This is a genomic window from Streptomyces sp. NPDC058295, assembly GCF_042880655.1.
Lineage (GTDB): Bacteria > Actinomycetota > Actinomycetes > Streptomycetales > Streptomycetaceae > Streptomyces > Streptomyces coriariae.
This window is the reverse complement of record NZ_JBHVYO010000021.1, coordinates 112,866-154,585: the sequence shown is the minus strand read 5'-3', so window position 1 is coordinate 154,585 and position 41,720 is coordinate 112,866. Positions and strand designations below refer to the sequence as shown.

38 protein-coding genes and 1 pseudogene (1 of these 39 only partly in view) are annotated in these 41,720 nt (G+C 72.3%); 29 read left to right on the top strand and 10 right to left on the bottom strand.

Features of this window, described 5'->3' with window-relative positions; genetic code table 11:
- Positions 1-655: pseudogene (locus ACFVYS_RS23505) on the top strand (hypothetical protein); the annotation flags it as partial.
- Positions 637-1,464, top strand: a complete 828-nt coding sequence (locus tag ACFVYS_RS23500; protein WP_389504847.1) for a tetratricopeptide repeat protein — start codon at positions 637-639, stop codon at positions 1,462-1,464. The pseudogene ACFVYS_RS23505 and the gene ACFVYS_RS23500, both read left to right, overlap by 19 nt.
- Before the next feature lie 82 nt (positions 1,465-1,546).
- On the opposite strand, the gene ACFVYS_RS23495 is transcribed toward ACFVYS_RS23500, so the two are convergent.
- On the bottom strand, positions 1,547-2,830 hold the full coding sequence (locus ACFVYS_RS23495; protein WP_389504845.1) for a DUF1015 domain-containing protein: 1,284 nt from the start codon (positions 2,828-2,830) through the stop codon (positions 1,547-1,549).
- A gap of 73 nt (positions 2,831-2,903) precedes the next feature.
- Here ACFVYS_RS23495 and ACFVYS_RS23490 point away from each other — a divergent pair, with 73 nt between their 5' ends.
- From ACFVYS_RS23490 to ACFVYS_RS23475, 4 genes are all read left to right on the top strand, one after another.
- Positions 2,904-3,932 carry an HAD hydrolase-like protein gene (locus ACFVYS_RS23490; protein ID WP_389504843.1) on the top strand — a complete coding sequence of 343 codons (1,029 nt, stop codon included), beginning with the start codon at positions 2,904-2,906 and terminating at the stop codon, positions 3,930-3,932.
- 129 nt (positions 3,933-4,061) lie between these two features.
- Positions 4,062-5,105: a FecCD family ABC transporter permease gene (locus tag ACFVYS_RS23485; RefSeq protein WP_389504841.1), complete on the top strand. Its 1,044-nt coding sequence runs from the start codon at positions 4,062-4,064 to the stop codon at positions 5,103-5,105.
- Complete coding sequence (locus tag ACFVYS_RS23480) at positions 5,102-6,163, top strand: FecCD family ABC transporter permease (RefSeq protein WP_389504839.1); 1,062 nt, start codon at positions 5,102-5,104, stop codon at positions 6,161-6,163. Before ACFVYS_RS23485 ends, ACFVYS_RS23480 begins: the two co-directional genes overlap by 4 nt.
- Positions 6,160-7,053, top strand: coding sequence for an ABC transporter ATP-binding protein (locus tag ACFVYS_RS23475; RefSeq protein WP_389504838.1), 894 nt, complete (start codon positions 6,160-6,162; stop codon positions 7,051-7,053). Before ACFVYS_RS23480 ends, ACFVYS_RS23475 begins: the two co-directional genes overlap by 4 nt.
- Here ACFVYS_RS23475 and ACFVYS_RS23470 read toward each other — a convergent pair.
- On the bottom strand, positions 7,037-7,384 hold the full coding sequence (locus ACFVYS_RS23470) for an SCP2 sterol-binding domain-containing protein (protein ID WP_389504836.1): 348 nt from the start codon (positions 7,382-7,384) through the stop codon (positions 7,037-7,039). The genes ACFVYS_RS23475 and ACFVYS_RS23470 overlap by 17 nt on opposite strands.
- Positions 7,385-7,426: 42 nt before the next feature.
- Between ACFVYS_RS23470 and ACFVYS_RS23465 the strand changes: the two genes are divergently transcribed.
- The 5 genes from ACFVYS_RS23465 to ACFVYS_RS23445 all read left to right on the top strand — a co-directional run bounded on the left by ACFVYS_RS23465 (position 7,427) and on the right by ACFVYS_RS23445 (position 13,289).
- Positions 7,427-7,723: a hypothetical protein gene (locus ACFVYS_RS23465; RefSeq protein ID WP_389504834.1), complete on the top strand. Its 297-nt coding sequence runs from the start codon at positions 7,427-7,429 to the stop codon at positions 7,721-7,723.
- 7 nt (positions 7,724-7,730) lie between these two features.
- Positions 7,731-8,546: a TlyA family RNA methyltransferase gene (locus ACFVYS_RS23460; protein WP_142269610.1), complete on the top strand. Its 816-nt coding sequence runs from the start codon at positions 7,731-7,733 to the stop codon at positions 8,544-8,546.
- Positions 8,543-9,448 (top strand): NAD kinase, encoded by a 906-nt coding sequence (locus tag ACFVYS_RS23455; protein ID WP_020128151.1) that lies wholly within the window; start codon positions 8,543-8,545, stop codon positions 9,446-9,448. Before ACFVYS_RS23460 ends, ACFVYS_RS23455 begins: the two co-directional genes overlap by 4 nt.
- A gap of 157 nt (positions 9,449-9,605) precedes the next feature.
- Positions 9,606-11,324, top strand: coding sequence for a DNA repair protein RecN (gene recN, locus ACFVYS_RS23450; protein WP_389504851.1), 1,719 nt, complete (start codon positions 9,606-9,608; stop codon positions 11,322-11,324).
- Positions 11,325-12,161: 837 nt separating this feature from the next.
- Positions 12,162-13,289: a glycosyltransferase family 4 protein gene (locus ACFVYS_RS23445; protein ID WP_389504832.1), complete on the top strand. Its 1,128-nt coding sequence runs from the start codon at positions 12,162-12,164 to the stop codon at positions 13,287-13,289.
- Between the two features lie 4 nt (positions 13,290-13,293).
- Here ACFVYS_RS23445 and ACFVYS_RS23440 read toward each other — a convergent pair whose 3' ends face one another.
- Positions 13,294-14,937, bottom strand: a complete 1,644-nt coding sequence (locus ACFVYS_RS23440; RefSeq protein ID WP_389504830.1) for a PucR family transcriptional regulator — start codon at positions 14,935-14,937, stop codon at positions 13,294-13,296.
- Between the two features lie 80 nt (positions 14,938-15,017).
- Between ACFVYS_RS23440 and ACFVYS_RS23435 the strand changes: the two genes are divergently transcribed.
- Entirely contained in the window at positions 15,018-15,986 is a 969-nt protein-coding gene (locus tag ACFVYS_RS23435) for an LLM class F420-dependent oxidoreductase (RefSeq protein ID WP_389504828.1), read from the top strand.
- Between the two features lie 72 nt (positions 15,987-16,058).
- Here the strand turns inward: ACFVYS_RS23435 and ACFVYS_RS23430 are convergent, their stop codons facing one another.
- Together ACFVYS_RS23430 and ACFVYS_RS23425 are read right to left on the bottom strand one after the other, a co-directional pair.
- Positions 16,059-17,441, bottom strand: a complete 1,383-nt coding sequence (locus tag ACFVYS_RS23430) for an FAD-binding oxidoreductase (protein WP_389504826.1) — start codon at positions 17,439-17,441, stop codon at positions 16,059-16,061.
- Between the two features lie 67 nt (positions 17,442-17,508).
- Positions 17,509-19,311 carry a glycoside hydrolase family 15 protein gene (locus ACFVYS_RS23425; protein ID WP_389504850.1) on the bottom strand — a complete coding sequence of 601 codons (1,803 nt, stop codon included), beginning with the start codon at positions 19,309-19,311 and terminating at the stop codon, positions 17,509-17,511.
- Between the two features lie 469 nt (positions 19,312-19,780).
- Here ACFVYS_RS23425 and ACFVYS_RS23420 point away from each other — a divergent pair, with 469 nt between their 5' ends.
- The 11 genes from ACFVYS_RS23420 to ACFVYS_RS23370 all read left to right on the top strand — a co-directional run bounded on the left by ACFVYS_RS23420 (position 19,781) and on the right by ACFVYS_RS23370 (position 32,842).
- Positions 19,781-21,445 (top strand): CTP synthase, encoded by a 1,665-nt coding sequence (locus ACFVYS_RS23420; RefSeq protein WP_307162504.1) that lies wholly within the window; start codon positions 19,781-19,783, stop codon positions 21,443-21,445.
- A gap of 92 nt (positions 21,446-21,537) precedes the next feature.
- Positions 21,538-22,164: an NUDIX hydrolase gene (locus ACFVYS_RS23415; RefSeq protein ID WP_142269604.1), complete on the top strand. Its 627-nt coding sequence runs from the start codon at positions 21,538-21,540 to the stop codon at positions 22,162-22,164.
- Positions 22,165-22,393: 229 nt separating this feature from the next.
- Entirely contained in the window at positions 22,394-24,598 is a 2,205-nt protein-coding gene (locus ACFVYS_RS23410; RefSeq protein ID WP_389504824.1) for a tetratricopeptide repeat protein, read from the top strand.
- Between the two features lie 134 nt (positions 24,599-24,732).
- Positions 24,733-25,857 (top strand): alanine dehydrogenase, encoded by a 1,125-nt coding sequence (ald, locus tag ACFVYS_RS23405; protein ID WP_389504822.1) that lies wholly within the window; start codon positions 24,733-24,735, stop codon positions 25,855-25,857.
- Between the two features lie 415 nt (positions 25,858-26,272).
- Positions 26,273-27,409 carry a ParA family protein gene (locus ACFVYS_RS23400; RefSeq protein ID WP_028806581.1) on the top strand — a complete coding sequence of 379 codons (1,137 nt, stop codon included), beginning with the start codon at positions 26,273-26,275 and terminating at the stop codon, positions 27,407-27,409.
- A complete protein-coding gene (locus tag ACFVYS_RS23395) occupies positions 27,394-27,975 on the top strand; it encodes a hypothetical protein (protein ID WP_389504820.1) in 582 nt (193 codons plus the stop codon). Before ACFVYS_RS23400 ends, ACFVYS_RS23395 begins: the two co-directional genes overlap by 16 nt.
- Positions 27,976-27,993: 18 nt before the next feature.
- Positions 27,994-29,205 carry a segregation and condensation protein A gene (locus ACFVYS_RS23390; RefSeq protein WP_389504819.1) on the top strand — a complete coding sequence of 404 codons (1,212 nt, stop codon included), beginning with the start codon at positions 27,994-27,996 and terminating at the stop codon, positions 29,203-29,205.
- Positions 29,206-29,258: 53 nt separating this feature from the next.
- Positions 29,259-29,831 carry an SMC-Scp complex subunit ScpB gene (gene scpB, locus ACFVYS_RS23385; RefSeq protein ID WP_230196340.1) on the top strand — a complete coding sequence of 191 codons (573 nt, stop codon included), beginning with the start codon at positions 29,259-29,261 and terminating at the stop codon, positions 29,829-29,831.
- Positions 29,831-31,021 carry a pseudouridine synthase gene (locus ACFVYS_RS23380; protein WP_389504817.1) on the top strand — a complete coding sequence of 397 codons (1,191 nt, stop codon included), beginning with the start codon at positions 29,831-29,833 and terminating at the stop codon, positions 31,019-31,021. Before scpB ends, ACFVYS_RS23380 begins: the two co-directional genes overlap by 1 nt.
- 73 nt (positions 31,022-31,094) lie before the next feature.
- Complete coding sequence (locus ACFVYS_RS23375; RefSeq protein ID WP_389504815.1) at positions 31,095-31,823, top strand: NUDIX domain-containing protein; 729 nt, start codon at positions 31,095-31,097, stop codon at positions 31,821-31,823.
- Positions 31,820-32,842, top strand: a complete 1,023-nt coding sequence (locus ACFVYS_RS23370) for an ADP-ribosylglycohydrolase family protein (protein ID WP_389504813.1) — start codon at positions 31,820-31,822, stop codon at positions 32,840-32,842. The genes ACFVYS_RS23375 and ACFVYS_RS23370 overlap by 4 nt, the downstream gene beginning before the upstream one ends.
- 12 nt (positions 32,843-32,854) lie before the next feature.
- On the opposite strand, the gene ACFVYS_RS23365 is transcribed toward ACFVYS_RS23370, so the two are convergent.
- The 3 genes from ACFVYS_RS23365 to ACFVYS_RS23355 are packed head-to-tail and all read right to left on the bottom strand — an operon-like array spanning position 32,855 to position 34,537.
- A complete protein-coding gene (locus ACFVYS_RS23365) occupies positions 32,855-33,274 on the bottom strand; it encodes a Rieske (2Fe-2S) protein (RefSeq protein WP_389504811.1) in 420 nt (139 codons plus the stop codon).
- The gene (locus ACFVYS_RS23360) at positions 33,271-33,855 is read right to left on the bottom strand and encodes a DUF6529 family protein (protein ID WP_389504810.1); all 585 of its coding nucleotides are present in this window, start codon (positions 33,853-33,855) and stop codon (positions 33,271-33,273) included. Before ACFVYS_RS23360 ends, ACFVYS_RS23365 begins: the two co-directional genes overlap by 4 nt.
- Positions 33,856-33,877: 22 nt before the next feature.
- Positions 33,878-34,537, bottom strand: a complete 660-nt coding sequence (locus ACFVYS_RS23355) for a hypothetical protein (protein WP_389504808.1) — start codon at positions 34,535-34,537, stop codon at positions 33,878-33,880.
- A gap of 194 nt (positions 34,538-34,731) precedes the next feature.
- Here ACFVYS_RS23355 and aroH point away from each other — a divergent pair, with 194 nt between their 5' ends.
- The 5 genes from aroH to der all read left to right on the top strand — a co-directional run bounded on the left by aroH (position 34,732) and on the right by der (position 39,212).
- On the top strand, positions 34,732-35,094 hold the full coding sequence (gene aroH / locus ACFVYS_RS23350) for a chorismate mutase (RefSeq protein WP_020128171.1): 363 nt from the start codon (positions 34,732-34,734) through the stop codon (positions 35,092-35,094).
- Entirely contained in the window at positions 35,091-36,176 is a 1,086-nt protein-coding gene (locus ACFVYS_RS23345) for a prephenate dehydrogenase (protein ID WP_389504806.1), read from the top strand. Before aroH ends, ACFVYS_RS23345 begins: the two co-directional genes overlap by 4 nt.
- 131 nt (positions 36,177-36,307) lie before the next feature.
- Positions 36,308-36,994 carry a (d)CMP kinase gene (gene cmk / locus ACFVYS_RS23340; RefSeq protein ID WP_389504804.1) on the top strand — a complete coding sequence of 229 codons (687 nt, stop codon included), beginning with the start codon at positions 36,308-36,310 and terminating at the stop codon, positions 36,992-36,994.
- Positions 36,991-37,644 (top strand): 1-acyl-sn-glycerol-3-phosphate acyltransferase, encoded by a 654-nt coding sequence (locus tag ACFVYS_RS23335; RefSeq protein ID WP_230196334.1) that lies wholly within the window; start codon positions 36,991-36,993, stop codon positions 37,642-37,644. Before cmk ends, ACFVYS_RS23335 begins: the two co-directional genes overlap by 4 nt.
- A gap of 86 nt (positions 37,645-37,730) precedes the next feature.
- Positions 37,731-39,212 (top strand): ribosome biogenesis GTPase Der, encoded by a 1,482-nt coding sequence (gene der / locus ACFVYS_RS23330; protein ID WP_389504801.1) that lies wholly within the window; start codon positions 37,731-37,733, stop codon positions 39,210-39,212.
- A 61-nt stretch (positions 39,213-39,273) separates the two neighbouring features.
- On the opposite strand, the gene ACFVYS_RS23325 is transcribed toward der, so the two are convergent.
- Positions 39,274-39,675, bottom strand: coding sequence for a hypothetical protein (locus ACFVYS_RS23325; protein ID WP_327182237.1), 402 nt, complete (start codon positions 39,673-39,675; stop codon positions 39,274-39,276).
- A 128-nt stretch (positions 39,676-39,803) separates the two neighbouring features.
- Positions 39,804-40,586, bottom strand: coding sequence for a hypothetical protein (locus tag ACFVYS_RS23320; RefSeq protein ID WP_389504799.1), 783 nt, complete (start codon positions 40,584-40,586; stop codon positions 39,804-39,806).
- Positions 40,587-41,124: 538 nt separating this feature from the next.
- On the opposite strand from ACFVYS_RS23320, the gene ACFVYS_RS23315 reads away from it, so the two are divergent.
- Positions 41,125-41,720 carry the 5' portion of a transglycosylase family protein gene (locus ACFVYS_RS23315; RefSeq protein WP_389504797.1) on the top strand. Its footprint extends 127 nt past the window's final position, so only the first 596 of its 723 coding nucleotides appear in the window; it begins with the start codon at positions 41,125-41,127; the stop codon falls past the right edge of the window.

The following is a 41,720-nucleotide window of genomic DNA, read 5'->3' as shown; positions in this document are numbered from 1 at the left end:
GACCGACGTGATGACCGGGGTTCGCGTCCCGCGTTCCAGCGTGACGACCGCGGGCCGCGTCGCGACGACCGTGGCGAGCGTCCCCCCTTCCGTCGGGACGACCGACGCGATGACCGACGTGACGACCGACGTGATGACCGGGGTTCGCGTCCCGCGTTCCAGCGTGACGACCGCGGGCCGCGTCGCGACGACCGTGGCGAGCGTCCCCCCTTCCGTCGCGATGACCGACGCGATGACCGACGTGATGACCGACGTGATGACCGGGGTTCGCGTCCGGCCTTCCAGCGTGACGACCGCGGGCCGCGTCGCGACGACCGTGGCGAGCGTCCCCCCTTCCGTCGGGACGACCGGCGTGATGACCGACGTGACGATCGTGGTGATCGCCCCGCCTTCCGTCGGGACGACAACCGTGGCGGTGGCTACGACCGGGGTGACCGTGGGCCGCGTCGGGACGACCGTGGTGGACGGCCCGGTGGGTCCGGTGGTGGGTTCCGGGGCCGTGACGGGCGTGACGACCGTCGGGACGACCGGCGTGGTGGCGGGCCTCGTTTCCGCGACGAGCGGGACCGGGACCGCGAGCCGATCAAGCGGCTGCCGATCCCGGAGGACGTCACCGGCGACGAGATCGACAAGGACGTGCGGCAGGAGCTCCTGAGCCTGCCCAAGACGCTCGCCGAGGATGTCGCCAAGAACCTGGTGATGGTCGCCCGGCTGATCGACGAGGACCCCGAGGGTGCCTACGGGTACTCCAAGGTGGCCCTGCGGCTCGCTTCGCGTGTCGCCGCCGTGCGGGAGGCGGCCGGGTTCGCCGCGTACGCCACCCAGAAGTACAGCGAGGCGCTCGCCGAGTTCCGTGCCGCGCGGCGGATGTCCGGTGGTGTCGAGCTGTGGCCCGTCATGGCCGACTGTGAGCGTGGGCTCGGGCGGCCGGAGAAGGCGCTCGACATGGCCGGTGCTCCCGAGGTGAACAAGCTCGACAAGGCCGGCCAGGTGGAGATGCGGCTCGTCGCGGCGGGTGCCCGGCGTGACATGGGGCAGCTGGACGCGGCCATCGTGACGTTGCAGAGCCCCGAGCTCGCCGCCGGATCCATTCAGCCGTGGACCGCGCGGCTGAGGTACGCGTACGCCGACGCGCTGCTCGCCGCAGGGCGTGAGGGCGAGGCACGGGAGTGGTTCGCGAAGGCCCTCGAGGCCGACCGGGACGGCAGCACGGACGCCTCCGACCGGCTCGCCGAGATGGACGGGGTGGACTTCGTCGACGCCTTGGACGAGGACGAGGACGGGGTCGTGACCGAGCACGAGACCGAGCACGAGACTGCGTCCGAGTCCGAGTCCGAGTCCGAGTCCGAGTCCGACGAGACCGTCGTCGAGCGGGCGACGGAAGCGGAAGAGGGCGGGGACTCGGTCGAGGGTCAGCTCGGTCGTGACGAGACCGAGCACGTGGTCGACCGTGACGAGGACTGACGCAGGCCGGTAGCAGCGGCGAGGGGCGGGATCCGGTTTTCACCGGGTCCCGCCCCTTCGTGCGTTCGGGGGTGCGGCGCGCTCAGAGGTCGAGTGCGCGCAGGACCAGGCCCGAGGCGGGTTTCGGGCCGAACGACGTCGACTTGCGCGGCATCGTGACGCCCTGCCGGGCGAGATCGCGGACGACCTCCTCGCGGACGGGGTGCAGGAGGACCGCCGTACCGCCGTCGCGTTCCGCCTTGCGTACCGTCGCGGCGGTGTCGTGGATGTAGGCGATGCGGGCGGGGTCGTCCTCGGGGATCTGCCAGATGTGGTCGAGGAGCGTGGCGTGCAGGACCGTGGCGTCCAGGGTGCGCCAGGCCTCGGGGAAGTCGGCGGGGACCGTGCGGTCGAGGAGTGCCGGGTCCGGTCGGTCGACGAGGTGGAAGGCGCCGTCGCCCGCCAGCAGGAACCCGTTGCCGGCGCAGACCGTGTCCGCGAGGGCGTCGAGGGCCTCAGCGAGGGGGACGTCCAGGCGCTGGACGCGGAAGTGGCCGTCGAGCGCGGCCAGGGCGTCGGCGACCGGAAAGCCGTGCAGCAGGCGGTGGATGGCGCGGACGCGCAACGGGAAGCGGGCGGTGTCGACCAGGAGGACCAGACCGTGGTCCCAGGGGCTGGGGGAGGGGTGCTCCGCGCGTAGACGCAGGTAGGTCGCCCAGCGGTGGTGACCGTCGGCGATGAGGGCCTGATGGTGGGCCAGGTCCGCGAGGACGCGGGCCGTCTCGGCGGGGTCGGTGATCGCCCAGAGGCGGTGGCTGTAGCCGTCCTCGGTAGTGGTGGACAGGAGCGGAGGGCGCTCCGCCGCGCGGTCCACGATCTCTGCCGCGGTGCCGTTGCCGCGGTAGGTGAGGAGGAGGGGTTCGAGGTTGGCGTGCGTGGCGCGCATCAGGGCCGCGCGGTCCGCGACGATGTGCGGCATGACGTCCTCATGGGGAAGGACGATTCCCTCCGAGGGCTCGGAGACCCGCAGGGTGCCGATCAGGCCGCGCTGGAGCATGCCGTCCGCGTGCCGCTGCTCATAGACGTACAGGGCGGGCTCGGGGTCCGCGGTCAGGACGCCCTCGGCCAGCCAGCCGCGCAGGGTGTCGGCGGCCTGTTCGTTGCGGGCGGCGGGGGTGGTGGCCTGGGGCAGGATCAGGCGGACGATGTTGTACGGGTCCGCGTCCTGGAGGTGGTGCAGGCCGTCGGGGCGGACCACGACGTCGTACGGCGGGGAGGTGACGGCGGCGAGACTGCCGACCCGGTCGGGGTCGTAGCGCAGGCCTCGGAACGGGGTGAGTTCCAGGCCTCGGGGCGCCGTTGCTTCCGAGTGACCTGCTGAGTTCATCCCGGCATCGTACGTCTGTCGGTGGCATGCGGGATGATCGGGGGAAAGCGGAGCGAACGAGGAGCGATGTGGAATGAGCCGGAGCGTCAGGACGAGGCCCGAGGGCAGTGGGCAGGCCCTGAGCGAGGCGTACGACACGGCGCTGCTCGACCTGGACGGGGTGGTGTACGCGGGGGGCAACGCGATCGCGTACGCCGTCGAGTCGCTGGCCACCGCGCGTGCGGGCGGGATGCATCTCGCGTACGTCACCAACAACGCGCTGCGGACGCCGGACGCGGTGGCCGGGCATCTGACGGAGCTGGGGATACCGACGGGCGCCGACGATGTCATCACCTCGGCGCAGGCGGTCGCGCGGCTGATCAGTGAGCAGGTGCCGGCCGGAGCGCGGGTGCTGGTGATCGGCGGGGAAGGGCTGCGGGTCGCGTTGCGCGAGCGCGGGCTCGAACCGGTGGAGTCGGCGGACGACGATCCGGCGGCCGTGGTGCAGGGGTTCGGCGGGCCCGATCTGCCGTGGGGGCGGTTCGCGGAGGCTTCGTACGCCGTCGCGCGCGGGGTGCCGTGGTTCGCGTCCAACACCGACCTGACGATCCCCAGCGGGCGGGGCATCGCGCCGGGCAACGGCGCGGCGGTGCAGGTCGTGCGGATCGCGACCGGTGCCGAGCCGCAGGTCGCGGGTAAGCCGCTGCCTCCCATGCACCGTGAGACGATCCTGCGGACCGGCGCCGAGCGGCCGTTGGTCGTCGGGGACCGGTTGGACACGGACATCGAGGGGGCGTTCAACGGCGAGGTCGACTCACTGCTCGTCCTCACCGGCGTCACCGACGGGGCGCAACTGCTCGCCGCGCCGCCCCAGCACCGGCCGACGTATGTCGACGGCGATCTGCGGGGGATGCTCACCGGTCAGCCCGAGGTCGCCGTGGACGGTGGCGGCTTCCGCTGCGGTGGCTGGACGGCGAGCGCGGGTGCCGAGAGTCTGGAGCTGGTGGGGGACGGCGAAGTCCTGGACGGGCTGCGGGCGTTGTGCGCGGCGGCCTGGACGGCGGCCGGTGAGGGGACGTGCGAGCTGGACGGAGCGAAGGCGCTGGCGCGGCTGGGGTTGTGAGCCGCAGGGCCGGGAAGGGGCGGGCGGTGGGACCGCGGAGCGGTGATGCCGTGACCTCGGCGCGGCTCGTGATCAGGGATCAGGGATCAGGGATCGAGGCGCGTTGGCAGGGTAGGCTAACCTAACTGCGTGTTGGTCGACAGTGTTCCCGAACAGCGCGCGGAGACCGCCCCCGCGCCTCCCAACCGCCGGGCGATACGGTCCGTCGGGCTGCTCGCCGCCGTGGCGGTCCTGCTGCTGGTGGCGGTGGCGAGCATCGCCGTCGGGGCCAAGGAGCTGTCCGTGGCGCAGGTGCTGCACGGGCTGTTCGAGGACTCGGGAACGTACGCGGACGTCGTGGTCGACGAGCGGTTGTCGCGGACCGTGCTGGGGCTGCTCGTCGGGGCCGCGCTCGGACTCTCCGGTGCCGTGCTCCAGGCGCTGACACGCAATCCGCTGGCCGACCCCGGGCTGCTCGGTATCAACGCGGGCGCCTCGGCGGCCGTCGTCACCGCCATCACCTACTTCGGCGTCACGAGCCTGACCGGCTATGTGTGGTTCGCCTTCTTCGGGGCGGCAGCCGTCGGCGCGCTGGTCTGGTTCCTCGGCGGGAGCCGGGGGGCGACGCCGGTGCGGCTCGCGCTCGCCGGCACGGCGATCAGCGCCGCGCTCTACGGCTATCTCCAGGCCGTGATGATCATGGATGACGCGGCGCTCGCCAGGATGCGGTTCTGGACGGTCGGTTCGCTGTCCACGGCGACCGACGAGACCATCCGGCAGGTGCTGCCCTTCCTGGTCGTCGGCACCCTTCTCGCGTTCGTCCTTGCGCGGCCGCTCAACGCCGTGGCCATGGGCGACGACACCGCCAAGGCGCTGGGAGCGAACCTCAACCGCACCCGGGCGCTGTCGATGCTGGCCGCGACCGTGCTGTGCGGTGCCGCGACCGCCGCCTGCGGGCCGATCGTGTTCGTCGGGCTGATGGTCCCGCACATCGTCCGCTCGTTCACCGGCCCCGACCTGCGCTGGATCATGCCGTACGCGGCCGTCCTGTCGCCGGTGCTGCTGCTGGGCTCCGATGTCATCGGCCGGGTCGTCGCCCGGCCCTCGGAGGTCCAGGTCGGCATCATCACCGCGATCATCGGCGGGCCGGTCTTCATCTTTCTCGTACGACGGCGGAGGACGGCCCAGCTGTGAAGACCGCGCAGAAGATCCCCCACGGCCGCCCTCGGGCGCTGCGCACCCCGGGCGGGTACTCCGTCCGGTTGGAGCCGCGGGCGCTGATCGTCGTCGCCGCGCTGGTGGTGGCCGCGCTCGCCGCGAGCGTGGTGCTGATCGGCACCGGCGACTTCCCGATCCCGGCCGGAGACGTCGTGAAGACACTGCTCGGCGACGGCAACGCCGGCCAGGAGTTCATCGTCAACGAGCTGCGGCTGCCGCGGGTCCTCGTGGGCCTGCTCGTCGGGGCTTCGCTGGGGCTCGGCGGTGCGCTCTTCCAGGCCGTGTCGCGCAACCCGCTGGGCAGCCCGGACGTGCTGGGGCTCGGACAGGGCGCGACGGCCGGCGCCCTCGTGATGATCGTGCTGTTCTCCGGGAGCGCCGCCCAGGTGACCGTCGGCGCGCTGGTGGGCGGCCTGGTGACCGGGGCCCTGATCTATCTGCTGGCGTGGAAGCGGGGCGTCCACGGGTACCGGCTGGTGCTCGTCGGCATCGGCATCTCGGCGATCGCGACGGCGGTCAACGGCTATCTGATGACCAAGGCGGACTTCGTCGACGCGGCCCGCGCGGTCGTGTGGATGACCGGCACCCTCGACGGCCGTGACTGGAAGCAGGTCTGGCCGCTGCTCGTGCTGGCCTGTGTGCTCGTGCCGCTCGTGCTCGCCAACGCGCGCGGGCTGCGGATGATGGAGATGGGCGACGACGTCTCGCACGCGCTGGGGGTGCGGGTGGAGCGCGTCCGGCTGGTGCTGATGGTCTCCGCCGTGCTGCTCACCGCGGCCGCCACCGCCGCCGCGGGGCCCGTCAGCTTCGTGGCGCTCACCGCGCCGCAGCTCGCCCGGCGCCTGACCCGCTCGCCCGGGCCCAACCTCGTGCCGTCCCTGTGCATGGGCGCAGCCCTGCTGGTCACCGCCGACTGGGCCTCCCAGCGGCTCTTCGGTGACGGACAACTGCCGGTGGGCGTGGTCACCGGTGTGCTGGGCGGGGTGTACCTGCTGTGGCTCCTGGTCACCGAGCGCAGGGCGGGCCGGATATGAGCGGCGCGGTCGACGACAACGGCCGTCCGGCCGACCGGAACAATCCAAGGAGCACCGTGAACCGCCTGTCCGCCGAGAACGTCACCCTCGCCTATGACCAGCGGGTCATCGCCGAACAGCTGTCGGTGGAGATACCGGACAACTCCTTCACGGTGATCGTCGGCCCGAACGCCTGCGGCAAGTCGACGCTGCTGCGGGCGCTGTCGCGGATGCTGAAGCCGAGTCAGGGCCGGGTGCTGCTCGACGGGCAGGTCATCCAGTCGATGCCCGCGAAGAAGGTGGCGCGGACGCTGGGGCTGCTGCCGCAGTCGTCGATCGCGCCCGACGGGATCAGCGTCGCCGACCTCGTGGGCCGCGGCCGCTACCCGCACCAGGGCATCCTGCGCCAGTGGTCGGCCGAGGACGAGCGGATCGTGCAGGAGTCCATGGCGCAGACCGGGGTGGCCGAGCTCGCCGACCGCTATGTCGACGAGCTGTCCGGCGGTCAGCGCCAGCGGGTGTGGATCGCGATGGCCCTCGCCCAGCAGACACCGCTGCTGCTGCTCGACGAGCCGACGACCTTCCTCGACATCCAGCACCAGATCGACGTACTGGACCTGTGCGCGGAGCTGCACGAGGAGCAGGGGCGCACGCTCGTCGCGGTGCTGCACGACCTGAACCACGCGGCCCGGTACGCGACCCATCTGATCGCGCTGAAGGGCGGCGAGGTCATCGCGCAGGGCGCGCCGAACGACATCGTCACCGCCGCTCTGGTGGAGGAGGTCTTCGGGCTGCGCTGCCAGGTCATCGACGACCCGGAGACGAGGACCCCCCTGGTCGTGCCCGCGGCGCGCAGGGCACGGGCGCGGGCCGGGCAGGCGGAGCAGGCGGTCGTTACAGAAGTTTCCTGAGCTGGAACAGATCGCGCAGCCCCGCCTCGAGCTTCACCCGGCCCGAGCCCCAGGCTTTGGCGAAGTTCAGCTCGCCGGCGACCAGCGCGACCAGGTCGTCGCCGGTCATGCTCAGCCTGATCTGGGCCTTCTCCACGGGAGGCCCCTGAAGGGTGTCGTGCACGACGATCCGGCCGTCGGTCATCCGGCCGACGAACGTGACGTCCAGGTCGGTGATCCGGCAGCTCACCGAGCGGTCGAGGGCGGCGGCCGCCCGGACGTCCCCTTCGGCGCTGCGCATGTTGTCCGAGAGCTTCTCGAGTGCGGCGTGGCACTCCTCGATCGTGGCCATCGTGATCGACGGTACCCCAGGCCTTCGAGGTAGCGTCTTCGCATGAGCGACACAGCGCCGGAGCCGGCCACGGAGACCGTGCCGGAGGCCGTGCCCGAGGAACAGGAGCGCGAGCACGATCCCGCCGCGCCCGCCCCGCTGGGCGTCCCGCGGACCCCCACCGGCAACGCGGAGGTGGACGCGCTGCTGGACCGGCTGGCGGACGCCGACCACCTCGCCACCGACGGACACGTCGAGGTGTACGAGGATGTACACCGGGGGCTGCGCGACGCGCTCACCGCGCTCGACGCCCGCCCGGGACCTCCGGCGCCCCCGGTGTCGTACCAACACAGGAGCTGAACCGAACGTGGCAGGAGTCGCACGACGCCGTCTGGACGCGGAGCTGGTCCGCCGCAAGCTCGCGCGCTCGCGTGAGCATGCCGGCCAGCTGATCGCCGCCGGGCGGGTCAGCGTCGGCAAGACGGTCGCGACCAAGTCCGCGACCCAGGTCGAGACGGCGGCCGCGATCGTCGTGGCCGTCGACGGCGACGACCCCGACTACGTGTCCCGGGGCGGCCACAAGCTCGCCGGCGCGCTGGCCGCGTTCGTGCCGCGGGGGCTTCTGGTGGAGGGGCGGCGGGCGCTGGACGCCGGCGCCTCGACCGGCGGGTTCACCGATGTGCTGCTGCGCGCGGGGGCCGCGCACGTGGTCGCCGTGGACGTCGGATACGGACAACTCGCGTGGTCTCTTCAGAGCGATGAACGCGTCACCGTCAAGGACCGTACGAACGTACGCGAGTTGACGCTTGAAGCGATCGATGGGAAGCCTGTGGATCTTGTCGTGGGGGACTTGTCCTTCATCCCGCTGGGGCTGGTGCTGCCCGCCCTGGCACGGTGCACCGCGCCGGACGCGGACCTGGTGATGATGGTCAAGCCGCAGTTCGAGGTGGGGAAGGAACGGCTCGGCAGCGGGGGTGTCGTACGGAGTCCGCAGCTACGGGCGGAAGCGGTGCGGGGTGTGGCCGGGAAGGCGTGGGACCTGGGGCTCGGGGTGAAGGGTGTCACCGCCAGCCCGCTGCCCGGACCTTCGGGCAATGTCGAGTACTTTCTGTGGCTCAGGGCCGGGGCGCCCGCCCTCGACCCGGCCGACGTTGACCGTGCAGTTGCGGAGGGGCCGCGTTGACTCAGAACCGAGCTCGTACTGTTTTCCTGCTCGCCCACACCGGGCGGCCCGCGGCCATCCGCAGCGCCGAGCTGGTCGTCAAGGGGCTGCTGCGTGAGGGCATCGGGGTGCGCGTCCTGGAGTACGAGGCCGCCGACCTGCCGCTGCCGGAGGAGGTGGAGCTGGTCTCCGAGGCCACCCCGCAGTGCCTGGAGGGGTGCGAGCTGCTCATCGTCCTCGGCGGCGACGGCACGCTGCTGCGCGGCGCGGAGTTCGCGCGGGCGTCCGGGGTGCCGATGCTGGGCGTCAACCTCGGGAGCGTCGGCTTCCTCGCCGAGGCCGAGCGCGACGACCTCGACAAGGTCGTCGACCGGGTGGTGACGAAGGCGTACGAGGTCGAGGAGCGGATGACCGTCGATGTCGTCGTGCATCGCAACGGGGACATCGTGCACACCGACTGGGCGCTGAACGAGGCGGCCGTGCAGAAGGCCGGCGCGGAGAAGCTGCTCGAGGTCGTGCTGGAGATCGACGGGCGGCCGGTCACCGGGTTCGGGTGCGACGGCATCGTGCTGTCCACGCCGACGGGGTCGACCGCGTACGCGTTCTCGGCGGGCGGGCCCGTGGTGTGGCCCGAGGTCGAGGCGCTGCTGATGGTGCCGATCAGTGCGCACGCGCTGTTCGCGAAGCCGTTGGTGACCTCGCCCGACTCCGTGCTCGCGGTGGAGGTGCTGCCGCACATTCCGCCGGGCGTCCTGTGGTGCGACGGACGGCGGACCGTCGAGCTGCCCGCCGGTGCCCGGGTGGAGGTGCGGCGGGGGGCCGTGCCGGTCCGGCTCGCCCGGCTGCATCACGCGTCGTTCACGGATCGGCTGGTGGCGAAGTTCGCCCTGCCCGTCTCGGGGTGGCGAGGGGCCCGGCACTAGCGGTCCGAACGCTCCCGCGCCCCGGGTGCAACTCCACTCACCCGGGTGACACGGGGCCGTCGATACACATTCTTCACCTGCGGGTTCCCCTTCCGGGGCCGGGGGGCGTCGCACTTCCTCCCCCCGACCTCGTAAGGTCTTGTCCGTGTTGGAGGAGATGCGGATACGGTCGCTCGGAGTCATCGACGACGCTGTCGTCGAGCTGTCGCCAGGCTTCACCGCTGTCACGGGTGAGACGGGCGCGGGCAAGACCATGGTGGTCACCAGCCTCGGGCTGCTGCTGGGCGGGCGCGCTGATCCCGCGCTCGTGCGGATCGGCGCCGAGAGGGCGGTCGTGGAGGGGCGGATCGCCATGCCCCCGAACGCCCCGGTGGTGGTACGGGCCGAGGAGGCCGGGGCCGAGCTCGACGACGGGGCGTTGCTCATCAGCCGTACCGTTTCCGCCGAGGGGCGGTCGCGGGCGCATGTGGGCGGGCGGAGTGTGCCCATGGGCGTGCTCGCCGAGCTCGCCGACGAGCTGGTCGCCGTCCACGGGCAGACGGATCAGCAGGGGCTGCTGAAGCAGTCCCGGCAACGACAGGCGCTCGACCGGTACGCGGGCGACGCGGTGACCGTGCCGCTCGCCAAGTACACCGAGGCCTACCGACGGCTGCGGGCCGTCGCCGTCGAGCTGGAGGAGATCGTCACCCGCGCGCGTGAGCGGGCCCAGGAGGCCGACATGCTGCGCTTCGGGCTCGACGAGATCGCCGGCGTCGAACCGCGCGCCGGGGAGGACGTGGAGCTGGCGGAGGAGGCCGAACGGCTCGGGCACGCGGAAGCGCTGTCGTCCGCCGCCACGGCCGCCCACGCCGCCCTCGCCGGTAATCCGGAGGACCCCGAGGGCATCGAGGCGACCACGCTCGTCGCGGGCGCGCAGCGGGCCCTGGAGGCCGTCAGGTCGCACGATCCGGCGCTGGCCGCGCTCGCCGACCGGATCGGGGAGATCGGGATCCTGCTGGGCGATGTGGCGGGCGAGCTCGCGGGGTACGCCGACGACCTCGACGCCGATCCGCTGCGGCTGTCGGCCGTCGAGGAGCGGCGGGCCGCGCTCACCGCGCTCACCCGCAAGTACGGGCAGGACGTGGCCTCCGTGCTCGTCTGGGCCGAGCAGAGCGCCGCCCGGCTCACCGAGCTGGACGGCGACGACGAGCGCATCGACGAGCTGACCGCCGAACGGGACGCGCTGCGCGCCGAACTCGGTGGGCTGGCGCAGGCACTGACGGACGCGCGCGCGGACGCCGCCGAGCGGTTCGCCGCCGCGGTGACCGCCGAGCTGGCCTCTCTCGCCATGCCGCACGCGCGCGTGTCGTTCGACATCCGGCAGACCGAGGACCCGGAGGGCGTCGAGGTCGGCGGCCGTCCGGTCGCCTACGGGCCGGCCGGTGCGGACGAGGTCGAGCTGCTGCTCGCCCCGCACCCGGGCGCGCCGCCGCGGCCCATCGCCAAGGGCGCGTCCGGCGGTGAGCTCTCGCGCGTGATGCTGGCCGTCGAGGTCGTGTTCGCGGGGACGGACCCCGTGCCGACGTATCTCTTCGACGAGGTCGACGCGGGGGTCGGCGGCAAGGCGGCGGTCGAGATCGGGCGGCGCCTCGCCCGGCTCGCCAAGACCGCTCAGGTCGTGGTGGTCACCCACCTTCCGCAGGTCGCCGCCTTCGCCGACCGGCAGCTGCTGGTCGAGAAGACCAACGACGGGTCGGTGACCCGGTCCGGCGTGAAGGTCCTCGAGGGCGAGGACCGCATCCGGGAGCTGTCCCGGATGCTCGCAGGGCAGGAGGACTCCGAGACGGCCCGGGCGCACGCCGAGGAGCTGCTGGCCACGGCCCGCGCGGACGGCTAGCGCCGGTCGGTGCCGGCCCCGTCCGGTCCGGGTGCCGGGCGGCAGCCGGCCGTTCCCGAGGGTGAAGGCATGTCCACCCCGAGGGGGACGGGGCCCGGCGTTCGCGGTGGCGGCCGGGTCGCCCCGGGGAACGGCGGCGCCCTGTGCGCCCCGGTGCCGACAGGGCGCGCACGCCACGACGGGAGCGCGAATCCCACGCGCGGGCGGACGATTCGGGCCGCATGCGGTCCGTCGCCGCCCTGGGCGCCACTCCGGCCGTCGGGCTTGCCCGGGCTGCCGTCAGGGCCGCGAGAACCAAGGGGGGCGGGGACGTTCGGGCTGTACGCCGACCCCCGCTGTCGCCCTGGCCGCCACTCCGGCCGTAGGGCTTGTGGGCGGACAGACGGGCGGACGGGCTGGGTCGGCCGGGGTCTTGTCGGGGCTGCCGCCGGGAGCGCGGGAACCACGGGGGATGGTCGGGCTGTACTCCGGCCCCCCGGCCGCCCTGGACGCCACCTCGGCCGCCACGTTGACCGTCGTGCTCGCGGACGGACGGGCGGACGGGCCGGGTCGGCCGTCGGCTTGGCGGGGCCGTCGCCGGGGTCTGTGGGGGCAGGTGAGCGAGGTGGCGAGGTCAGCGCTTGGGTAATCGAACGGAACCCCGGTTTCTCTCACCCGTGTGGGTGATGAGGGGGACTCTGTGACCGGGTGTCAGGGCGCTCGGCGGCACGGAACACCCGTACGTGCTGGCATCCTTGGGCGTAGTACGTGGAGGAACGCCAGCGGTCCACCCCTCCGCCCGGTCCCTTTGTACGTTTCTTCGTGACCGTCCGACGCCGAACCAGGAGCCCCGGCCACGTGAGCAGCCACTCACCGCACGGCCAGTCGTCGCTGCGCACCGTGCAGGTGCTGGGCGGCGGCAACGCCGGCAGCAGCGCGCATGTGCGTTCCCTGGCAGCGGGGCTCGTCGCGCGGGGCGTGCGGGTGACGGTGTGCGCCCCCGGCGAGGCGGATGACACCTACGACTTCACGGGGGCCGGGGCCGAACACGTGCACGTGCCGCGCAGCAGCGATCCGGGATCCGTGGCGGCGCTCCGGGCGGCCTGCACGGACGCCGACCTCGTCCACGCGCACGGACTGCACGCCTCGTTCCGTGCCGTCCTCGCGCTCAGCGGGCGGCGCACCCCGCTCATCGTCACCTGGCACAACCGCGCGCACGCCGAGGGGGCCCGCGCCCATCTGCTGCGGCTGTTGGAACGACGGGTCGCGAGGACGGCGACCGTGGTCCTCGGCACCACCTCCGACCTCGTCGACCGGGCCCGCAGGACCGGCGCACGTGACGCACGGCTCGCCGCCGTGGCGCTGCCCCGGCCCCGCCGGACCGAGGGGCTCGAGGAGTCCGACCGGCCGTCCTCGAAGCTGCGGGCCGAACTCGGCGCCATAGGGCGCCCGTTGCTCACGGCCGTCGGGTCCCTGGACGCTCACCGCGGTCACGACCTGCTGCTGGACGCCGCGCGGGTGTGGCGCGGCCTCGACCCCGTGCCGCTGGTCGTGGTGGCGGGGGAGGGGCCGCAGCGGGCGGAGCTCCAGCGCCGCATCGAGGACGAGGAGCTGCCCGTCCGGCTGCTCGGGCGCCGCGACGACGTGAGCGAACTCCTCGCCGCCGCCGACCTCGCGCTGCTGCCCGGCGGCGGGGAGTCCCGGTCGGTCCTGGCCCAGGAGGCCCTGCACGCGCGCGTGCCGCTCGTCGCCGCCCTGACCGGCGGCATCCGCGAACTCGTCGGCGACGCGGCCGAACTGGTCCCGCCGCACGACCCGGAGGCCCTCGCCGCGGCCGCCGCACGCCTCCTCGACGACCCCGAACGGGCCGAACGCCTCCGGGACCTGGGCACCCGGCAGGCGGCCGGCTGGCCCACCGAGGACGAGACCGTCGCCCAGGTCCTCAGCGTCTACGACGAGCTGACGCAGCTCCGGCCGATGATCTGAGCCACTACGCCACGTGCCGCCGCGCCCGCAGCGCCAGGCTCAACGCCAGGACCGTCTGCGGGTCGTCGAGGTCGGTGCCGAGCAACTCGCCGATGCGGGCGAGACGGTTGTACAGCGTCTGCCGGTTCAGATGCAGCTCGCGGGCCGTCTCCGCCTTGCGTCCCGCGTGCGCGAGGTAGGTCTCCAGGGTGGGCAGCAGGGGCGGCTTGGAGCGGTGGTCGTGGTCGCGGACCGGGCCGATCGCGCGGTCCACGAAGGCCGCCAGGTCGGGGTGGTCGCGCAGCCGCCACAGCAGGAGGTCGATGTCCAGGCGCCGGGCGTCGTACCAGGGGCGGTCCGACAGGCCCTGCGCGGCGGTCGCCGTCTCCGCCGCGTGTCTGAGGCCCGCCGAGGCGGCCGCCCAGCCGCCCGCCACCCCGACCACCACCACCGGCGGCTGGGCACCCGGTCGCTGCATCCCGGCCCGTTCCACCCCGGCCCGCAGCGCCGCCGCGACCCGGTCCGCCACCGCCGAGCGCTCCGACTCCGACCGCAGGCCCAGCAGCAACGGCACCCGGCCCTCCACCGGCCGCACACCGAGCAGCACGGGCACACCCACCGACGCCAGCTCCTCGGCGACCGCCCGCGCCAGCACCGCCCAGCCCCCGCCGGGGGAGAGGCCGTCGCCCAGCCGCATGACGACCGGGAGCAGCGGACTGGCGCCCGGCTTGAAGCCGAGGACGCGCGCCTGCGCCGGAGCGTCCTCCGCGGCGATCCGGCCCTCGGCGAGGTCGGTGAGGAAGTCGCCCCGGCCGCGTGCCGCCAGCTCCTCCTCCTGGCGGGCCTGCATCAGCACCACGGCCAGGATCCCGGCCGCGCGTTCGGCGGCGATCCGGTGCACCGGTGCGAGAGGGGCGCGCACGGGCAGCAGCACGAGCCGGGCGCGTACCGAGCCCGCCCCCGGCCCGCCCCCGGGCACGTCCACCAGCACCGAGCCGACGGGTGGCGGAGCGTCCTTGTGCGGCCCGCGCAGGCCCTCCCACACCTGCAGCGGGTCCGCGCCCTCGGGGCCGGCTCCGGCGGCGTACAGAAGCTGGCCCTCGGTCGTCTCCAGGAAGACGGGGTTGCCGCTGAAGTCCGCCAGGATGCCCAGGACCTGCGGTATCCCGCCCCCGCCGAGCAGCGCTTCGGTACAGCGCCGGTGCACTTCCTCGGCCTGCTGGAGCAGGGCGTAGTGCCCGTTGACGATCTCGGTGTGGATCTCCTCCGTGACGGTCACGAACGGCACCTCGCGGTGCAGCTGGACCAGGGGGAGCCCGGTCGTGCGCGCCGTCTCGACCAGGGCCGCGGGCAGCCGGGTGAAGCGCGGGCCCAGCTCGATCACCAGGGCCGCGATGCCCCGCTCGGCCAGCGTGCGGACGAACGCCCGCTGCTCGGCCGGACGGGTGCCGAGGCCGTAGCCCGTGGTCAGCAGCAGCTCGCCGCCCTTGAGCAGCGAGGCGATGTTCGGGACCTCGCCCGCGTGCACCCAGCGCACCGTGCGGCCCAGCCGGTCGGCGCCCGCGAGGATCTCGGGGAGCCCGCTGCGCAGGCCGGGCAGCTCCAGCGCGCGCCGCACGGTGATGCCGGCGCTCTGGCTGTCGAATCGGTGGTCCGTGCCGCTGTCCATGCAGCGGACGCTACCTGCGCGGACGTCCCGGTGACAGCTCCGTCCGGCATGGGGCGGCTGTCGTCGGGTAGCGGCGGACCATGGATCTCAGTGTGGTGGCCGTGGCCCGTGAGGACGACAGCCCGGTCGACGAGCCGCTGCGGGTCGCGGCGCTCGCCGACCGGCTCGGCTACCGGGAGGTGTGGGCGGGCGAAGGGCCGACCTGGGACGCCTTCGTGCTCGCCGCGGCGCTCGGCCGGGTCACCGAGCGGGTCGCGCTGACGGCCGGGCCGGTCCCGGTGTCGGTGCGCGACCCGTACACCCTCGCCCGGGGTGCCGCGTCGGTCTCCGCCGTCACCGGTGGACGGGCGGTCGGGGTGGCGCTGGGCACCTCGAGCAAACGCGTCGTGGAGGGCGTGCACGGGCGGCCCCTGGTGCGCCCCGCCGCCGTCCTGACCGAGACCGCGGCGGCCGTACGCACCCTGCTGCACGGCGCGCCCGGTGAGCCGGTCGTGCCCGGCAGCGCCTTCCGGCGTCGGCTCCCGCCGCCCGGCGGCCCGCTCACCGTGGCCGCCTTCGGGGACCGCGCGATCGCCGCGGCCGCCGCGCACGCCGACCGGATGCTGCTCGACGTCGTCTCCCCGGAGCAGGTCCGTGAGCTGCGCGCCGAGCTGGACGCGGCGGCCGGGCGGGTGGGACGTGCGCGGCCCACGCTCGCCGCCTGGCTGCCCGCGGCCGTCGACCCGGCGCCGGAGTCGCTCGCCGAGGTGCTGGGCAGCGTCGCCGGATATCTGACGGTGCCGGGGTACCGCGAGGTGTTCGCCGAGGCCGGTCTCGCGGACGCCGTCGAACTCGCCGCGGGCGGCGCCGACCGCGCCACCCTCGTCCGCGCCCTGCCGGCGGCAGCCGCGGCCACCGTCGGCCTGGTCGGCGGCCTCGACACCGTGCGCGCCCGGATCGACGCCTACGCGGAGGCGGGACTCGACGAGATCGCGCTCGTCCCGGCGACGGCGGGCGACCCGGCCGGGGAGCGGACGCTGACGGCGCTGGCGGGCCTCGCGCAGGGCTGACGGCCGGACCAGCCCGTACCGACCGGCAGCGGGCTCCGGCAGCCGGACCGACTGCTTGGGCGCCGACGGCTCTCAGGCCGGCTTGATGTTGTGGTTGAAGCGGAAGACGTTGTCCGGGTCGTACCGCCGCTTCACGTCCCCGAGCCGCCGGGCGTTCGCCTCGCCCACGCCCGCCACGACCCGGTCGGCGCCCTCGTCACCGATGAAGTTGAGGTAGACCGCGCCCGTGCTCCACGGCTGTACGGCGGCCCGGACGTCCCGGACCCACTGGACGCACCGCTCGTCGTCCGCCGGGTCCTCCCACAGGCCGAAGGGGTGCACACCCCAGGGCGCGTCGCGGTAGGGCACGGGGTACTCGTGCGGGCCGGCGGCGATCGCGCCGCCCTGCGGGAACAGCGCGTGCATGGTGCCGGTCGGCACGGGCATGGCCCGGCCGCGGGCGCAGTAGACGTCCACGAAGTCGTCCGGGGCGCCCGTCAGGTACTCCGCCGACCAGTAGTTCCGCATCCCGGGCGGATTGTCGATCATGCACTGGACGTCGGCGTACGGCATCGCCCCGACGACCTCGCTCTCGTGCGGCATCGCCAGCAGCGGTTCGGCGAGCTTGCGCATGTCCGCCTCGGTACCGGCGTACGTGAGCAGCACCCCGCACAACAGCGACCCGACCAGGTGTGGCGGGACGAACTCCTCGGGCGGGCCGGAGAGGTAGATGACGGCGCCGCCCGCCTCGTCCGGGCCGGCCGTGATCACGTCCCGGTAGGTGCGGGTGACCTCGGCGCCGAACTCGGGCAGGTACAGCAGCAGCGCGATGGAGAACTCGGGCAGCTCGTGCAGCTTCAGGGTGAGCGCGGTGGCGACACCGAAGTTGCCGCCGCCGCCGTGCAGTGCCCAGAACAGGTCGGGGTTCTCGTCGGCGTTCGCGTGGACCTGCCGGCCGTCGGCGGTGACCAGTTCGGCGCCGAGCAGGTTGTCGACGGCCAGCCCGCAGCAGCGGTCCAGCCAGCCGGCGCCGCCGCCGAGGACGAAGCCGCCGACGCCGGTGGTGGAGGCCCGTCCGCCGGTCGTGGCCAGACCGTGCGGCTGGCAGGCGCGGTCCAGGTCGCTCATCGTGGCGCCGCCCGCCACCCGTACCGCCTCGGCCGCGGGATCGACGGTGACCGCGCGCAGGTGGCGCAGGTCCACCACCACGGCCCCGTCGCCCAGCGCCATGCCGGCGACGCTGTGTCCGCCGCCGCGCACCGCGATGGGCAGGTCCAGATCCCGGGCGAAGCGCACCGACCGCACGACATCGGCCTCGTCCACGCACTGGGCGATCACCGCGGGACGGCGGTCGATCATCGCGTTGAAGACCGCCCGGGCCTCGTCGTAACCCGGATCCTCCGGGGCGAACACGTCGCCGACCAGTTCCTCGCGCAGCGCGGACAGTGCCGCGCCCGCCGTCGATGGGGAGGCCATGAGGCGCCCCCTTCCGGAAAGGGGCTGTTGGCTCCCAGCCTAGGCGGGCGCGTGGTGCCGGTCCTGTTCAGCCGCCGTACGCCCCGGACGCCGTCAGGCGCAGGGCCGTGTCGATCAGCGGGACGTGGCTGAAGGCCTGCGGGAAGTTGCCGACCTGGCGCTGGAGGCGCGGGTCCCACTCCTCGGCGAGCAGACCGAGGTCGTTGCGCAGCGAGAGCAGCTTCTCGAACAGCTTGCGGGCCTCGTCCACCCGGCCGATCATCGCGAGGTCGTCCGCCATCCAGAACGAGCACGCCAGGAAGGCGCCCTCGTCACCGGGCAGGCCGTCGACGCCCTCGTCGCCGCCCGAGGTGGGGTAGCGCAGGATGAAGCCGTCCGGGGTGGACAGCTCGCGCTGGATCGCCTCGATGGTGCCGATCACCCGCTTGTCGTCCGGGGGCAGGAAGCCCATCTGCGGGATGAGCAGCAAGGACGCGTCCAGCTCCTTGGAGCCGTAGGACTGCGTGAAGGTGTTGCGTTCCTTGTCGTAGCCCTTCTCGCACACGTCCCGGTGGATGTCGTCGCGCAGCTCGCGCCACTTCTCCAGCGGGCCGTCCGCGTCGCCGGACTCGATCAGCTTGATCGTGCGGTCGACGGCGACCCAGGCCATGACCTTGGAGTGCACGAAGTGGCGGCGCGGACCGCGCACCTCCCAGATGCCCTCGTCCGGCTCGTCCCAGTGCTGCTCCAGGTAGCGGATCAGCTTGAGCTGGAGCAGGGAGGCGTAGTCGTTGCGGGCCAGGCCGGTCATGTGGCCGAGGTGCAGGGCCTCGGTGACCTCGCCGTAGACGTCCAGCTGGAGCTGGTGCGCGGCGCCGTTGCCGACCCGGACCGGGCCGGAGTTCTCGTAGCCGGGCAGCCAGTCCAGCTCGGCCTCGCCCAGCTCGCGCTCGCCCGCGATGCCGTACATGATCTGGAGGTTCTCGGGGTCGCCGGCGACGGCCCGCAGCAGCCACTCGCGCCAGGCGCGGGCCTCCTCGCGGTAGCCGGTGCGCAGCAGCGAGGACAGCGTGATGGCCGCGTCGCGCAGCCAGGTGTAGCGGTAGTCCCAGTTGCGGACGCCGCCGATGTCCTCGGGCAGGGAGGTGGTGGGCGCGGCGACGATGCCGCCGGTCGGGCCGTAGGTCAGTGCCTTGAGCGTGATCAGCGAGCGGATCACGGCCTCGCGGTAGGGGCCGTGGTACGTACAGTGCTCGACCCACTCGCGCCAGAAGTCCTCGGTCGCCTGGAGCGACTGCTCGGGCTCGGGCAGCGCGGGCGGCTCCTTGTGCGAGGGCTCCCACGAGATCGTGAACGCGATCCGGTCACCGGGCGCGACCGTGAAGTCCGCGTACGTGGTCAGCGACTTTCCGTAGGTCTCGCACTCGGTGTCGAACCACACGGAGTCCGGGCCCGCGACGGCCACCGTGCGGCCCTCGTGCTTGTGCACCCACGGCACGACCCGGCCGTAGGAGAACCGCATCCGCAGCGCGGAGCGCATCGGGACGCGGCCCGAGACGCCCTCGACGATCCGGATCAGCTGGGGCGCGCCGTCGCGAGGGGGCATGAAATCGGTCACCCGGACCGTGCCGCGCGGGGTGTCCCACTCGGACTCCAGGATGAGCGAGTCGCCCCGGTAGGTGCGCCGGGCCGCGCGCGGCGGGGCCGCGTCGGAGGCGTGCGCGGGGCCGAGGCGCCAGAACCCGTGTTCCTCGGTGCCGAGCAGACCTGCGAAGATCGCGTGCGAGTCGAAGCGGGGCAGGCACAGCCAGTCGACTGTGCCGTCCCGGCAGACCAGCGCGGCGGTCTGCATGTCTCCGATGAGTGCGTAATCTTCGATGCGCCCGGCCACGTGCAACTCCAGTCGAACGGCCACGTCACCCCCAGATGGAACGGGGGCTGTCGCTAGTGCGGTCAAGGGGTCGTTTGTAATGCGTCGTTGAGCGCTGAAGCAAAGCAGCCGCTCAGCCATATAGGCAAAACGCCGATTCCTGCTCAACGAACTGACGAGCTCTCGTTGTTCCGGTGGGGATACGGACTGGGGTGTGCCGTCTTGCCGACCGGGCTCGGCAGCGAGTGTCCGAGCAGGATACGACGCACGTAGATGATCTGCGTGCCGCTCCGGACAACGCGGGTGGGCCGAACGGGTGAGCAGCGGGTGAGAAACCGGTGCGCGGGGGCGGCCCGTGTCGACCTGTGCGCGGAGCGTGGCCGGAAGCCATCTCCCTGAGGCGCTGATACCCTGGTAGCCCGTGGACCGGTGGTCTCGAAGCCCCCGAACCGCACCTCCGAATCGCGACCACGGGAGCCCCCTCTTGGCCATGACGCCCAAATCCACGACGACCAAGCACATCTTCGTCACCGGGGGTGTCGCCTCCTCGCTCGGCAAGGGTCTGACGGCCTCCAGCCTCGGCATGCTGCTGAAGGCGCGGGGTCTGCGCGTCGTGATGCAGAAGCTCGACCCGTACCTGAACGTCGACCCGGGCACGATGAACCCCTTCCAGCACGGTGAGGTGTTCGTCACCAACGACGGCGCCGAGACCGACCTGGACATCGGACACTACGAGCGCTTCCTCGATCGTGACTTGGACGGCTCCGCCAATGTCACTACAGGCCAGATCTACTCGACGGTGATCGCCAAGGAGCGGCGTGGCGAGTACCTGGGCGACACCGTGCAGGTCATCCCGCACATCACCAACGAGATCAAGCACCGCATCCGCCGGATGGCGACGGACGAGGTCGACGTCGTGATCACCGAGGTCGGCGGCACGGTCGGCGACATCGAGTCGCTGCCGTTCCTGGAGACGGTCCGCCAGGTCCGTCACGAGGTGGGCCGGGACAACGTCTTCGTGGTGCACATCTCGCTCCTGCCGTACATCGGTCCCTCGGGTGAGCTGAAGACCAAGCCGACCCAGCACTCGGTCGCGGCGCTCCGCAACATCGGTATCCAGCCGGACGCGATCGTGCTCCGCTGCGACCGCGAGGTGCCGACCGCCATCAAGCGCAAGATCTCGCTGATGTGCGACGTCGACGAGGACGCGGTGGTGGCCTGTCCCGACGCGCGCTCGATCTACGACATCCCGAAGACCGTGCACGGCGAGGGTCTGGACGCCTACGTCGTCCGCAAGCTGGACCTGCCGTTCCGCGATGTGGACTGGACGACCTGGGACGACCTGCTCGACCGCGTCCACAACCCCGACCACGAGATCACCCTCGCCCTGGTCGGCAAGTACATCGACCTGCCCGACGCCTATCTCTCGGTCACCGAGGCGCTGCGCGCCGGCGGCTTCGCCAACAAGGCCCGAGTCAAGATCAAGTGGGTCACGTCGGACGACTGCAAGACCCCGGCGGGCGCCAAGGCGCAGCTCGAGGACGTCGACGGCATCTGCATTCCGGGCGGCTTCGGCGACCGCGGTGTGCTCGGCAAGGTCGGCGCGATCCGCTACGCCCGGGAGAACCGGATCCCGCTGCTCGGCCTGTGCCTCGGCCTGCAGTGCATCGTGATCGAGGCCGCGCGCAACCTGGCCGACATCGGTGACGCCAACTCCACCGAGTTCGACCCGGCCACCGGCCACCCGGTCATCTCCACCATGGCCGAGCAGCTCGACATCGTGGCCGGCGAGGGCGACATGGGCGGAACGATGCGCCTGGGCATGTACCCGGCCAAGCTGGCCGAGGGCTCCATCGTGCGTGAGGTGTACGACGGCAAGGAGTATGTCGAGGAGCGCCACCGGCACCGCTACGAGGTGAACAACGCCTACCGCGCGGAGCTCGAGAAGAAGGCGGGCATCCTGTTCTCCGGCACCTCGCCGGACGGCAAGCTGGTCGAGTACGTCGAGTACCCGCGTGACGTCCACCCGTACCTGGTCGCCACGCAGGCCCACCCCGAGCTGCGCTCGCGGCCCACGCGTCCGCACCCGCTGTTCGCCGGCCTGGTGAAGGCCGCGGTCCAGCGGACCGTCGAGGCGGAGAAGGCTTCGAAGTAACACACCAGTTGTACGGTGGCCGGGGTGCAAACCTTCAAGGGTGGGCACCCCGGTTTTCGTTTGCGCACGTGGCACGTGGAAGGACGCACTGCATGACGATCAAGGACACCCCCGAGGCGTGGGAGATCCGGTCGAGCGAGACCCCCTTCGTCGGCAACAAGACCTCCGTCCGCACGGACGAGGTGGTCATGCCCGACGGTTCGGTGGTCCGCCGGGACTTCCAGGTCCACCCGGGTTCCGTGGCCGTCCTCGCCCTCGACGGAGAGGGCCGTGTCCTGCTCATCAAGCAGTACCGGCACCCCGTCGGGCAGAAGCTGTGGGAGATCCCGGCCGGTCTGCTCGACGTGCCCGGTGAGAACCCGCTGCACGCCGCCCAGCGCGAGCTGTACGAGGAGGCGCACGTCAAGGCCGAGGACTGGCGGGTGCTGACCGACGTCTACCCCACCGCGGGCGGCTGTGACGAGTCGGTGCGCATCTTCCTGGCCCGCGACCTGTCCGAGGCCGACGGGGAGCGCTTCGCGGTGGAGGACGAGGAGGCCGACATGGAGCACGCGCGGGTGCCGGTCGACGAGCTGGTCCGCGGGGTGCTCGCGGGCGACGTGCACAGCAACTGCCTCGTCGTGGGCGTCCTCTCCCTGGTCGCCGCGCGTACCGGCGACGGGCTCGACGCGCTGCGCCCGGCCGAGGCGCCCTGGCCGGCGCGCCCGTTCGAGGCGTGACGCCCTCCGCCGCCGCCCCCGCCCGCCAGGCGCAGAGGCGTCCCTCCGGTCCCTTCTGAGGCCGTCCCGCCCCCGTCCGGTGTGACGATCGGCTGATCCGATCGAGGGACCTCTCGGCGATGCCCGCCGTACTCCACCCGGAACGTCGCAGAGCGTGAACTAGGCTCTGGAAACGCCCGATCCGGAGTCCCGGCGGGCTTGCGCGTGCGGTGGGACGGGAGTGTGGCCCGTGACGGATCAGGCAGTGGACACAGGCGGCGTGCAGCTGTCGGGACACGCTGCGACAGAGGGCCATTTCCTGGGCAGAGTCCGGGAGTTGAAAGAACTGCGCGCCGACATCGAGCGCACGGGGCTGGACACCATCTCCGGGAAGAAGGCACCACGCGCGCGCGTGCTCCTCATCGCCGGACGGCCCGGCTCCGGGCGTACGGCGCTCGCCGAGGAACTCGTCCGGCAGGTTGCCGACCACTACCGGGACGGCGTCCTGCGCGCCCGCCTCGCCGAGCCCGACGGCACGCCCGTGCCGGTCGAGCGGGCCGCCCGTGAACTGCTCACCGCGCTGGACGTGCCGGCCCCACCGGGCGCCGACGAGGACGATCTCGCCGCCCTCCTGCGCCAGACCCTCGCGAAGCGCCGCGTCCTCCTCCTGCTCGACGACGCGGCCGGCGCCGAACAGGTCGACGCGCTGCTTCCGGACACCCCGCAGTGCCTCCTCGTCGCCGTCTCCGCCGGGCCGCTCACCGGCATCGCGGACGTCCGCCCCTGCACCCTGGGCGGCCTGGACACCAAGTCCGCCCTCGAACTGCTGAGCCGGCACACCGGCTCGGTCCGCATCACCGTCGATCCGCGCTCCGCCGAGGGCCTCGTGGAGGCCTGCCAGGGCCAGCCGGCCGCGCTGAACCTGGCGGGCGGCTGGCTCGCCGCCCGCCCCAAGGCGGCCGTCGCCGACCTCGCCAAGCAGCTCCACGCGGAGGGCGACGAGGGCTCCCCGCTCAGCCGGGTCTTCCGGCTCGTGCACGCCGCGCTGCCCGCCCCCGCCGCCCGGATACTGCGACTGCTCAGTCTGGCCCCGGCCGGTCTGGCGGACCCGCACACCGCCTCCGCGCTCGCCGGCTGCTCGGTGGGCGCCGCGCGCACCACCCTGGACGACCTCGCCGCCCTGGGGCTGCTGCGGCCCCTGGACTCCCCGCTGCCCCAGTACGAGGTGCCCGCCTGCCTGTACCCCCTGCTGCGCGCCGCCGCCGAGAGCCATGAACGCCCGGCCGAGCTCCAGCTGGCCCGCGCCCGCATGCTGGAGCGGACGGTGCGACTGCTCCAGTCCTGCCGGGCCATCACCGAGACCGACAACCCCCAGGCCCGCGAGAAGCTCCAGGGCATGCCCAGCGCCCTGCGCTTCCCGACCCAGCGCGCGGCCGCCGACTGGCTGCGGGTCCGCCGGCCCGCCCTGCTCGCCTCGGCCCGCCTGGCGGTCGCCGACGGCGAGCTGGACACCCTGGCCCGCCGTCTGATGTCCCAGCTGGTCAGGGCGATGGTCGCGCACTTCGGCACCCAGGCGGCGGCGCCCGACCTGTACGGCGTCCACCAGCTCGTCCTGGACGTGGCCGAGCGGCGGAACCTGCCCCGCGAGAAGGCCGCCGCCCTGCTGAACCTCGCCGACGTCGACGCCAGGACCGGCCGCACGGCGGAGGCCCTGGTGCGTTACCGGGCGGCTCTGGACGCCGGACGTGAGGCGAACGACCCGTATGCGATCGGGCGCGCGATGGAATCCGTAGGCGGCGCGCATCTCGAGCTCGGGGACTACGACCGGGCCGCCGACTGGTTCGGACGGGCCCTCGCCCAGCGGCTGGCCCGCGACGAGCGCGCGGACGCCGCCCGGCTCTACGGCCGTATCGCCACCGCGCACACCTACGCGGGCCGCTACGGCGAGGCGCAGCGGGCCTGGCGGGCCGCGGCCGCCGGGCACCGCAAGAACGGCGACGTCGGCGCGTACGCGCGGGCGTTGAGCGAGCTGGCCCGGGTCCAGGAGTACGCGGGGCGCCCCGAGGAGTCGCTGCGCACCTGCCAGGAGGCGGTGGAGTGGGCGGGACGCGCCGAGGACACGCGTCTCCAGGCCGCGGTGCAGCTGAGGCTGGCCGACACCCTGGAGCGCCTCGGCGACCCGGTGGCGGCCGGCCTGCACCGGGGCGCGGCCGAGCGCATCCTGGGAGAGGAGCTCCCGCACCGCGATCCGGAGCCGGACCCGGAGCCTCGGTCGTCGGCGTCGGCGTCGGCGTCGGAACCGGTAGCGGAGCCGGAGCCGGAATCGCAGTCGCGGCCCGGGTCGGGGCCGGAGCCAGGGCCAGGGTCGGGGCCGGTGGAAGGGCCAGAACGGCCTGATCTACCGGAACACCGCGCTAACACCTGCGAAATCCGTAGTACATCCGCTGAAGATTGATGCAATGAAAGGCTAGACAGCGGGAACGCCTTCATTAGACTGGCTCTGCCGCATGTTCCTGCGGTGCATCCCGGTGTGCCCCGTATCTCCGGGTATGTCTTTGCTGTGCCCCCACACCTACTGAGCCAAGGACCGTGATCCACGTGAAGGTCGGCATCCCCCGCGAGGTCAAGAACAACGAGTTCCGGGTGGCCATCACCCCCGCCGGTGTGCACGAACTGGTGCGCCACGGCCACCAGGTCGTCGTCGAACGCAACGCCGGTGTCGGCTCGTCCATCACGGACGAGGAGTACGTGGCCGCCGGCGCACGCATCCTCGAGACCGCCGACGAGGTGTGGGCCACCGCCGACCTGCTGCTGAAGGTCAAGGAACCCATCGCCGAGGAGTACCACCGCCTCCGCAAGGACCAGACGCTCTTCACCTACCTGCACCTGGCCGCGTCCAAGGAGTGCACGGACGCCCTCGTCGGGTCCGGCACCACGGCGATCGCCTACGAGACCGTCGAGCTGCCGAACCGCGCGCTGCCGCTGCTCGCCCCGATGTCCGAGGTCGCGGGCCGGCTGGCGCCCCAGGTCGGCGCCTACCACCTGATGCGCGCCAACGGCGGCCGCGGTGTGCTGCCCGGCGGTGTGCCGGGCGTGCTGGCCGCCAAGGCGGTCGTCATCGGCGGCGGTGTCTCCGGCTGGAACGCGGCGCAGATCGCCATCGGCATGGGCTTCCACGTGACGCTTCTCGACCGCGACATCAACAAGCTCAAGGAGGCCGACAAGATCTTCGGTACGAAGATCCAGACGGTCGTCTCCAACACCTTCGAGCTGGAGAAGGCCTGCCTCGAGGCCGACCTCGTCATCGGCGCCGTCCTCATCCCGGGCGCCAAGGCCCCCAAGCTGGTCACCAACGAGCTCGTGTCCCGGATGAAGCCCGGAAGTGTCCTTGTCGACATCGCGATCGACCAGGGCGGCTGCTTCGAGGACTCCCGTCCGACCACCCACGCCGAGCCGACCTTCCCGGTGCACAAGTCGGTCTTCTACTGCGTCGCCAACATGCCCGGCGCGGTCCCCAACACCTCCACCTACGCGCTCACCAACGCCACGCTGCCGTACATCGTCGAACTCGCCGACAAGGGCTGGGTGGAGGCGCTGCGCCGCGATGCCGCGCTGGCCAGGGGCCTCAACACCCATGACGGCAAGGTCGTTTACCGCGAGGTCGCGGAGGCGCACGGCCTGGAGCACACGGAGCTCGACCAGCTGCTCGGCTGAGCCGTCGTGCCGAGCCGATCGGCCAAGTAACCCCGCGGAAAAAGGCGATACGTCAACACAGGTCGTCAACCCAGCACACCCGGCCGGACCTTGCCCGACAAGGTCCGGCCGGATGTGTGTATGGTCACTTTGCGGCTCTCGGCCAACTCGCCTCGAACGTAACGCTTCGACCGATTCGTACACCGGCGAAACCTGCCGTGCGACGGCCGTACGCCCTTGACAGCGGGATGTTTCATTGCCGACACATCGGGCCGGGTACGGCGGATTGTGTTGCTGCGAACACCCGACACGCCATAGAGTCGCCGACTGTCGGCATGGTGCCACGCTGACCTTGTCTAGAAGTTTCCTGGTCACCAAGGAGGTAAGACGACTTGTGAATGAGTCGACATTTGCTCCCGGGGGTGGTCAACCAGGAATGCCGACGCGGGCCCAGGTCTCCGCGGGGCTCGAGGCTGTCGGCTCCGTCGCTGTCCGAACCTTCGCAGCCCACCAGAGCCAGCGCAGCACCCATGTGGCTCTGTCAGCACACCAGAGCATGGATGGCCATCACGTGAACGCCATGGCCGGCGACGGAAGTGGCGCGCCCCGCAACCACTTCGCCGACTACGACGAACTGCCCGAAGGGCATTTCTACGATCCCGATGCCGAGTACGAGCCGGACCCGGAGTACGCGGCCACGCTCGCGCCCGACGCGGCCCGACAGCGCCGTGAGCGCGTCGGTCCGACCGGACGCCCGCTGCCGTACTTCCCGATCCCGGGCCCGCTGACCCAGCACGGCCCCGCGACGATCATCGCGATGTGCAACCAGAAGGGCGGCGTGGGCAAGACGACGTCGACCATCAACCTGGGTGCCGCACTCGCGGAGTACGGTCGGCGCGTGCTGCTCGTGGACTTCGACCCGCAGGGCGCGCTGTCGGTCGGTCTCGGCGTCAATCCGATGGAGCTCGACCTCACCGTCTACAACCTGCTCATGGAGCGGGGCATGGCGGCGGACGAGGTGCTCCTGAAGACAGCGGTCCCGAACATGGACCTGCTGCCCAGCAACATCGACCTGTCGGCCGCCGAGGTCCAGTTGGTCTCCGAGGTCGCGCGCGAGTCCACGCTCCAGCGTGCGCTCAAGCCGCTGATGGACGACTACGACTACATCGTCATCGACTGTCAGCCCTCGCTCGGTCTGCTCACCGTCAATGCCCTGACGGCCGCTCACAAGGTGATCGTGCCGCTGGAGTGCGAGTTCTTCGCCCTCCGGGGTGTGGCGCTGCTGACCGAGACCATCGAGAAGGTCCAGGAACGGCTCAACCCGGAACTGGAACTCGACGGCATCCTCGCCACGATGTACGACTCGCGCACCGTGCACAGCCGTGAGGTGCTCGCGCGGGTCGTCGAGGCCTTCGACGACCACGTCTACCACACGGTCATCGGGCGCACGGTCCGCTTCCCGGAGACCACGGTCGCCGGTGAGCCGATCACCACGTACGCCTCCAACTCCGTCGGCGCCGCCGCCTACCGCCAGCTCGCCAGGGAGGTGCTCGCCCGGTGTCACGCCGAGTGAGTCTGCCGGGGGCCGACGAACTCTTCCGTACGACAGGGGGAATGGCGCTTCAGCCGTCCGCGCCCCGGCGCCCCGCCAACGGCGAGGCCCGGGTACCGGCGCCGGCCGGCGAGAGCGACGGGGTGGCGGCCGGCGGCGCGGAGGACGCGCCGCAGTCCGTGCCCGCGCAGGGCGGTGACGGCGAGGGCGCCGAGCACGCGGCGGCCGACGCGGGCCAGGGCGACTCCGGGGAGTCCCGTACCCGGGGCGCCCCCGGGGAGCGCCCCGAGCGGCGCCAGGGCCCGCAGGAAGGTTCTGCCTCCGCCGCCGACGGCCAGTCGCGCAAACGCGGACGGCAGGCGTCCCGCAGGCCCAGCGGCCGCGAGCGGCACGACGAGAAGATCACCGTCTATGTCTCCGCCGAGGAGCTCATGGATCTGGAGCACGCCCGGCTGGTGCTCCGCGGTGAGCACGGGCTGGCCGTGGACCGGGGGCGCATCGTCCGCGAGGCGGTCGCCGTGGTCCTCGCCGACCTGGAGAGCCGCGGGGACGCCAGCATCCTCGTCCGACGACTTCGCGGGCGGTAGCGGTAGCCTGCGGGGGCCATGACCTCGAACGACGTTCCCGTCCCCGGCTCCGGCGCAGCAGCCGGCCGTCGGCGTGCGCTGGGGCGGGGGCCCGGGACGACGCCGGTCCCTGTCGGGCCGGAGCCCGGGTCGGCCGGACCGGATCCCTTCGTACCGGATCCCGAACCGGATCCCGTCGTACCGGACCCGGTCGAGCCAGAGCCGGTCGAGCCGGATCCCGTCGTACCGGACCCGGTCGAACGGGAACCTGCCGTACCGGAATCCGCTGACGCGGAATCTGAGGACCCGGAACCTGTGGGCCCGGAGCCGGTGGGCCCGGAACCCGTCGTGGCCGAGGCCGTGTCGGAGTCCGGTGTACCGGCGTCCGGGGTACCGGAGTCCGTGGGGGCCGAACCCGTTCCCGCGTCACAGGGAGTGCCCGACGGCGTTTTCAAGGTCCGCCTCGCCAACTTCGAGGGGCCCTTCGATCTGCTGCTCCAGCTGATCTCCAAGCACAAGCTGGACGTCACCGAGGTCGCGCTGTCGAAGGTGACCGACGAGTTCATGGCGCACATCCGGGCGATGGGTCCGGACTGGGACCTGGACCAGACGACCGAGTTCCTGGTCGTGGCCGCCACGCTGCTCGATCTCAAGGCGGCCCGGCTGCTGCCCGCCGCGGAGGTGGAGGACGAGGCCGACCTGGCCCTGCTGGAGGCCCGGGACCTGCTGTTCGCCCGGCTGCTCCAGTACCGGGCCTACAAGCGGGTCGCCGACATCTTCACGCACCGGCTGGAGAGCGAGGCCCGGCGCTACCCCCGTACCGTCGGTCTCGAACCGCATCACGCGGAGCTGCTGCCCGAGGTCGTCATCAGCATCGGCCCGGAGGGTTTCGCGAGGCTCGCGGTCAAGGCGATGCAGCCGCGGGCGAAACCGCAGGTGTACGTCGACCACATCCACGCGCCGCTGGTGAGCGTGCAGGAGCAGGCCGGGATCGTCGTCGCACGGCTCAGGGAACTCGGCGAGGCCAGCTTCCGCACGCTGGTGGCGGACACCGAGGACACCCTCACCGTCGTGGCCCGCTTCCTCGCGCTGCTCGAGCTGTACCGGGAGAAGGCGGTCACGCTCGACCAGGAGACCGCCCTCGGTGAGCTGCTGGTGCGCTGGACCGGCGGGGACGGGGACGCGCAGCCGAGGGTCACGGACGAGTTCGACCGGCCGCCCGAGGAGTCCGAGAAGGAGACGAAGACGTGACCGAGGAGACCGTCGCCGCCCTCGACCTCAAGCCGGCCCTGGAGGCCGTCCTGATGGTCGTCGACGAGCCCGCGACCGAGGAACACCTCGCGAAGATCCTCCAGCGGCCCCGGCGCAGGATCGCGGACGCGCTGCGGGAGCTGGCCGACGAGTACACCGTGCAGGGGCGTGGCTTCGAGCTCAGGCTCATCGCCGGCGGCTGGCGGTTCTACAGCCGGCCCGAGTACGCGGCGGCCGTCGAGGGCTTCGTCCTGGACGGACAGCAGGCCCGGCTCACACAGGCCGCGCTGGAGACCCTGGCGGTCGTCGCGTACCGCCAGCCGGTCAGCCGCAGCAGGGTCTCCGCGGTGCGCGGAGTGAACTGCGACGGCGTGATGCGCACCCTGCTCCAGCGCGGTCTGGTCGAGGAGGCGGGCGCGGAACCCGAAACAGGTGCGATCCTGTACGTGACGACGAACTACTTTCTGGAGCGGATGGGCCTGCGCGGTCTGGACGAGCTCCCGGAGCTCGCGCCCTTTCTCCCCGAGGCGGAGGCGATCGAGGCCGAGATGCTGGAAGGGGTCCCGTCGTTCGATCCGGACGCACCGGACGCAGATGCAGACGACACGACGACGACGGAACTTTGATGCGAAGCAGTGGCAGCGGCAGTGGCAGGAACAACGGGCGCGGCAAGCCCCGGGGGACCGGCGGGGGCGGTTCCCAGCCGAGGGGCGGCTCGGGAGGCCGTGACGACAGGTCGAGGGGCGGTTCCGGAGGCCGTGACGAGCGGTCGAGGGGCGGTTCCGCAGGCCGTGACGGCCGGTCCACGGGCGCGGGGGGCCGCGACGACGGGCCGAAGCGTCCGAGCAATCCCCGTCCCGAGGAGCGTCGCTACGACGTGGGCCCCGGCGCCACCCATGAGGGCCCGAAGGCCGGGCGCGGCGGTGCGGCCCGGGGCGGCGCCAAGGGCGGCCCCAGGCAGGGCCAGCAGCGCGGCGGACGTACGGAGCCGGCGCGCTCCCGCGAGTACGAGACGCGCGCCGAGGAGCGCAACCGGGACCGGTACGCGGGCAAGAAGGAAGTGAAGCTGCCCAAGACCTTCCCGGGCGCCGAGCAGGAGGGCGAGCGGCTGCAGAAGGTCCTCGCGCGCGCGGGCTACGGCTCCCGGCGTGCCTGCGAGGAGCTGATCGAGCAGGCGCGGGTCGAGGTCAACGGCGAGATCGTCCTGGAGCAGGGCAAGCGGGTCGACCCGGAGAACGACGAGGTCAAGGTCGACGGCCTGACGGTCGCCACCCAGTCGTACCAGTTCTTCTCGCTGAACAAGCCGGCCGGTGTCGTCTCCACGATGGAGGACACCGAGGGCCGTCAGTGCCTCGGTGACTACGTGACCAACCGCGAGACGCGGCTGTTCCACGTCGGGCGGCTCGACACCGAGACCGAGGGCGTCATCCTGCTCACCAACCACGGCGAGCTGGCGCACCGGCTGACCCACCCCAAGTACGGCGTGAAGAAGGTCTACCTCGCGCACATCGTGGGTCCCATCCCGCGTGACCTGGGCAAGCGTCTGAAGGACGGCATCCAGCTGGAGGACGGGTACGCGAAGGCGGACCACTTCCGGGTCGTCGAGCAGACCGGCAAGAACTACCTGGTCGAGGTGACCCTGCACGAGGGCCGCAAGCACATCGTGCGCCGGATGCTGGCGGAGGCCGGCTTCCCGGTCGACAAGCTGGTCCGCGTCTCCTTCGGCCCGATCACCCTGGGCGACCAGAAGTCGGGCTGGCTGCGCCGGCTGTCCAACACCGAGGTCGGCATGCTGATGAAGGAAGTAGAGCTTTAAGGACTCCTGAAGCTCCCAGGGCTTGTGTGTGACCGCACCCCCTTTTTATAGTCGTGGTGACTATTAAAAGGGGGTGTTCGTCGTGCCGGGTTACGACAAGTACGCCCACGGACCCTTCGCCGTCACCGTCGACCTCGCCGTCCTCACGCTCCGCGCGGGCAGCCTGCACGTCCTGCTCGTCGAACGCGGCCAGGAGCCGTACGCCGGCCGGTGGGCGCTGCCGGGGGGCTTCGTGCGGCCGGACGAGTCCGCGGAGACCGCCGCCCGGCGGGAACTCGCCGAGGAGACCGGCCTGAAGGACGTCTCCGGGCTGCACCTCGAGCAGCTGCGCACCTACAGCGAACCCGACCGCGACCCCCGGATGCGGGTCGTGTCCGTCGCCTTCGCCGCGCTGCTGCCCGACGCCCCCGAACCGACCGGCGGCGGCGACGCGGCCCAGGCGCGCTGGCTGTCGTACGACGACGCGAAGCCGCTCGCCTTCGACCACGACCGGATCCTGGCCGACGCCCACGACCGGGTCGGCGCCAAACTCGAGTACACCTGCCTCGCCACGGCCTTCTGCCCGCCCGAGTTCACCCTCGGCGAGCTCCAGCGGGTCTACGAGACGGTCTGGGGGACCGGCCTGGACCGGCCCAACTTCCGTCGCAAGGTGCTCGCCACCCCGGGCTTCGTCGAGCCCGTGCCCGGCGGCGCGCGCCTCACCGGAGGCCGCGGCAAGCCCGCCGCCCTCTACCGGGCGGGCGCCGCCACCGCGCTCCACCCGCCGCTGCTGCGACCGCCCCGGGAAGGACGATCCGCATGACCACCTCGACCACCGTCAGGAAGCGCGCCACCGGGTCCCTGCTGGGACTCGCGCTGGGGGACGCGCTCGGGTTTCCGACCGAGTTCAACGACGTTCCGTCGATCCTCGCCAAGTGCGGGCCCTGGCGGGAGATGGAACTGCCGAAGCGTGCCTTCGTCTCCGACGACACCCAGATGACCCTCGCCGTGGGCCGAGCCCTGCGGACCGCCATGGACCGGGGGCTGCTCGTGCCGACGTCGCTCGCGCGCCCGCTGCGCGCGGAGTTCGTGGACTGGTATCAGTCGCCGGACAACAACCGGGCCCCCGGGCGGACCTGCCTGACGGCGTGCGGCCTGCTCGAGGACGAGAACCGCGGCTGGCAGGACGCCGGCCAGATCGGTTCCAAGGGCTGTGGCGCCAACATGCGCGTGGCCCCCGTCGGGCTCGTCCCCGGGCTCAGCGAGGAGCAGCGTGCCGGTGCCGCCCAGCTCCAGTCCGCCCTCACCCACGGGCACCCCACCGCGCTCGCCGCCTCCGACCTCACCGCCCACGCGGTACGGCTGCTCACCCAGGGCGCCGAGCCGGCGGCCCTGGTCGGGCTCCTGCGGGCCTACGCCGTCGACAACCGCGCCCGCTACCACCACCGCTGGCTCGGCGACCTGTGGACCCGTAGCCAGGACCCCACCCCGGAGCACTTCATCGCGCGCGGCTGGGACGAGTGCCTCGGCGTGCTGGAGCGCCTCCAGGAGGCGCTGCGCGACCCCGCGCCCGAGACCGACCCCTGCCTGGCCACGGGGGCGGGGTGGATCGCCGAGGAGGCCATGGCGACCGGTCTGCTGTGCTTTCTGCTCTTCCCGGACGAGCCGGTGACCGTGCTGCGCCGGGCCGCCTGCTCCTCCGGGGACTCCGACTCCATCGCCTGTCTGGCGGGCGCCTTCGCGGGCGCGTACGCCGGGGCCGACGCCTGGCCGACGGCGTGGGCGGACCGGATCGAGTACCAGGGGGAGCTGGTGACGCTCGGGGCGCTCTGGGACCAGTGACCCGGCAGGGGCTCAGGTCAGCTTGATCGAGCCGCCCTCGACGGTGATCTGTTCCGTGGGCAGCGGCTTGGTCGCCGGGCCGCCGGCCACCGAGCCGTCGGCGATCCGGAACTCGCTCTTGTGACAGGGGCAGTGGATGATGCCGTCGGCGACGCTGCCGACGGTGCAGCCCTGATGGGTGCAGACCGCGGAGAACGCCTTGAAGTCGTCCTTCGTCGGCTGGGTGACGACGACCTTCTCCTCCGCGAAGATCTTGCCGCCGCCGACGGGGATGTCGGTGGTCTTCGCCAGCTCCTGGCCGGCGGAGGCCTTCGGGGACTGCTCGGACGAGGAGTCGTCCTCGTTGCCGTACTCGCCGCAGCCCGTGGCGAGCGCGGCTGCCGCGCCGCCCGTCGCCAGGAGAACCGTGCGCCGTGTCGCGGGGAGGGTCATGTCGTCACTCCGAAGGTGCGGAAGAACCAGAGGGCCGAGGTCAGCCAGATGATCGTGAGTACGGCGAAGACGAGTCCACCGACGACCGGCAGCAGCCATCCCGGGAGTCGCTCCGAACGGAGCAGCAGCATCTTGGCACTGAATGCGCCGAAGAAGAAGCAACCCAGGAGGGAGTGCCACATAACGCGCGATTCGTATGTCTGATAGCCAAGCGCGTACAGGCAGTGCACCGCAACCGGGACCGCGATCAGAAAGGCCGCGCGCCCCGACCAGCGGTGCAGGGTGCTCGACCAGGCGGGTCCCGGCAGCCTGCCGTACAGCATCGCGGCCGAGACGAGCTGGACCAGCGCGAAGAACATCGCGGCCGTCGCCAGCCAGGACTTGACCGCGCCCGTGCTGCTGAAGCCGGCCAGGTTGAAGGCCGTCCCGGCCGGGTCGTGGACCTTGCCGTACACGCCCAGGGCGAGCGCCACGGCGGCGGCGACCAGCGCCGGGACCAGATAGCGGGCGGGGTGCGGGCCGCGCCGCGCGGGATCGGGGCCGGGGAAGCTCTGGGTGGCGGCGTTCGGGTCGACGGTCATGGTGGCTCCCTGCTCGAAGGGGTCAGGGCGTTGCGGGGCGGGCCGTGAGCTGCTGTCCGTCGACCGTCACCGCGCCGGTCTCCGGGTCGATGCGGGGCGCGGGGGAGGGCTTGCCGTCGCGGGTGAGGATGCCGACCTGGGTGCCGTCCTTCAGCACGATCCAGCCGCCGTCGATCTTCGCGGAGCGCACGGTGGCGGTGGCTTTCCACAGCCCGGACGGCTTCTTCGCCCGGTCCGCCGAGAAGGCGTGCCGTCCGTCGCCCACGGTGACCGTGCCGTCCACCCGCCTGCCGTCCTCGAGCGTGCCGTCGAGTTTCGCGCCGTTCTCCCCGGTGAGCCGCAGGGTGCCGTCGTCCTCGACATCGCCCTTGAGCCAGGACTCCTCGGTGTGGCCGTCGCAGTAGTACGCGATCGCCTTGCCGTCGCGGACGGTGACGGCGATCGCCGCCGCGTCGTCGTCCGTGCGGCCGGCGTAGTCGGCGTCGGCGGCCGGGACGCGTGAGGGGGAGGGGACCGGGGTGGGCGCGGCCGAGGCGGCGCCGCGTGTGGGCGCCAGGCTCGGGGACTTCTCCTCGTAGGAGGACGAGGCGGTCTTCGTCCCTGTCGTCGCGTTGAGCGTCAGCAGGAACAGGCCGAGCACGAGGCCCGCGAGAAGGGTGAGCAGGGGTCCTGGACGCTTCATGTCGGGCCTTCCCCGATGCGGGTGTCCTGCCGTCAGAGTGCCATGAGAGCGCAGGCCGCACCCGCCGTAAAGGGCGTACGGAGGCGTTCCCGTCTCGGCACGCGGGCGGCACGCACCGGACCGGCGCGGGCTGACTAGGCTGGCTGCGTCAGGAGCCGTAGTCGGCAGTCGGTACGTCAGCAAGGAGCAGCGCCGTGGCGGTACGAGCGGTCCGGGGAGCCGTCCAACTCGAGCGGGACGAGGCCGGCCACATGGACGAGCAGGTCGGAGCCCTGCTCACCGCCGTCCTGGAGCGGAACTCGCTCGGCGCCGACGACCTGATCAGCATCTGGTTCACGGCCACCCCCGACCTGCACAGCGACTTCCCGGCGGCCGCGGCCCGCAAGCTCGGCATCGTCGACGTGCCGCTGATCTGCGCCCAGGAACTCGACATCGCGGGCGCCATGCCGCGGGTCGTGCGCATCCTGGCGCACGTCGAGTCCGACAAGGCGCGCGCCGACATCAACCACGTCTACCTCGGGGCCGCGGCCGCCCTGCGCCGGGACATCGCCCAGTGAGGACCGCGCTCGTCATCGGAACCGGGCTGATCGGCACGTCCGCCGCGCTGGCCCTGGCCCAGCGGGGCGTCACCGTCCACCTCGCCGACCACGACCCCGGGCAGGCCCGTACGGCGGCGGCGCTCGGCGCCGGCACCGACGCGGAGCCCGAGGGCCCGGTCGACCTCGCGATCGTCGCCGCGCCGCCCGCGCACGTGGCCGGCGTGCTCGCCGACGCGATGCGCCGCGGGGTGGCCCGCGGCTATCTCGACGTGGCCAGCGTGAAGGGCGGGCCGCGCCGTGAGCTGCAGGCGCTCGGCCTGGACCTGTCGGCGTACATCGGCAGCCACCCCATGTCCGGCCGGGAGAAGTCGGGCCCGCTGGCCGCGACCGGTGACCTCTTCGAGGGCCGCCCCTGGGTGCTGACGCCGACCCGGGACACCGACACCGAGGTGCTGAACCTCGCCCTGGAGCTGGTCTCGCACTGCCGTGCCGTCCCGGTGGTCATGGACGCGGACGCCCACGACCGCGCGGTGGCGCTGGTCTCGCACATGCCGCACCTGGTCTCCAGCATGGTCGCGGCGCGTCTGGAGCACGCCGAGGAGGCCGCCGTACGGCTGTGCGGGCAGGGCATCCGGGACGTCACCCGGATCGCCGCCTCCGACCCCGGCATGTGGATCGACATCCTGTCCGCGAACCCGGGACCGGTCGCCGACCTGCTCACCGACGTCGCCGCCGACGTGGAGGAGACGGTCCGGTCCCTGCGCGCCCTGCAGTCCTCCGACGACTCCAAGCGGCGCGAGGGCGTCGACGGCGTCCAGGACGTGCTGCGTCGCGGCAACGCGGGCCAGGTCCGCGTTCCCGGCAAGCACGGGGCCGCTCCGCGGGCGTACGAGGTGGTGGCGGTGCTCATCGACGACCAGCCCGGTCAGCTGGCCCGGATCTTCGCCGACGCCGGACAGGCGGGCGTCAACATCGAGGACGTACGCATCGAGCACGCGACCGGGCAGCAGGCGGGTCTGGTGCAGCTGATGGTCGAGCCGAAGTCCGCGGTGGTGCTCTCCTCGGCGTTGCGCGAGAGGGGCTGGGCGATCCGGCAGTAGGGCGTCCCGCGGCCCGGGCACCCGACGCGGACCAGGTACCGGCCGGACGAGTGACGCGCGGCCGGTAACCTTGTGCGGGGCGCGGTCGCGTCCCGCACACCCACCGCCTCGCACCAGGAAGGTGTCCCCCCGTGGAAAACGGCGCCGCCCAGCCCGTGATTGTCGCCATCGACGGCCCCTCGGGCACGGGCAAGTCGAGCACGTCCAAGGCCGTGGCCGCCCAGCTGGGGCTGAGCTACCTGGACACCGGCGCCCAGTACCGGGCGATCACGTGGTGGATGGTGACCAACGGGATCGACATCGAGGACCCCACGGCGATCGCCGCCGTCGCCGGCAAGCCGGAGATCCTTTCCGGCACCGACCCGGCCGCCCCGACGATCACGGTCGACGGCATCGACGTGGCCGGCCCGATCCGCACCCAGGAGGTCACCGCCAAGGTGAGCGCGGTGAGCGCGGTACCCGAGGTGCGGGCCCGGATCACCGAGCTCCAGCGCTCGCTGGCGGCCTCCACCGAGCAGGGGATCGTCGTCGAGGGCCGGGACATCGGCACGACCGTGCTGCCCGACGCCGACCTGAAGATCTTCCTCACCGCCTCTCCGGAGGCCCGGGCCGCCCGGCGCAGCGGCGAGCTGAAGGGCGCGGACGTCCACAGCACCCGGGAGGCGTTGATCAGGCGGGACGCCGCCGACTCCTCCCGCAAGACCTCCCCGCTCGCCAAGGCGGACGACGCCGTCGAGGTGGACACCACCGAGCTGACGCTGGCCCAGGTCATCGAGTGCGTCGTCACCCTCGTCGAGGAGAAGCGGGCCGCGAAGTGACCACCGGGTCCGTGCCTTCGGAGAAGGGCGCCGAGGTCGGGCGACGCATCGGCGTCGGCCTGATGTACGGGCTGTTCAGGCCGCGGGTGCTGGGCGCCTGGAAGGTGCCGGCGAGCGGCCCGCTGATCTTCGCGATCAACCACTCGCACAACGTGGACGGCCCGATGGTGATGGGCGTGGCGCCGCGGCCGACGCACTTCCTGATCAAGAAGGAAGCGTTCATCGGCCCCCTGGACCCGTTCCTGACCGCCATCGGCCAGCTCAAGGTCGACCGCGACACCACCGACCGGACGGCGATCACCCGTGCGCTGGGCGTGCTGGAGAACGGCGGGGTCCTCGGGATCTTCCCGGAGGGCACCCGCGGCGAGGGAGACTTCGCCGCCCTGCGCGCCGGGCTCGCGTACTTCGCGGTGCGCGGCGGGGCCCCGATCGTGCCCGTCGCCGTGCTGGGAAGTTCCGAACGGCGCGGACGGTTGATAAAGGCACTGCCCCCGCTGCGCTCCCGCGTCGACGTCGTCTTCGGCGAACCGTTCGACGCGGGCGACGGCAGCGGGCTGCGTACCCGCAAGGCACTGGACGCCGCGACCGAACGCATCCAGAAGCAGTTGGCCGCACACCTGGAAAACGCCAGGCGCCTGACCGGGCGCTGAGCGACACTGAATACGAGTAGTGGATCAACCCGAACAAAACGGCTGTTCCACCGATCACCACGAATGAACGACGAGGTACGGACTTCATGAACGACCACATCCAGCCCGACGGCTCGGAAGCCTTCGAGCACGATCACGGGGCGCTCGGCGACGCCGAGTACGCGGAGTTCATGGAGCTCGCCGCCGTCGAGGGCTTCGACGTCGAGGACGTCGAGGGGGCGATCGAGGCCGCAGGCCACGGGCCGCTGCCGGTCCTCGCCGTCATCGGCCGCCCGAACGTCGGCAAGTCGACCCTGGTGAACCGGATCATCGGCCGCCGCGAGGCCGTCGTCGAGGACAAGCCGGGCGTCACCCGCGACCGCGTCACCTACGAGGCCGAGTGGGCGGGCCGCCGCTTCAAGCTCGTCGACACCGGCGGCTGGGAGCAGGACGTCCTCGGCATCGACGCCTCCGTGGCCGCCCAGGCCGAGTACGCGATCGAGGCCGCCGACGCCGTCGTCTTCGTCGTCGACGCCAAGGTCGGCGCCACCGACACCGACGAGGCGGTCGTACGACTGCTGCGCAAGGCCGGCAAGCCCGTCGTGCTGGCCGCCAACAAGGTCGACGGCCTGAGCGGCGAGGCCGACGCGACCGCCCTGTGGTCCCTTGGCCTCGGCGAGCCGCACCCGATCTCCGCTCTGCACGGCCGCGGCACCGGCGACATGCTGGACGCCGTCCTGGAGGCGCTGCCCGAGGCCCCCGCGCAGACCTTCGGCACCGCGGTCGGCGGCCCGCGCCGCATCGCGCTCATCGGCCGCCCGAACGTCGGCAAGTCCTCGCTGCTGAACAAGGTGGCCAACGAGGACCGTGTCGTCGTCAACGAGGTCGCGGGCACCACCCGCGACCCGGTCGACGAGCTGATCGAACTCGGCGGCGTGACCTGGAAGTTCGTCGACACGGCGGGCATCCGCAAGCGCGTCCACCTCCAGCAGGGCGCCGACTACTACGCCTCGCTGCGCACCGCGGCCGCCGTCGAGAAGGCCGAGGTGGCGGTCATCCTGATCGACGCCTCCGAGTCCATCTCGGTCCAGGACCAGCGCATCGTCACCATGGCGGTCGACGCGGGCCGCGCCCTCGTCATCGCCTACAACAAGTGGGACACCCTCGACGAGGAGCGCCGCTACTACCTGGAGCGGGAGATCGAGACCGAGTTCGCCCAGGTCGCCTGGGCGCCCCGGGTGAACGTCTCGGCGCGCACCGGCCGGCACATGGAGAAGCTGGTCCCGGCGATCGAGGCCGCCCTGGACGGCTGGGAGACCCGCGTCCCGACGGGCCGTCTCAACGCCTTCCTGGGCGAGCTGGTCGCCGCCCACCCGCACCCGGTCCGGGGCGGCAAGCAGCCGCGCATCCTCTTCGGCACCCAGGCCGGGACCAAGCCCCCGCGCTTCGTCCTCTTCGCCTCCGGCTTCATCGAGGCGGGCTACCGGCGCTTCATCGAGCGCCGTCTGCGCGAGGAGTTCGGCTTCGAGGGCACCCCGATCCACATCTCGGTGCGGGTGCGCGAGAAGCGCGGCACCAAGAAGAAGTAACGACGGTACGACTGGAGGGCGGCACCCGTGACGGGTGCCGCCCTCCAGTCGTGATCAGTGATCAGAAGGTTCTGCGGGGGGCCGGTGGGAGCGCCGCCGGGACGTGGTGCATCGCGGTCGGCGCGGCCTGCTGGCCGAGCTGCCCGACCCGCTGCCACTGGGACTGCTGCCCGACCCGCGCGCTCTGCGCCCCCGCGCTGTAGGCGCTGTAGGAGCTGCTGAACGACCCCGGGCGGGGCGCCGGGTAGGAACCCGTGTGGTGCGGGATGTTCCCGAAGGCGGTGAACCCCAGCTCGTCCTCGCCGCTGCGGTCGCCGGGCAGCGAACGGAACGTCTTGACGTACTCGGCGTAGAGCGCGTCGTAGATCGGCGTGGCCGATGGGCCGCCAGACGCGTCCTGGGCCGGTCGCGCGGACGGGATCGACTGGAAGGACGGGCGGCGGGGAACGTCGTAGGTGTGCACGTATGTCCAAACGACGCGGCACGGGAAGAGATGCGGCTCGGCAGGCGGCCTCAGGGGAGCGCGGGGCCGCGTCCGTGGACGCCTTTTCGGTCGCCGTACGGCCGCGGTCCCCGCCCGGTGGGGCGAACTCAGGTGCCGGCGAGCGGAAGTGCCGCCCCGACCAACTGCCCATTGGCCGCGGCCTTGTCCAGCGCGTCCCGCAGCAGGTCCTCGCGGGGCTGACGCCCGATGGAGCCCACCGGCGCCGCGAACATCAGCACCTGCTGGTGCTTGTTGGCGGCGGCCCGCCAGCCCTCCGTCACCTGCAACGGCTGGTGCGCCTGCCACCAGGCGATCGGCTGCCCGCCGTTCACCGAGGGCTGGAGCACCGCGTGCAGCTGGCCCATCGCGAGCAGCACGGACCAGCCGTGCTGCACCGGCGGCACCTCGGTCAGCTCGGACAGCGGCATGAAGCCCTGCTCGATGAGGAGCGGCAGGAAGTCGTCGCCCGCGCCGGTCGTGCCGGGCCGCACGATGGGCGCGGTCGGCTCGACGACCAGGGCCGGGTGCAACTCCCCGGCGATCAGGACGAGTCCGCTGGTGACGCCGAGCACCGCCTGCTCGGGTGCGACCTTGTCGGGGTCCAGGTCGACGGTGTCGCCGTTGATGGAGCGGACCGCGCCCTGGAGCTGCTCCTCGGTGACCTGGACGACCTGCGAGGGCAGGCAGGTGGAGTGGGCGAAGGCGAGAACGGCGGTCTCGTCCCCGATGAACAGGACGGTGCTGGTGCGCTCGTTCTCGGAGTCGCCCGGGGTGCGGCAGGACGTGCAGTCGTAACTGCCAGGGGCGTTGTCTCCGGCGAGCAGCCGGTCGGCTTCTTCGTTGCCGATCTCGGCGCGTACCTCGTCGCTGACGTCGAGCATGCGCGGCACGGGTGACTCCCTCGGATGCGGTGCGTGGGCGAGGCGGGTGGCCCCCGGCTCGTGGTCCGGGTGGGTCCCCGGCTCATGAAGAAGACAACGGGCGACCTGTGGCCAGGGTCACGCTGGACGGCGAACGGAATCGAACCAACCTGCGCGCGCGGTCACGATGCGTGCGGAATCCGCCACTCCATGCCAAGTAACGGAGAGGTCACGGAAGTTGATCCGGTGAGCTGACTCACAGTCCGCGCGAGGCCCTGGTCGACAAATGCGGAAATGAGGGAACGAAGTAGGTGGCCGGAATTCGCCGCTACCTACGGTAACTGCCAACTGGCCTGGGGAAACGGCGAGTTGGTTGATAACGGGCCGTCAGCTGCCTAGATTGCTCCGCCGTGTGCAACGAGCACCGCTCGGGTACGTCCGCCGGCCGCGCAGAGCCAGACATCGCGCAGCACCACCGCCGGCGGACGGGCCGGGCGTGACGACCGCGTCCCTGCGCGGCCGACACGCCCCGGCCAGGGGGAGCCCGGGTTCGTAGAGAGGGATCTACATGTCCGAATGTGCCGATATCCACACCCGCACCTCGTCGCGCAAGACGGCGGTCCTCGCCGGGGCGATCCTGCTCGCCCCCCTCGGACTGCTCTCCGCGACCGGCAACGCCACGGCGGCCGACAGCGGGGTGTGGGACCGCATCGCCCAGTGCGAGAGCGGCGGCAACTGGTCGATCAACACCGGTAACGGCTACTACGGCGGGCTCCAGTTCTCCGCCGGTACCTGGCGCGCGTACGGCGGCACCGCCTATGCGTCGACCGCCGACAAGGCCAGCAAGGCACAGCAGATCTCCGTCGCCACCAAGGTGCAGAACGCCCAGGGGTGGGGCGCGTGGCCGACCTGCTCGGCGCGCGCCGGAGCGTCCGGCAGCGCACCGGGGGCCGGATCGTCCTCGGCCGAGTCGAGCTCCACGAAGTCGGGCTCGTCGAAGTCCGGTTCGTCGAAGTCCAACTCCTCGAAGGCCGACTCCTCGACGTCCGGTAGCTCGAAGTCCGGCACGTCGAACTCCTCGCGGTCGGGCTCCTCGAACGCGCCGGAGCGCTCGACGGCCCAGACCTCGCGCGGCACGAGCCGTGGTGACTACACCGTCCGCGA

What these genes read in the sequence shown, in the direction of transcription:
- ACFVYS_RS23440 (WP_389504830.1), bottom strand. Translation starts at nt 14,937, where the DNA reads ATGGACAGCGGCACGGACCACCGATTCGACAGCCAGAGCGCCGGCATC.
- ACFVYS_RS23360 (WP_389504810.1), bottom strand. Translation starts at nt 33,855, where the DNA reads ATGACCGTCGACCCGAACGCCGCCACCCAGAGCTTCCCCGGCCCCGAT.
- ACFVYS_RS23490 (WP_389504843.1), top strand. Translation starts at nt 2,904, where the DNA reads ATGAGCCGGAGCGTCAGGACGAGGCCCGAGGGCAGTGGGCAGGCCCTG.
- ACFVYS_RS23380 (WP_389504817.1), top strand. Translation starts at nt 29,831, where the DNA reads ATGCGAAGCAGTGGCAGCGGCAGTGGCAGGAACAACGGGCGCGGCAAG.
- der (WP_389504801.1), top strand. Translation starts at nt 37,731, where the DNA reads ATGAACGACCACATCCAGCCCGACGGCTCGGAAGCCTTCGAGCACGAT.
- ACFVYS_RS23435 (WP_389504828.1), top strand. Translation starts at nt 15,018, where the DNA reads ATGGATCTCAGTGTGGTGGCCGTGGCCCGTGAGGACGACAGCCCGGTC.
- ACFVYS_RS23420 (WP_307162504.1), top strand. Translation starts at nt 19,781, where the DNA reads ATGACGCCCAAATCCACGACGACCAAGCACATCTTCGTCACCGGGGGT.
- ACFVYS_RS23465 (WP_389504834.1), top strand. Translation starts at nt 7,427, where the DNA reads ATGAGCGACACAGCGCCGGAGCCGGCCACGGAGACCGTGCCGGAGGCC.
- ACFVYS_RS23390 (WP_389504819.1), top strand. Translation starts at nt 27,994, where the DNA reads ATGACCTCGAACGACGTTCCCGTCCCCGGCTCCGGCGCAGCAGCCGGC.
- ACFVYS_RS23400 (WP_028806581.1), top strand. Translation starts at nt 26,273, where the DNA reads ATGCCGACGCGGGCCCAGGTCTCCGCGGGGCTCGAGGCTGTCGGCTCC.
- recN (WP_389504851.1), top strand. Translation starts at nt 9,606, where the DNA reads ATGCGGATACGGTCGCTCGGAGTCATCGACGACGCTGTCGTCGAGCTG.
- ACFVYS_RS23415 (WP_142269604.1), top strand. Translation starts at nt 21,538, where the DNA reads ATGACGATCAAGGACACCCCCGAGGCGTGGGAGATCCGGTCGAGCGAG.
- scpB (WP_230196340.1), top strand. Translation starts at nt 29,259, where the DNA reads ATGGTCGTCGACGAGCCCGCGACCGAGGAACACCTCGCGAAGATCCTC.
- ACFVYS_RS23430 (WP_389504826.1), bottom strand. Translation starts at nt 17,441, where the DNA reads ATGGCCTCCCCATCGACGGCGGGCGCGGCACTGTCCGCGCTGCGCGAG.
- ACFVYS_RS23470 (WP_389504836.1), bottom strand. Translation starts at nt 7,384, where the DNA reads ATGGCCACGATCGAGGAGTGCCACGCCGCACTCGAGAAGCTCTCGGAC.
- ACFVYS_RS23370 (WP_389504813.1), top strand. Translation starts at nt 31,820, where the DNA reads ATGACCACCTCGACCACCGTCAGGAAGCGCGCCACCGGGTCCCTGCTG.
- ACFVYS_RS23365 (WP_389504811.1), bottom strand. Translation starts at nt 33,274, where the DNA reads ATGACCCTCCCCGCGACACGGCGCACGGTTCTCCTGGCGACGGGCGGC.
- ACFVYS_RS23495 (WP_389504845.1), bottom strand. Translation starts at nt 2,830, where the DNA reads ATGAACTCAGCAGGTCACTCGGAAGCAACGGCGCCCCGAGGCCTGGAA.
- ACFVYS_RS23475 (WP_389504838.1), top strand. Translation starts at nt 6,160, where the DNA reads ATGAGCGGCGCGGTCGACGACAACGGCCGTCCGGCCGACCGGAACAAT.
- ACFVYS_RS23355 (WP_389504808.1), bottom strand. Translation starts at nt 34,537, where the DNA reads ATGAAGCGTCCAGGACCCCTGCTCACCCTTCTCGCGGGCCTCGTGCTC.